This window comes from Streptomyces albicerus, from assembly GCF_008905045.1.
Classification (GTDB): Bacteria; Actinomycetota; Actinomycetes; order Streptomycetales; family Streptomycetaceae; genus Streptomyces; species Streptomyces albicerus.
Genome location: NZ_VWMY01000031.1, coordinates 9,103 through 56,183 on the forward strand (window position 1 = coordinate 9,103; position 47,081 = coordinate 56,183).

The following is a 47,081-nucleotide window of genomic DNA, read 5'->3' on the forward strand; positions in this document are numbered from 1 at the left end:
TGCGGTTCGGTGGTGTTCACCGGGTCGGGCAGCCGGCCGGTGTTGTCGAAGTTCTGGCCGGGCAGCCAGTCGCCGTTCTTCCAGGTGTCGAACACCACGCGGTGCACATCGGAGTTGGTGGTGATCGTGAACAGCCTGCCCTCGGCGAGCATCGCGTCCCACATGCCGCCGACGGTCGCCGTCATCCAGTCGAAGCCGCCGTACGTGACGTACGCGTCCGCCGGATAGCCGGGCCAGGAGTTCTCCGAGGGCTTGTTCTCGTACTCGCCGCGTATGGACGTGGGGCCGCGCCAGCCGGGGATGGCGCCGCCCTGCGCACCGGGCGCGCCCTCCATGCCGATCATGATCTCGGGGGCCGCGTCCCGCCAGCCCCGCATCTCGTGCGGGGAGTCGATGCCCAGGCGGGACGGGTGGTTGGCGAAGACCAGCACGTCGTCCACATAGCCCGAACGGCGCTGCGCGGCCAGCCACTTGATGGCCTTGACGGCGTGCGCCTCGTTGCGCGGGGTGTCGGGGTGGGTGGGGCCGCCGGCCGTGTAGCCGAGCAGCTTGCCGTCGTAGGCGAGCTCGAACTTCGTGAGCAGGTCCACCTCGTGGCGGCCGGGTGCCGCGAAGATCGTGCAGTGCTCGGCGCCGGGGATGTACCACTCCAGGCCCTGGAAGATCAGCTGACGCGGGTTCGCGGCGCGTGCCTTGAGGATCTCCTTGTGCTCCAGCTGCGCGCCGTACTTGGCGTGCCCGACGTTGGAGTGCTCGTTGAACACCATCCAGTCGAGGCCGTACTCGGCGCCGGCCTGCGCGACCTGGTCGAAGGTGTACTTCGCGTCGTGGCTGTAGACGGAGTGGACGTGGTGGTCGCCGACGAGATAGGCGAGACGGGGGTCGTCGCCGCCGTACCCTCGGGTGCCTGCCGCGGCGGGTGTGGCCAGCGAACCGGCCGCGAAGGCGGCGCCGAACAGGCCTGCGCGGCACATGAGTTGACGTCTGGAGAGGCCCTGCGGGTCGAGGGCGGTGGGGGAGACGGACGGATCGGCCCAGGCGGGCAGCTGCTGCTCGGTCATGGTCTGGTGGGTCCCTCTGAGCTCGATGTGTCAGTGGTTCATGAACGAGGTGACGGGCAGGGCGCGTTCGACGATCCGCACGTCACCGAGCCTGCCGTTGAGGATCTGGTCGATCCTGCCCGCGTACTCGTAGCCGCCGAGCAGCCACGGCAGGCCGAGCGAGGTGAGCCCGACCGAGCGTGCGGTGGGGTTGCGGGCGACGGGGCACCCCTGGACGTACAGCGTGGTGTGCGAGCCGTCGTTGACGACGGCGACGTGCCACCACACCTCCCGGGCCGTCTCGTCGCCCCAGTTGGTGGCGATGCCCTGTTGGTTGAGGGGCCGTACCGCCCACTGCGGGCCGGGTCCGTCCGACAGCGACAGGGTGGCGAGCGGCTCGTCCGGGTCGCCCTCCGTCTTGCCCGCAGCCCCGCCCGTACCGGTGCGGCTGATCAGGCCCGACCAGGCGTTACGGGACGCGTTCCAGTCCGCTGGCAGCTGGTAGAAGGCCTCGAAGGTGTAACCGCGGGGGAAGGTGGCCGAGTTGAGCGGCGCGTTCTCGACGGTCCGCAGATAGGCGCCCCGCAGAGGCGACTTGTCGCCGTGGAAGAACAGGCTGCCGTGCCCCGGCTGGTCGGGGTGGTGTTCCGAGGACCAGGTGAGCGAGCCGTCGGCCACCTTGACCATGGTCAGGTCGTTGCCGCGCCCGGAGAGGTCGCGGACGGTGCCGTCCATGGCCGCGCCCTCTTTGTGTCCATCGAAGCGCCAGTACGCGAGAGTTCCCCGCACCAGCATCTCGGAGGCGGGACGGGACGCCCGCGGAGGCACCGGGGCGAAGCCGGCGAAGCGCTTCTCGAAGTCGATGGCCACCGAGAACCGGTCCTCGGGGCCGGACAGTTCGATCTCCTGCCGCTCCAGCTCGTTGAGGCCGTCGCCCGCCCGGCCCAGGATCCACGGCGAGATCGTCTCGACGTCGATGGTGTCCCGGTCGAGGTCGAAACGGTACAGGCGGATCATCGCGGCGCCGCCGTAGTAACGGTTCTGATAGTTCGTCAGGTGCAGGTGGACGTCGTTCCCGGCCGCGTTCTTGCGCACGGCGCGGCCGGCCGGCCAGTTGTGCCCGTTGAGCGTGAGGAAGATCTGGTCGTGCTCCTTGACCAGCCGGTCCCACAGCTGCTGTCCGTACGTGGAGAGGGTGTCGTCCTCGTAGAGCAGTTCATGGGTGGTGAGGATGACCGGCGTCTTCGGGTGCTGCGCGATGACGTCCTTGGCCCATGCGTACCCCTTCGCGGACAGCCGCCAGTCAAGGGCGAGGACGAGCCACTCGCGGCCTGCGGCCTTGAAGACGTGGAAGGTGTTGTAGCCGTCCGGCGAGGCGCCGCCGAAGGTGGGCCTGCCCTTGAACCGCTGCGGGCCGAAGGCCTCCAGATACGGGGTCGGGCCCCGCTGGTCGTCCGTGGACGACTTCACATCGTGGTTGCCCGCCAGGACGCTGTAGCCCACACCCCGCCGGTCGAGCAGCTCGAACGCCTTGCTCGCCGCGGCGACTTCGGTCTGCGCGCCGTTCTCCGTGAGGTCGCCCAGGTGCGAGAGGAAGACGATGTTCTCGTCCTTCCCCTGCTCCAGGATGTAGCGCAGCGACGCCTCGATCGGGGCGGGGTTGATGCTCGCCCCGTCGAAGAGGTACTGCGTGTCGGGCATCACGACGAACGTGAAGCGGCTGCTGTCGGTGTCGGGTCTCCAGCGGACCTTTGAGGCGGGCGACGCCTGTGGCGCCGCCTGCGCGGCGGCGGTCGGCAGCGCGACCGCCGCCGTGGCCGCACCGATCAGCGCGGTCGCCCGCAGGAAGTTCCGTCTGCCGGCGCCGGCCTGCTCGGCCTCGGCCGCCGGGTCGTGCTCATGCGAATTGCACACGTCTGCTCCGTGAAGTGGTATGCGCGGAAGGGGGCGTGATGGGGGGCGGCGTTATGAGGGGGGCGGCGTGAAGGGGGTTGCGTGGCCGGGGCCTGGGCCCGGGGCCCGGGGTCAGAGCACGCGCAGGGTCCAGACCCAACGGTGGGTGCCCGGCGCGACGAGGTACTGCGCCGAGGTGTCGGGCCCGCACGACGCCGTGCCGAGCCCGCGGTGCGCGGCGTCGATGTGCACGACGCAGCCGGACCGCGCCGCCAACTCGTCGTGGTGCGCGACGGCGGCGAGGTCCTCCGCGCGGTACCGGTTGACGGAGACCTGGCTCGGCGCCCCGAGCTCCACGGTCAGCCCCGTGGCGTCCGGCGCCGACAGCGTGAACCGGCGCACACCGTGCCGGCCGCCGCTCTCCTGCGGCCGCAGATAAGGAGTGAACAGCTCGTCCACGGCGAGCGAGTGATGCCCCACGGGCGCGCCCGAGCTGCGGTCCGGATAGGACTCCCAGGGGCCTTGCCCGTACCAGTCCAGGACATCGAGGCCGGCGACCGTCTCGAAGACCGTGCCGACCCGCGCCACGTCGTCGAGCCCCTCCGGCAGTTCGGCCGTCTCCGCGACACGGAGGCCGCCGGCGACCGGGGTGAACACCTGCTCGTGGCGCACGGGCCCGGCCCCGGTCGCGTACTCGGCGGCCACGACGATCCGGCCGCCTTCCCGGCGCACGTCCACGACCTTGCGTACGAGCGTGTCGAGCCCCCAGTCGCGCCAGCGGGCCGCCATGCCGCCGATCTCGTCGTTGTCGGTGGGCGCCCGCCAGAGCGAGAGCACGGGCGCGGCGGTCAGCAGCGGATGCACGAGCAGCGCGTCCTCGTCCACCGTGACGGCCGGACCGGACGCGGGCTCCGGCGAGGAGTCGGCGACCGCCGCACTGAGCCGGACCTGGGGCAGACACACCTCCGTGCCGCGCGCGGCCCATGCCTCGTCGTCCGCGGTCGTGACCCGCAGCGTCAGCCAGACCTCACCCGCGGGGGACTCGGGAAGCGGGAACGGTACGGGCACCACCGCCGACTCGCCCGGCAGTACGTCGGGCAGCTCGGCCGGCGCGCTCTCCGTACCGCCGTCGGCGCGCACGAGACGCCACTCGGCGGCCAGCCACTCCAGGCCCCGGAAGTGCTGCCGGTTGTGGACCAGGAGGACGCCCTGGTCATAGGTCAGACGTACGGGCGCCGCGATCTCCCGGTGCTCGTACATCACGGGCTTGGGCGTGCGGTCCGGGAACACCACGCCGTCGGCGATGAACGCCCCGTCGTGGATGGTCTCGCCGAAGTCGCCGCCGTAGGCCCAGCGGTGGCCGGGCGCGGCGACACCGTTGTCGTACAGGCCGACGCCCGCGCGTCCGGCCGGTCTTCCGTCGTTCACACGCTGGAGAATGCCGTGGTCCCAGAACTCCCAGATGAAACCACCCTGAAGTCCCGGGGTTGACTCGATGGCGGACCAGGTGTCGGCGAGCGTGCCGTTGCTGTTGCCCATGGCGTGCGAGTACTCGCACTGGATGAGCGGCTTGGTCTGCTTCCCGGACAGGGCGTGCGTGACACAGTCCTCGATCGGCGCGTACATCGGGCAGGCGATGTCCGAGGCGACCGTCTCGTCGGCCCAGTCGAGCTTGGCCGCGCCCTCGTACTGCAGGGGCCGGGTGGGGTCGTGCCGGCGGACCCAGCCCGCCGCCGCGTCATGGTTCGCCCCGTAGTCGGACTCGTTGCCGAGCGACCAGATGATGACGGCCGGGTGGTTCTTGTCGCGGAGCACCATGCGTGAGACGCGGTCGACGAAGGCGCCCAGATAGCGGGGGTCGTCGGCGATCTCGTGGGCGTGGTCGTGCGACTCGATGTTCGCCTCGTCCACGACGTAGAAGCCCAGCTCGTCGGCGAGGTCGAGGAGCGTCGGATCGTTCGGGTAGTGGGCGGTACGGATCGCGTTGAAGCCGAAGCGCTTCATGACGACCAGGTCCGCGCGCATGTCGTCCGCCGTGACCGTGCGTCCGGTCAGCGGGTGGAAGTCGTGCCGGTTCACGCCCCGGATGAAGACGCGTTGGCCGTTGACGAGCAGATCCCGACCGCGTATCTCGACGTCCCGGAACCCGACGTGGTGGTGCGAGGTGTCGGCGACCGAGCCGTCGGCGCGGTGCAGCCGCACGGTCAGGTCGTACAGCTCGGGGGTCTCGGCGGTCCACGCGCGTACGTCCCGTACGGTGGTCCGCAGCCGGGCCTCGCCGAGGAAGTCGGACACCCGCTCGTCCTCGGCGTTGAGCCGGTCGAACTCGGTGTCCTGGACGAGGAGTTGACCCTCCAGTGCCCCCGTGACGTACCAGCCCTCAGGCAACGCCCCCGACGCGTTCCGCACCTGGCAGTCGACCCGCAGCCGCCCGTCCCGCCGCGCCCGTACGGTCACGTCCGCGAGATGCAGCGGGTCGGTGGCGTACAGCAGCACCGAGCGGGTGATGCCTGCGTGCCACCACTGGTCCTGGTCCTCGATGTGCGAGGCGTCGGACCACTTGACGACGGTGAACCGTACGGTGGCCGGGTCCCCGGGGCGTACGACGTCGGAGAGGTCGAACTCGGCCGCGAGGTGGGAGTCCTTGGAGATGCCGACCGGTTTGCCGTTCACATGGACGAGGAGCACACTCTCGGCCGCGCCCACCTGGAGCACGATGCGGCGTCCGGCCCACTCGGCGGGGATGTCCACGGAACGCTCGTATATGCCCGTCGGATTCGCGGCGGGCGAGGCGGGCGGGAACTCGTCCCACGGCATCCGGACGTTGGTGTACTGCGGCAGGTCGTCGGCGCTCTGCATCGTCCAGGCGCCCGGCACCTCGATCCGCGTCCACTCGCCTGAGCACCCGCTGGGGGAGGACAGCAGCTGGAAGTGCCAGGAGCCGTCCAGGGACAGTGCGCCGGACCGCCGGTCCACCGCGTTCATGGGCAGTCGCCCCCAGGAGGTCACCTCGGGTGTCTCCCAGGGGCGGAGGGCGATCAGGTGATCGCGTCGCATCAGCGGATGGCTCCCTTGCCGAGGTCCGCGATGATCTGCTTGGCGCCGATCGCGAACACGATGAGCAGGGGGATCAGCGCGAGGAGCGCGCCGGTCATGACCATTCCGTAGTCGGTCGTGCCGTGGACGCCGTTGAGCTGGGACAGGGCGACCTGGAGGGTCACGTTGTCCGGGTTGGTCAGGGCGATCAACGGCCAGGCGTAGTCGTTCCACTGGCCCATGAAGGTGAAGATGCCCAGGAAGGCGAGACCGGGACGGACGACGGGCAGGGCCACGTGCCAGTACTGGCGCAGGAAGCTCGCCCCGTCGATCTTCGAGGCGTCGAGCAGTTCGTCGTGGATCGCGCTCTTCATGTACTGCCGCATCCAGAAGATGCCGAACGCGTTCGCGGCGGCCGGCACGATCAGCGCGGTCATCGAGCCGATCCAGCCGATCTTCGCCATGATCACGAACTGGGGGATGGCCTGGAGCTGCGCCGGCACCATGAAGATCGCCATCATCCCCGCGAACAGCACCCGGCGGCCCGGGAACTGGAACTTGGCGAAGACGAACGCGGCCAGCGAGTCGAAGAACAGGACAAGGAAGGTCACCGAGGTCGCGACGAGCAGTGAGTTGAACATCGACCCGAAGAAGTCGATGTTGTCGAAGAGATTCCGGACGTTCTCGAGGAAGTGCGAGCCCGGCAGCAGCTTCGGCGGGTAGGAGAAGATCTCGGTCGACGAGTGCGTCGACATGATCACGGCCCAGTAGAACGGGAAGACCGAGAGCAACAGGCCGATGATCAGGGAGAAGTGGAGGGCGATGCCCCTGCGCTGGTTGCCCTTGATGCCCCGGCCGGAACGTGTACCGAGCTTGCCGGAACGTGTACCGAACTTGATGGATGCCATGGTGACGGGGCCTCCCTAGTCTTCGCCCCGGCGCTGCACCAGGCGCCAGTTGATGATCGAGAAGATGATGACGACGAGGAAGATGCCCCAGGCCACGGCGGCGCCGTAGCCGAAGTCGTTGTTGTCGAAGGTCTGCTGGAAGAAGTAGAGGACCATGGTCTGGCCGGAGTGGCCCGGACCGCCCGCGAACGACGAGTTGTTGTCGGTGGTCTGCAGCAGCACCTGTGGCTCGGAGAAGGTCTGCAGTCCGGTGACGGTCGAGATGACGAGCACGAAGAGCAGCACGGGGCGCATCATCGGCAGCGTGATGCGGAAGAAGGTCTGCACGGGCCCGGCGCCGTCCATGCGCGCCGCCTCGTACAGCTCACCCGGGATCGTCTGCAGGCCTGCGAGGAAGATGATCGCGTTGTAGCCGGTCCACTGCCAGGTCATGAGCGTCGCGATGGCGACCTTGATGCCCCAGGGGGTGTTCAGCCATGCCACCTGGTCCAGGCCGACGGCCTGCAAAAGGGCGTTCGCCAGGCCGAAGTTGGTGGAGAAGACCGAGCCGAAGATGATCGCGACCGCCACGATCGAGGTGACGTTCGGCAGGAAGAAGGCGAAGCGGTAGAGGTTCTTGAAGCGGACCGCCGAGTTGAGCATCACGGCCGTGACCATCGCGAGGAAGATCATCGGGATGGTGGCCAGTGCCCAGATGATGAGCGTGTTCCCGATCGAGTCCCAGAACTGGGTGTCGGAGATCAGATAGCGGTACTGCGAGAGACCGGCGAACTCCATCGAGCCGAGTCCGTCCCAGCGATGGAACGACAGATACAGCGAGAAGCCGACCGGGATCAGTCCGAAGGCCAGGAACAGCAGGTAGAAGGGCGAGATCGCGGCGTACAGCCGCCAGTAGCTCCGGATGCCCTTCTTGGGGTGGGCGGCGGGCGGCTCGGTCACGGGCGGCGAGGGTGTCTCCAGCACGGGTGCGGTAGCCATCAGTAGCTCACCCCCAGGTGGTCGGCGATACGCCGGCACTTGCGCATGGCGTCCTTCCAGGCCTTCTCCGGGTCCTTGCCGAGGACGGAGAAGTTCTTCAGTTCGTCGTCGATCGGGGTCTTCAGCGCGACGTCGTACGGGCTGTTGTAGGCGATCGGGATCTTCTCCGCCGCCGGACCGAAGACGTCCATGGTGATCTGGTCGCCGAAGAACGGGTCCGGCTCGCGCAGCTTCTTCAGGTCGTACGAGGCCGGGGTCGACGGGAAGAGCACGGAGTCGACGAAGCCCTGGGCCTGGTTGTCCGCGTTGAGCATCCAGGTGATCATCTCGAAGGCCTTCTCCGGCTCCCGGCACGCCTTGGTGATCGCCAGGAACGAGCCGCCGATGTTCGACGGCCCGCCGGGACAGTTGGCCACCCGCCACTTGCCCTTGGTCTTCGGGGTGTTGAGCTTGATGTCGCCGGCCGCCCAGGAGGCGTTCAGCTGGCTGGGCAGCAGGCCCCTCTCCGTGGCGGAGATATTGTCCGGCGTGCCGTTGATGATCTTCGAGACCAGTCCGCGGCGGGTGGCCTCGACGGCCCGGTCCCAGGCGGTGCGCACATGCTCCTGGTCGCCGATGAAGTTCCGGTCCTTGTCGACGAACCGCTTGGTCGTCTGGTTGACCGAGATGCCGTAGATGCTGAGGGCGTCCGTGAGGATGAACGCGCCGGGCACACGCTTCTTGAGCTGCTCGCCGGCCGCCATGAACTTCTCCCAGGTGTCCAGCTCCTCGGAGACGTCCGCCGGCTCGTACGGCAGTCCGGCCTTCTCGAACGTGGCCGGCTGGTAGTAGTGCGCGACCGGACCGCAGTCGATCGGGAAGCCCACCATCGAGCCGTCCTCGGCGATGCCCTCGTCCCACTTCCAGGGCAGGTACTGGTCCTTGAGCTTGTCGGCACCGAGTGTGCGCAGGTCCACGAACTGGTCGGCGTTCGGCAGATACGAGGCCATGTCCTCGCCCTTGAGCCCGACGATGTCCGGGACGTGGGCGCGCCCGGTCATCGTGGTCATCAGCTTCGAACGGTAGTAACCGCCGATCTGGATGGCCTGCAGATTCACCGCGCTGTCGTAGCGGGCCTTCGCGTCCTGGACGACTTTGGGGCTCAGCCCGCCGCTCCAGTACCACAGGACCATGTTCCGCCCGGTGGAGCCGGTCGGGACGGCGCAGCCAGTGGCCAGGCCGCCGAGCGCCGTGGCGGCCGTACCGGCCAGCCCGGCACGGAGCAGGCCCCTTCGTGAGAGCCGCACAGCTCCCACCGCCTTTCGCATGTGTTCGGTCTTCGCGTGGGGGATGTCAGTACTGCCGTGTGGGGTCGGGCGGGGTCACCGGGGCGCGGCGGACCGGAGGGCCCGGGTCCGCGGGCAGGCGGTCGGCCAGGAAGCCGTACGCACGCCGCAGTTCCGGGTCCTCGACGGTCTGCCACCACGCGTGGACGCCGTACCAGCCGGGCGCGGCCAGGGCCCCGCCGTGCCGCCGTACGGACAGTCCGGCGGCGAGCACCGCGAAGCGCAGCCGCTCCTCGAGGGGCCAGCCGCCGAGCGAGGCCGCGACGAAGCTCGCGCCGAAGACGTCTCCGGCACCCGTCGCGTCCAGGACGTCGGTGGGGAGGGCGGGTACGTCCGCGTACTCGCCCGTCGTCTGGTCGACGGCGAGCGCGCCGTCGCCGCCCCGCGTGACCACGGCCACCGGCACCAGCTCGGAGAGCTTGGTGAGCGCGTCGGCCGCGGTGTCGGTGCGGGTGTAGGCCGTCGCCTCGGTCTCGTTCGGGAGGAAGGCGTGGCACAGGGCGAGCTGGTCGAGGAGGGCCGAGGACCACTGCTGGGTGGGGTCCCAGCCGACGTCCGCGTAGATCCTCGTACCGTTCGCGGCCGCCTTGGCGAGCCACTCGCGGGGCTCGGCCTCGATGTGCACGAGGGCCGTGCGCGCGTCGGGCGGGTCGCCCATCAGCGCGTCCTGCGAGTACGGAGGCTCCTGGCCATGGGTGACCAGGGCCCGGTCGTGGCCGTGGGCGAGCGATACGGTGACCGGAGTGTGCCAGCCGTCCGCCGTACGGGAGAGCGAGAGGTCGACGTGCTCCTGCCCTGCGAGAACCTCACGGCAGTACGCGCCGTAGTAGTCGTCGCCGAACACCGTGGCCAGGGAGGTCTTCAGGCCGTAACGGGCCGCGGCCACGGCCAGGTTCGCGATCCCGCCCGGGCTCGTGCCCATCCCGTCGGTCCAGATCTCCTCGCCGGGGGTCGGCGGCTTGCCCAGACCGGTCAGGACGAGGTCGTAGAAGAGCAGCCCGGTCAGCAGCACATCGGGCCGCGCGTCGGCCCGTTCGTCGCCCACGAGCACATCCTCTCGTCAAAACTCTTCAATTTCGGTGCACAGGATCGTGCGCGCATCCGGCTGATTTGGCAAGAGTCGAGCAGAACCGAGCATAGAAATGATCGGCAATGACGAGTACTGTTCACCGTGTGCTGGCAGAGCGACGACATCAACTCATCCTGCGGGCCCTGCGCTCCGGCGGCCCCGCGGCCGTGACCGACCTCTCGGAGCAGCTGGGTGTGAGCCCCGCCACAATCCGGCGTGACCTGCTGAAACTGGAGGAGGAGGGCCTGCTCACCCGCGTGCACGGCGGGGCGGTCGTCGAGGAGGGCGACCAGCCCTTCTCCGAGGTCGCCGAGGTGCGCGTACCCGAGAAGGACGCCATAGCCGAGCGCGCGGCGGCGATGGTCGAGGACGGCCAGTCCGTGCTGCTGGACATCGGCACCACCGCGTACCGGCTGGCCCGGCAGCTGCACGGTCGCCGCATCACCGTGATCACCAGCAACCTCGTGGTCTACGAGGAGCTCGTGGACGACGAGGGCATAGAGCTGGTGCTGCTCGGCGGCATGGTCCGCCGCGAGTACCGCTCGCTGGTCGGCTTCCTCACCGAGGACAATCTGCGTCAGTTGCACGCGGACTGGCTCTTCCTCGGCACCAGTGGAGTGCGGCCCGGCGGGCAGGTGATGGACACGACGGTCGTGGAGGTGCCGGTGAAGCGCGCCATGATCAAAGCGGCCGACCGGGTCGTCCTGCTCGCCGACCGCGCCAAGTTCCCGGGGACGGGGATGGCGAGGGTCTGCGGGCCCGAGGAACTGGACGTGGTGGTGACCAACGCACCGGCGGACGCCGGGACGCGGGCCGCCCTGGAAGAGGCGGGTGTGCGCGTGGTGCTGACGTGAACGGCGGGCGCGGGGGACCGAGGGCCTGTCGTCGCCCGGCGGACGGGAATGTGACGACAGGTCCCAGGACCTCGGGGAACAGCGAAAGGGCAGTTGCGTGAAGCTGACGATTCTGGGCGGCGGCGGATTCCGGGTGCCGCTCGTGTACGGGGCGCTCCTCGGTGACCGCGCCGAGGGCCGCGTCACCGACGTCGTGCTGCACGACCTGGACGCGGGACGGCTCTCCGCCGTCGCCCGTGTCCTCGCCGAGCAGGCCGCGGCCGTCCCGGACGCGCCCTCCGTGACCGCCACCACCGACCTCGACGAAGCACTGCGCGGCGCCGACTTCGTCTTCTCCGCGATCCGCGTTGGCGGCCTCGAAGGCCGCGCGGCCGACGAGCGGGTCGCCCTGGACCAGGGCGTCCTCGGCCAGGAGACGGTCGGCGCGGGCGGCATCGCGTACGGCCTGCGCACGGTCCCCGTCGCCGTCGACATCGCCCAACGCGTGGCCCGGCTCGCGCCCGACGCCTGGGTCATCAACTTCACCAACCCGGCGGGCCTGGTCACCGAGGCCATGTCCCGCCACCTCGGCAACCGTGTGATCGGCATCTGCGACTCGCCGGTCGGCCTCGGCCGCCGGATCGCCCGTGTCCTGGGCGCCGACCCGCGCGAGGCCTGGATCGACTACGTCGGCCTCAACCACCTCGGCTGGGTGCGCGGACTGCGCGTCGCCGGACGTGACGAACTCCCGCGGCTGCTCGCCGACCCGGACCTCCTCGGCTCCTTCGAGGAGGGCAAGCTCTTCGGCACCGAGTGGCTCCAGTCGCTCGGCGCGATCCCGAACGAGTATCTGCACTACTACTACTTCAACCGGGAAGCCGTCCGCGCCTACAGCGAGGCCGAGAAGACCCGTGGCGCCTTCCTGCGCGACCAACAGGCCCATTTCTACGAGGAGATGAAGCGCCCGGACGCCTCCGCGCTCACCGCCTGGGACCGTACGCGCGCCGAGCGCGAGGCCACGTACATGTCCGAGAACCGGGAGACGGCCGGCGCGGGCGAGCGTGACGCCGACGACCTCTCCGGCGGCTACGAGAAGGTGGCGCTCGCCCTGATGCGGGCCATCGCCCGCGACGAGCGCACCACGCTGATCCTCAACGTCCGCAACCAGGGCACCCTTTCGGTGCTCGACACGGAGGCCGTCATCGAGGTGCCCTGCCTCGTCGACGCCAACGGAGCGCACCCGGTCGGCGTCGACCCGCTCCCGGACCATGCGACCGGCCTGGTGTGCGCGGTGAAGGCGGTCGAGCGCGAGGTGCTCGCCGCCGCCGACTCGGGCTCCCGCACGACCGCCGTGAAGGCCTTCGCGCTGCACCCGCTCGTCGACTCCGTGAACGTCGCCCGTCGCCTCGTCGAGGGCTACACCGACGCCCACCCCGGCCTTGCGTACCTGAAGTAGAGCCTCCTGAAGCAGAACCTCCCGAGGAGACCCGCACCATGCATGACGAACGCCGTCGGATCGAAGAGCGCGTGCAGCGCGTCCACGACCAGCGCATCAAGACCGCGATCTACGCCGCCTCCGTACCGTTCGAGGTCGAGGCCTGGCAGGCGCCGGGGGAGCCCGTCCCCTTCGAGGAGGCCGCGTCGGCCTCGTACCGGCCCTTCGCGATGGACACCCCGTGGGGTCCGCCCTGGGGCACGACCTGGTTCCGGATGCGCGGACAGGTGCCCGCCGAGTGGGCCGGCAAGCGCGTCGAGGCCGTCATCGACCTCGGCTTCGTGGGCGACTGGCCCGGCAACCAGGCCGAGGCGCTGGTCCACCTCACGGACGGGACGCCGTTGAAGGCGGTCAACCCGCTCAACCAGTACGTGGCGATCGCCAACCCCGCCACCGGCGGCGAGCAGATCGACTACCTGGTCGAGGCGGCCTCCAACCCGGACATCCTCGCCGACAACTTCTCCAAGATCACGCCCCTCGGTGACATCCTCACCGCCGGCGACAAGCCGCTCTACACCTTCCAGCGCGCCGACATCGCCGTCCTCGACGAGGAGGTCTGGCACCTCGACCTGGACATCCAGGTGCTGCGTGAACTGATGCTGGAGCTGGGCGAGCACGACCCGCGCCGGCACGAGATCATGCACACCCTGGACCGGGCGCTCGACCTGCTGGACCTGGACGACGTCTCCGGAACGGCGGCGGACGTCCGCGCCGCGCTGCAGGCCGCGCTGTCCAAGCCCGCCAACGCCAGCGCCCACATCGTCTCCGGCGTCGGCCACGCGCACATCGACTCCGCATGGCTGTGGCCGATCCGCGAGACCAAGCGCAAGACGTCCCGCACCTTCTCGAACGTCACCTCGCTCGCCGACGAGTACGACGACTTCATCTTCGCCTGCTCGCAGGCCCAGCAGTACGAGTGGGTGCGCGACAACTACCCGAAGGTCTGGGCCCGCATCCAGGAGTCGGTCAAGAAGGGCCAGTGGGCGCCGGTCGGCGGCATGTGGGTCGAGGCCGACGGCAACCTGCCCGGCGGCGAGGCGATGGCCCGCCAGCTCATCCACGGCAAGCGGTTCTTCATCGAGCACTTCGGCGTCGAGACCAAGGGCGTGTGGCTGCCGGACTCCTTCGGCTACACCGCGGCCTACCCGCAGCTCGCCAAGCTGGCGGGCAACGAATGGTTCCTGACCCAGAAGATCTCCTGGAACCAGACCAACAAGTTCCCGCACCACACCTTCTGGTGGGAGGGCATCGACGGCACTCGGATCTTCACGCACTTCCCGCCGGTCGACACCTACAACGCCCGCTTCAGCGGCGAGGAGATGGCCCGCGCGACGCGCAACTACCAGGAGAAGGGCGCCGCGACGCGCTCGCTGGCACCCTTCGGCTGGGGCGACGGCGGCGGCGGCCCGACCCGCGAGATCATGGAACGGGCGCGCAGGCTCGCCGACCTGGAAGGCTCGCCGAAGGTCGTCGTCGAGCACCCCGACGAGTTCTTCGCCAAGGCCCGCGAGGAGTACCCGGACGCCCCCGTCTGGGTCGGCGAGCTCTACCTGGAGCTGCACCGGGCCACCTACACCTCGCAGGCCCGCACCAAGCAGGGCAACCGCAGGAGCGAACACAAGCTCCGCGAGGCCGAGTTGTGGGCGACGACGGCCGCGCTGCACGCGCCGGGCTACGCCTACCCGTACGAGAAGCTCGACCGGCTCTGGAAGACGGTCCTGCTCCACCAGTTCCACGACATCCTGCCCGGATCCTCGATCGCCTGGGTGCACCGGGAGGCGGAGGCCGAGTACGCGCGTGTGGCGAAGGAGGTCGAGGAGCTGACGGCCGAGGCGGTCACCGCACTCGGCGCGGGCGGCACGCACGTCTTCAACACGAGCCCGGTGGAGCGCCGGGAAGTCGTACGGGCCGCCGACGGCACCCTGGCCCACACCGTCGTCCCGGCGAACGGCAGCGCACCCCTCGGCGCCGGTGAGGGACCCCGGCCGGTGACGGTCGCCGGCCGCGTCCTCGACAACGGTCTGGTCCGCGTCGAGGTGGCCGAGGACGGCACACTGGCCTCCGTACGCGATCTGCGGGCCGGCGGCCGCGAGGTCCTCGCCGACAAGGGCAACCTGCTGCGTCTGCACACGGACCTCCCGAACTACTGGGACGCCTGGGACGTCGACAAGCACTACAAGAACCGCTACACGGACCTGCTGGACGCTCAGTCCGTGACCGTGGTCGAGGAGGACCCGCTTTTGGGGGCGATCCGGGTGGAGCGCTCCTTCGGGAAGGGCTCGCGGATCACCCAGACCATCAGCCTGCGGGCCGGCAGCCCCCGTATCGACTTCGAGACGGACATCGACTGGCACGAGGCCGAGAAGTTCCTCAAGGCGGGCTTCCCGGTGGACGTCCGGGCCGCCCACTCCTCCGCGGAGATCCAGTTCGGCCACGTCCAGCGCCCGACCCACACCAACACCACCTGGGAGTCGGCCCGCTTCGAGGTCTCCGGCCACCGCTGGGTCCACATCGGTGAACCGGGCTACGGCGTGGCGGTCATCAACGACTCCACGTACGGCCACGACGTCACCCGCACCGTCCGCGAGGACGGCGGTACGACCACCACGGTCCGCCTCAGCCTGGTCCGCGCCCCGCGCATCCCGGACCCGGAGGCCGACCAGGGCAGGCACCGCTTCACCTACGCGCTGCTGCCGGGCGCGACGATCGAGGACGCGGTCGCCGAGGGCTACGCGCTCAACCTGCCGCTGCGGGTGGCCGATTCGGCGGGCACCCCGGAACCGGTCGTGTCCGTGGACGGCGGGGGCGTGACGATCGAAGCGGTCAAGCTGGCCGACGACGCCTCGGGCGATGTCGTCGTACGCCTCTACGAGTCCCGCGGCGGCCGCGCGGAGGGCACCCTGCGCACGGGCTTCCCGCTGGCCGGAGCGCAGATCACCGACCTGCTGGAGCGCCCGCTGACGACGGCGGACACGGACGGGAACAGCGTTCCCGTCGCCCTGCGTCCCTTCGAGGTGCAGACGCTGCGGCTGGCCCGGCGGAAGGACTGAGCCATCGGAGGGACTGAGCCATCGGAGGGGCTGCCCCCGCTTCTGACGAAGAATTAAGAAAGAGGTAAGACGCCTGGTCACGGTGGGATTTCGCCCCGCCGTGACCACGGCTCGTTCCCTGCACGACACCTGAAGTTCGCCCGGCACCCCTGGGATGGCGCGGCAAGGCGAAGCAAGAGAAGAGGTGTCACCGTGCGGGACCCACGCATGTCCGCGATCGGCAAGGGACTGAGGCGCCGCGGCAGACTGATGGCCCAGGCGGTGAGCCCGCCGCGCCGGAACCTCGACGGCATGCCCGCGCCCCGCACCACCGAGGACTCGTACGTCGCCCCGCGTGCCCCGCGCCTGGTCGACTCGCCCGTCTTCGTGCTCTCCTCCGTGCGCTCCGGCTCGACCCTGCTGAGGGTCCTGCTGAACAGCCACAGCCGTGTCCGCGCCCCGCACGAGATGCATCTGCGCACACTCCACGTCCACCTGTCGCGTGACTTCACCGCCGACGCCATGCGGGCACTCGCACTCGACAAGGACGAGCTGGAGCACGCGCTGTGGGACCGGGTGCTGCACCTGGAACTCACCCGCAGCGGGAAGGAGATCATCGTCGACAAGACCCCGCCGAACACCCTCATCTGGCCCCGGCTGCACCGATGTTGGCCGAATGCCCGCTACATCGTGCTGCTCCGCCACCCCGGCGCGGTCGTCACCTCGCTCACCGAACGCCGCACCGACCCGGACCACGAACAGATCTGCACCGAGGTCCTCGAATACAGCGAGAAACTCGAGGAGGCCCGCCGCACCCTCGACGCCCACGTGATCACGTACGAGGACCTCACCGCCGACCCGGAGGAGACCACACGCGGTCTGTGCGGGTACCTCGGCGTCCCCTGGGAGAGCACGATGCTCGACTACGGCAAGAAGGACCACGGCACCTTCCGCCCCCAGCTCGGCGACTGGAGCGAAACCATCAAGTCGGGCCGCATCCAGCAGGCCCGCCCGGCCGACCCGAAGGCCGAACTGCCGCCCCGCCTGGCCGAGTTGGCAAGGGTGTGGGGGTACCCGGCCGACTGACCGGGCACCCCCACGCGCCTTTCGATGCTGTTCAATGCTGGGCCTGCGCCTTTCGACGCGGGGGATCGGGTCAGCCGGTGAAACCGGCCGTGATGGACGTGAACTGCCAGTTGCTCTGGCTGATGCCGGAGCAGTTGCTGACCACGCCCCCGCCGGGGCACGGCCGGTCGCGGTTGACCGACCAGAAGGCGAGCCGGGCGATGTGGCGGGAGTTCGCCCAGTCGCGGATCTGTGTCCAGGTCGCCGGCGAGGTGAGCTCCTGCTGGTCGCTGAGGCCGTTCATGCCGGAGATGCCGATGTGCGCGTAGGCGGTGGCGTCGTCCCAGCCGAAGGCCGACTTGAGCTTGGTCTTGAGGCCCTCGGTGGCGTTCACCGTGTTGCCGTACATGTCCGCGCCGCCGCCGAAGTCGAACGGCATGATGGTGAAGACGTCGATGTTGGCGTTCAGCGCCGAGGCCCGCTCGATCAGCCGGTTGCCCCAGTAATTCGGGCCGGTCGTCGACGTACCGAAGGTGATGATCGTCCGCAACCCGGGATTGTTCTGCTTGACGATCTTCAGAGCGTTGAGAATGCGGTCCTGGACGACCTCGTTCTCGAACTCGTCCGTGTTCTCGATGTCGACGTCGATCGCCTTCAGCCCGTACGCGTCGATCACCTTCTGGTACGCGCCCGCGAGCGCCTCCGGTGTCGAGCAGTTCGGCCCGAGCTTGTTGCCGCTCCAGCCGCCGATGGACGGGACGATGTCGCCGCCCGCGGAGCGGATGGAGTTGATGACGGACTGGTCGTTGCCGCCGGTCAGCGGACGCGTCCCGTCCCAGGCCGGGTTGCAGCCGCCCGAGGAGAGGATGAACGCCATCGTGAACCACTTGACGCCGGTCGCGCTCATCACCGATGTGGCGCTCGGCGGGTCACCCCAGCCGAGGTAAAGATAGGGCGCGGCCTGCTTGAAGCCGGGACCCGTGCCGCTGCCCGGATTCGTCGTCACGGCAAGGGAGTTGGAGGCGGCCGACCGGTTCCCCGCCGCGTCCCGCGCCCGCACCGTGAACGTGTACGCGGTGCTGGGCGAGAGCCCGCTGACCGTGGCGCTCGTCCCGGAGACGCTGAGCACCTGGTTCGAGCCGCTGTAGATGTCGTACGCGGTGACACCCACGTTGTCGCTCGACGCGTTCCACGCCAGTGACACGCTCGACGAGGTCTTCCCGGTGGAGCGCAGGTTCGAAGGGGCCGTCGGCGCCTGGCTGTCCGAGCCGCCGCCGGGCCCGTCCAGGCTGATGTCGTCGGCGTGGTAGGTGCCCTGCGCGTACCAGCCGTGCGTGTAGATGGTCGCGCTCGTCTGCGCGGCGCCGGTCGTGAACGACACGGTCAACTGGCTGTAGGCGGACGGGGATTGGGTCCAGGTCGAGGCGCCGCCGTCCACGCCCAGGTAGACGTAGCTGCCACGCACCCAGCCCGTCAGGCGGTACGCGGTGTTCGGCTGGACGGAGACGGTCTGGCTGCACTTGGCGATGTCGCTCGAACTCGCCGCGCCCGCAAGGGCTTTGGTGCCCCCGTGTACGGGGCTCGACACGACCGAGCCGAGATTGCCCGAGCAGGACCAGGGGGAGAGGCCGCCCGACTCGAAGCCGGAGTTGGACAGCAGGTTGGCCGCCTGGGCGGTGCCGGGCAGGGCGACCGCCCCGGCGAGTGCCAGGGCGGCCGAAGCGAGCAGAGCTAGCAAACGATGTCTGGAACGTCTGAGGCGCACGCGATCTCCCTGAACGTGTGGGGGGTACGGGAGTGGCACGTTACCAAGTTGGTATGGACCAATCAGACTGTCAATGGACTGTCCGAAGTCTGTGTCGCCTGAGGTGCCTGAGTCGACAGTGTCGTCTGCGCGCCGGCGACGGGCTCCGGGGCGGGCGCGGGTGCGGGGAGGTCCAGGTCGGCGCGCTGCTGCGGCAACGACACAGGGCGTACCGCACGAGGTCCTGCGACCACCGTGTAGTCCTGGCCCAGGAACGGCGGAACCAGCTCACCGGGCTCCTCGCCGAGCGCCAACCGGACCGCCGCCCAAGGGGCGTTGACGCCGCACTGCGAGAGCTGGTGCAGGCCGCCCGCCGGGCGCGTGTTGACGTCCATGAGGACGGGCTCGTCCCCGAGCATCCGGAACTGAATGTTCGTCAGATAGTGCAGCCCGAACGACTCCGCGAGGAGCCGCGACGGCTCGATCCACGAGGGGTTCAGGGTGAAGCCGCGCCGCCGCCCGTTCTTGGTCCGGCCCACGGCCATCCGTACCCGCCCGTCGGGACCCGTGAGGCAGTCCACGGACACCTCCGGCTGCTCCAGACGCGGCATGACCAGCCAGTCCACGGGCTCGTCGGTCTGCCGCAGCGCCTCGACGACCAGATCCAACGGCACGTACGGGCTGGGGAAGCCGCTGAGGTGCATGAGGGAGAAGGGGGTGCGCGTGATGATCCGGAAGCCGACGCCGCCCGCTCCGGAGGCGGGCTTGAAGCACGCCTTGTGGCCGGCGGCCTCCAGCGCGTCGACCGCTGCGACGAGCTCGTCCTCGGTCCTTACCCGCCACCACGGCGGCACCGGCACGCCGATCTCCTTGACCGCCTCGTACGCGGTCACCTTGTCCTGGAAGGTGTGCACGGCCTCGGCGGGCGGCGCGAGCAGCGCCGTGCCGACCGCGGCGAACTCCTCGCGGTGCTCGACCAGGGTCGCCTGGTGCAGAACCGGCACGAACACGTCGATGGAGTGCCGGGCGCACTGGTCGAGCGCGTACTCGACGTACGCGGCCGGGGACAGTCCCTCGGGCTCCAGCGCGGCGGTGTCGGCGGCGGCCAGGATGGGCGAGTCCGGGTCGCCGTGCGTCGCGTGGATCTCGACGGCGCGGCCACAGGTATTTCGCCGCAGCTGATCCATGAAGAACACGTTCTCCGCGTACGTGCGGTTGAGCCAGACGCGTACGCGAGAGACCATGCAGGCCGCCTTTCATGGTTCGCGGGCAGGGCGAAGCAGGCCGTGCCCGGCCAGGGAGTAAATGGGTACACAAAAACCGCCGTTCGAAAACGGGAGTCCGTGGCGGTTGTGTAGGGCCGATCATAGGGCTTCCGCGGCCGGTCCGCTGCTACGTACGTGTTACAGAATCTCCGGACGTACCCGTCAGTGCTCCTGAGGCACGTCACGACCCATGAGCCCCGTCTCCCCGGCGTCTCCCTTGAAGGATTCCAAGCCCTCCTCGATCTCCGCGAGCACGTCCGCCGCCTCGGCGCCGTCGATCACACGGCGGTCGAACGCGAGGCTCAGCGGCAGCACCGGAGCGACGACGACCCTCCCGTCGCGGACCGCCGGCCGGTCGGCGGTGGCTCCGAGCCCCAGCGTGATCGTGGTCCCGCCGACGGAGCGGAACGCCTCCACCGGCCGGTGACCGAGCGAGGCCACCGCGAACGTGCACTCGATAGGCTCCTGGATCTCGGCGAGCCCGGACCGCTCCAGGTCGGGCAGCACAGTGGACAGCACCACACGCTGCCCGTTCAGCGTGCGGTCGAGGGTGAACTTGCCGTGCACGGTGTCGTAGCGGGTGATCCCGGACCGGCCGCGGATAGCGGCGTTCGCGTCGTGCCGTCGTCCGCCACCGGGACGAAGCCGTTCCTCGGGCAGAAGTCCTTGACCTTCGTGTTCTTGGCGGTCGCCCGGTAGCTCGCGCGCACCGCTTGGGCGCCGTGTGCGCGGGCGTGTCGGAGCACGGCCGAGAGCGCGGTCTCAGCCTGGCGCCCCGATAAGGGGCGCGGGGCTGAGACATTTGCGGCTCCGCCGCGCGGGCGCGAGCAACCACAACGGACCCGCACTCAAAAGACCACCCTGAGCCACATCCTCAGAGACCCCTCTAAAGCCGCTCTTGTACCGTGGAGCCCGCATGGGTTCTTGTGTTCACATCCGGGCACGCCGAGAAAGGCGTCCGGTCCGCGGAAGGGGGCGAGGGTGACGACGGCTGACCGACCGGGCCGGCTGCTGGCCATCAGCGACCTGCACATCGGTTACGCCGAGAACCGCGCCCTCGTCGAGAAGATGCGCCCCGAGACCGAGGACGACTGGCTCCTCGTGGCCGGCGACGTCGCGGAGACGGTGGCCGACATCCGCTGGACCCTCGAAACCCTCGCCGGCCGCTTCCGCAAGGTGATCTGGGCACCCGGCAACCACGAACTGTGGACCCACCCCAAGGACACCGTCACCCTGCGCGGCGTGGCCCGCTACGAGCACCTCGTGGAGCTCTGCCGCGAGCTGGGCGTGACGACGCCCGAGGATCCGTACCCGGTGTGGGAGGGCCCCGGCGGACCGGTCGCCGTCGCCCCGCTCTTCCTGCTCTACGACTACTCGTTCCTGCCCGCGGGCTGCACGACCAAGGAAGAGGGCCTCGAGTACGCCCACGGGACCGGCATCGTCTGCACCGACGAGCACTTCCTGCACCCCGACCCGTACCCGACCCGCGATGCCTGGTGCCGGGCCCGGGTGGCCGAGACCGAGCGCAGGCTCGCGGAGATCCCCGCCGAGCTGCCCACGGTCCTCGTCAACCACTACCCGCTGGACCGGCACCCGACGGAGGTCCTCTGGTACCCGGAGTTCGCCATGTGGTGCGGCACCCGGCTCACCGCGGACTGGCACCGTACGTACCGCGTGGCCGCCATGGTCTACGGGCACCTGCACATTCCCCGCACCACCTGGCTCGACGGCGTCCGCTTCGAAGAGGTGTCGGTGGGTTACCCCCGAGAGTGGCGCAAGCGCTCGGAACCACCTGGCAAGCTGCGCCGCATTCTGCCGATGGAGGTCGGACCCGGTGATCGAGGAGTTGCTCCCGGAGTCGGTCGTGGCCGTGGAGACACACGGTGACGAGCGAGCCGAGGGCACGACGCTGTACCCCGAGCTGTATCCCGAGGAACAGGCGCTGATCGCGCGCTCCATCGAGAAACGGCGCCGCGAGTTCACCCTCGTACGCGGCTGTGCCCGGCGTGCCATGGAGAAGCTCGGCGTGCCTCCCCAGGCCGTACTGCCCGGTCACCAGGGAGCCCCGCAGTGGCCCGCCGGGCTGATCGGCAGCATGACGCACTGCGAGGGCTACGCCGCCGCGGCGCTGGCCCGTGCCACCGACCTCGCCTCGCTCGGCATCGATGCGGAGCCCCACCTGCCGCTCCCGCAGAACGTGCTGCCCGCCGTGGCGCTCCCCGACGAGGATCGGCGGCTGCGCGGTCTCGCCGGGGAACACCCCGGCGTCCACTGGGACCGGCTCCTGTTCAGCGCCAAGGAGTCGGTCTACAAGGCGTGGTTCCCCCTCACCGGGAAGTGGCTCGACTTCGCCGAGGCGGACATCGAGATCTTCATGGATCCCGGACACACCACGTCCGGCGGCCTGCGCGCCGGACTCCTCGTACCCGGTCCGGTGGTGGACGGCCGTCGCATCGCCCACTTCGAGGGCCGCTGGACGGTGAGCCGGGGCCTCGTGGCGACCTCGATGACCGTGCCGCACGGACAGGGCTGAGCGGGTCTTCGGGCGCCGGTCGGCGGAGACTCACGCCGGCCGCGGCGAAAGCGTGACGCGGACTCGCCCCGCCCCCGGGGAACGGGTGACGGGAACCCACCTCGCCTCCGCCGAAGGACTGACGGAGGCTCATCCCGCCTCCGGGCACCAGGTGTGCAGCAGCCTGAAGAACGCCTCCTCGTTGCCCGCGAGCCCGGCCGCGGCCAGCGCGCGCTCCGCCTCCGCGAGAGCGGCGGGCGGCACGACGGGTGGTCGGCCCGTGCCGGGCGCGGCGTCCATCGCGGCTCGTACCGTCTGCAGCAGGCGCAGATACGCCTGCACTGCGGTGCGTTCGTGATCGGTCAGTACGGCGGTCGGCATCGGACGGCTCCCGGTTCGGCTCGGCTACTGCGCTGCGGTGCTGCAGCGGTCAGGGCTCGCACGCCGCCGCACAGCGGTGGCGCTGGGTCCAGCTTGCCGTCCGCCACTGACAATGCCCCTTCGGTACGCGTCGGTTCGCCCGGTTAGCGGAGGCGAAACCTCACGGAAATCCCTTGTGGGACAAGGGCCCTACGCTGGAATCCAGAGCTTGGAGCCGCACTCTCGGCGGCCCGGCGAGGGGAGACGAGCGGGTGGTCGACGTCCCACGAAAGCGCCCGCGGCGCACCATGCGGCTGCGCCCGGTGGGCGACGGAGAACTGCGGCTGCACCACCGCGTGGTGCACGGCTACCGCCGCGCCTACCGCATGGCCGGTGAGGGCCCGGCACTCGTCCTGATCCACGGCATCGGCGACTCCTCGGCGACCTGGGCCGAGCTCATCCCCGACCTCGCCCGCACCCACACGGTGATCGCGCCCGACCTGCTCGGCCACGGCGCCTCGGACAAGCCCCGCGCGGACTACTCGGTGGCCGCGTACGCGAACGGGCTGCGCGATCTGCTGTCCACCCTCGGCATCGAACAGGCCACGCTGGTCGGGCACTCACTCGGCGGCGGCGTCGCCATGCAGTTCGCCTACCAGTTCCCGGAGCGCACCGAGCGGCTGATCCTGGTCAGCGCGGGTGGCGTGGGCCGCGAGGTGAACCCCGTACTGCGGGCGGTGTCACTGCCCGGCGCCCACCTCATGCTGGCCAGCCTGCGGCTGCCCGGCATGGGTGTCCAAGCGCGCCTGTTCGCCCATCTGATGAGGCTCCTCGACACCGATCTGGGCCAGGACGCACCGGAGTTGCTGACCCTCGTGGACGCGCTGCCCGACGCGACCTCGCGCAGCGCCTTCATCCGCACGCTGCGCGCCGTGGTCGACTGGCGCGGCCAGGTGGTGACCATGCTCGACCGCTGCTATCTCACCGAGGGCATGCCCACGATGCTGATGTGGGGCGACCGCGACAGCGTGGTTCCGGTACGGCACGCGTACGGGGCGCACGAGGCGATGCCCGGCAGCCGCCTGGAGATCTTCGAGGGCGCCGGGCACTTCCCCTTCCACACCGACCCCGCCCGTTTCCTCGCTCTCGTCGAGGAGTTCACCAGTACCACGAGCCCGGCCGACTGGAGCCGGGAGCACTGGAGCGACCTCCTGCGCGACGGCCGCCCCGGCACCGCGGCCGGACAGCCGGACACCGCACAGAGCCGCGCGGTGGAGCGAGGCCTGCGAGAGGCGAGCGAGCGCAGCGCGACCTGACGCCGCGCTTCAGCCCTCCCGTGTTCCCGACGGCTCCGGCGCCCCGAAGACCGCGTCCCGTTCCTCGTTCGTCAGCGGCGGCTCGGTCAGCGGGGGCCGGCGCGGCCCGCGCAGCACCGCGAGGGCTATCTCGGGCTTGAGCAGGGCGGTGATGGGCGCGGACAGCGTGACCACGCCGAGGAACTCCTTGGCGACCAGCGGACGTCCGGTCGCCGTGAGCATGAGGCGGTTCACATAGCGCCCGAGCAGCTTCTGCGCGCCTGAGGGCTGCTTGCCGATCGCACCGGGGTACCGGATGTCCGTGCTGGTGGCCAGTTCCCAGGCCGTCGCCACCGGACGCGACACGGCACGCTGCACCCGCCGCGCGAGCCCCGGCGCCGTGAGCCCGTACTCGACCACGTGCTCGCGCAGCGCCACCGCGCCCTGCGCGGCCACCGACATGCCGTGCCCGTAGATCGGGTTGTACGTGGCGACCGCGTCGCCGAGCGCGACGAATCCGTCGGGCCAGTCCTTCACCTTCTCGAAGAAGCGCCGTCTGTTGACCGTGCTGCGGGTGACCACGACGTCCGTCAGCGGCTCGGCGCGGGCGATCAGCTCGCCCACCAGAGGATGCCTGACGTCGTCGCGTGCGAATGCCGCGAACTCCTCGGCGGAGCCCGTCGGCTGGCCGCCGCGCGTGCCCGACAGCGTCACCAGCCAGCGCCCGCCCTCGATGGGCACGATGGTCGCGCTCCGCGCCGGCACCGGCTGTGCCGCGTCCGGCTGCACATTGACCACCGGATAGTCCTCGGTGCCCTCGGGCGCGCGGAAGATCCGGCTGGCGTACGCGAGTCCGGAGTCGACCTCCTCCATCGGAGCCTGCGGGACGCCCAGCGCGTCGAGCCAGGAGGTGGCCCGCGAACCACGGCCCGAGGCGTCCACCACGAGATCGGCTTCGAGGACGCGCTCCTCGCCCTCGGGCATGCGGACGCGCACGCCCGTCACCCTGGAGGCGCCGCCTTCCAGCCCGAGAAGCTCGGTGCGCTCCATGACGGTGGTCCGCGGGCCCGGGGAGACCTGGGCCCGGATGACCGATTCGAGCAGATCACGACTGCAGGCGATCATGAACTGCATCTCGGGCCAGCGCCGGAGCCAGCCGTGCGGCTGCAGGCTCACCAGGCCGGTCGGGAGCGCGATCCGCCGGGCGCCGGCGGCGAGCCAGGCTTCGGTCACTCCCGGCAGCAGGTCCTCCATCGCGCGGGCGCCGCCGGACCACAGGAGATGGGCGTGGCGAGCCTGCGGAACACCCTTGCGGGGCTCGGGCCCGTCGGGCAGGGCGTCGCGCTCGACGACGGTGACGTCGGCGTACGCGCGCAGCGCGGCGGCGGCCAGCATTCCGGCCATTCCTCCGCCGATGACGACGGCGCGTCTGGGGGCCCCACCCGGGCGGGTGCTAGCGGGTCGGTTCATGGAAGTCGCTCTCTGACCTGGTCGTGGCCTGCTCTCGGGCGGCCGCGACGACGGCTGACTGACGCAGTGCGGTGGAAATCCGTACGAGGTCGCGGGGGCCCTCGGCGGACGCGTACGGCGCGGCCGTCGTCGCCGAGTCGATGACCCTGCCCTCCGGGTCGGCGGCCCTGGCCCGCACCGCCGCGGTCACCACCGCCGCGTCGGCCTCGGCCTGCGCCTGGGCGGGGTCGGAGCCCGCCGCCACGGCCGCGTCGTAGGCGTTCGAACGCACCTCGGTGTCGAAGTAGGGGTACAGGCTGAGCATGCCGTCATGGATGTCGGCCTCCCGCTGGGTGATCTGGAGTTCGGCGGGAGACCACCAGGAGATGCGCACGGCGCGGTCCCCGTGCCCCGCGGCCGGCTTCAACTCGCGCCACAGCGGCCCGAGTCGGCGGTACGTCGCCCAGGTGCTCCAGGTGTCCCCGATGCGCTGGCAGGCCAGCGGCACACAGAAGCCGACCGCGCTGATCTGCGCGCCCGCGGAGGCCAGAACGGGCGCCACATAGGTGCTCAGGTCATCCAGGTCCCCGCCGTTCCACCGGGCGACCACGGCGATGAACTTGGTCGCCGCGTAGGGGATGTTGAACAGAAAGCCGAACGCGATGATCAGCAGCCCCGCCCGCAGCCAGCCGTGCACCTGGAGTGCCCAGCGCCAGCACATGACGTTCATCGCGACACCCGCGACCGTGAGCGAGGCGAGATAGAGCACGATCATCTCGCGGATGAACGGCGTCGTCGCGTAGTAGGTGTCGAGGTCCCGCAGCCGTTCGAGCGGCGCGTCGCCGAGTACGAACAGGGTGATCAGAGCCACGATCACCAGGCCGTACCCGGCGATCCAGCGGCGAGAGGCGCGCCGGGTCGCCTCGGGCGGACCGCCGCGCCAGTTGATGATCAGCACCAGGCAGGCGGCGCTGAACGCGCTGAGCAGCGAGTAGACGAGTGGCGCGGAGACGTTCGGGATCCCGGTGAGGCGGTTGACCTCGCCGATCGTCGGCGGGGCGGCGAAGAAGAACACCAGGCCCGCGAGGACGAGCAGCACGCACACGGAGCGCAGCAGCGGATCGCGCCAGGAACGCAGCAGCGAGGGCGCCTTGACGGCGAACGCGATCGCCATCGCGGCGGCCGGTATGTAGTAGCTGGAATCATCCATGGCGTCGGCGGCTTCAGCCCCGCGGCCCGCGATAGCCCAGGGATGCCTCGAGCCGGCCGGCGAGGCCGTCGCGCCGCACGGGGCCGCGCATCGCCGAACCGGCCAGCCAGCCCCGGCACTTGCTCGCCAGCAGCAGACCGAAGCGCTCGGCCTCGTTCTCGTCGGCCAGGTCGGACCGCGTACGCGCCGCCACCTTCAGGACGGTCGCCTGCAGATCGGCGTTGTCGTCCAGTAAACGGGCGGCGACGGCCGCGCCCTCCACGTGATGGCTGCAGTGCCCGGCGTTCATGTGCCACAGCTCGTGGCCGAGGATCACCAACTGGTGGTCGGGCGCGGTGCGTTCCTCGACGACCACGACGTCCTGGTCCGCCATGTCGAGCCAGAGCCCGCTGGCGGTGCCCGGCGGGAAGGCGGCCGTACGGAACTGCACCGGGCGGCCGCGCCGTCTGCTCATGGCGTCGCACAGAGCCGCGTACAGGTCGGCGGGCTCCGCCGGTGCGGGGAGCGAGAGCTCGTCGACCAACTCGCCGCAGAGGCGGCGCATTTCCTTTCCGATGCCCACAGGTATCCCCCGGATCACGACTCGGGCCGCTTGACGCTCTCCAAGAGCATGTCCAGCCATTCGGCGACCTTGTCCCGGTGCTGGTCGGTCGGCAGCTGCGCGGCCCGCCAGGCGATGCCGCGGACGCCGTGGTCCTGCAGCAGCCGCTCCAGCGGGTCCTCGGCGGCCACCAGCGCCGCCTCGCGCTCCCGGTTGGCGAGTCGCTGGAGCAGTTCCTGCTCGATGCGCTGGAGGGCACCCGCGAGCGCCTCGGGGTCCTCGGCGGTGAGGAATCCGGCGTGCACTCTGAAGAAGCGCTGGATGGCGTCGCAGTGCTCCATCGTCGGGCGTCTGTCGCCGTTGATGAGGGCGCCCGCCTGCTGGCGCGACATGCCCGCGCCGTCGGCGATCTCCTGCTGGGTGTACCGACGGCCGTTGGGCTTCAGCCGGGTGCGGCGCAGCAGGTCGAGGCGTTGCAGGAAGCGGGCCTGGAGGTCGGGCTCGCCCGCGGGCCGCCCGTTCAGCAGGGACTTGACCACGACCTCGGGGACACCGGACGCGGCGGAAAGCCGCCGGACGTCGAACACCTCGTCGTGCGGCGCGCCGAGCCGGTCGGCCAGCCCGGTGACTCGGGCCACGACGGCCGGCAGCAGACCCGTCGCCGTGGCGCCCGGAACCTCGAAGCCATCCGTCACCGACAGTTCTCCTACGTCTGTATCGACCGCTCAGGTGGAACCGGCTCCCTCGGACGTGAAGTCCCTGTGGGAGTCCGGGAAGTGCAGCGTGAACTGCCCGAAGACCGGAGAGTAGCCCCTTGGTCGAACTCACATCCAGGTCTCGCCACAACTGTGGCGAGATTCAGCCGTCAACAGGCGTCAAATGCCACGATAGTTGACACCACTCCGCCCGGGGTAGCAGGATCACGTCGCCGCGTGAAGGCCGCATAGGCAAGAGGGGTGGACCTCCCGATGGCATACCAGGCAGGAGGGCCCCGGCCACAGCCGCGACCCGTCCCCGAGAGTCTTGAGGCCCAGGCGTATCTGCAGGACTACGCCGCGCTCCTGGAGTCCGTCCCCTTTCCCTCCGTCGTCGTCGACCACCGCTGGGACGTCGTCCTGGCGAACGGTGCGTTCGAGACACTTTTCCGCGGCGTCGGCCCGCACCCCACCGCGATGCCGGGCGACAACTTCCTCCGCTTCGTGCTGTTCCATCCGGACGCGGGCACGGTCCTCGCCGAGCACGAGTCGAGCTGGTGTCTGCCGATGCTGGCGCACTTCTCCGCCGCCGTGGAGCGGCACGGCCACGATCACGGACTCCAGTCGATCCTCCGGGACATCGCCCAGGATCCGATCATGGACGCCGCGTACCGGCACGGACTGCCGCACTGGATCCGCTCGGTCGGCCCGGACGCCGTCGAGCACGACGGCGCGGTGCGGCCGCTGCTGCATCCCGACCCGCGCTGGGGCCGTACGGACTGCCGGATCGTCGGTGAGACCCCCAAAACCCTTGAGGACATGGGCTATACGCGACTGACGCTGGTCCTGCGCGAGGCCCGCCGCCCGACGGCGGCCCGCCGGGCCGGGCGGGCGCGACGCACGGCGGGCCATCTCAGCGTGGTGCCGCCGGCGGTTGAGGCGTAAGCGCGTGGTGCCGCCGGCGCTGGAGGCGTAAGTCTCTTTCACGCAAGCCGCTTGCATTTCTTGCGCTATTCTTGCGTTCATGACGCGACGACTTGCTCAGGTGGCGAAGAAGGTCGGGGTCAGCGAGGCCACGGTCAGCCGGGTGCTCAACGGCAAGCCCGGAGTCTCCGACACCACCAGGCAGGCGGTGCTCTCCGCCCTCGACGTCCTCGGCTACGAGCGGCCCACCCAGCTGCGCGGCGAGCGCGCCCGTCTCGTGGGCCTCGTACTGCCCGAGCTGCAGAACCCGATCTTCCCGGCGTTCGCCGAGGTGATCGGCGGCGCGCTCGCCCAGTCCGGGCTGACGCCCGTGCTGTGCACCCAGACCAAGGGCGGCGTCTCCGAGGCGGACTACGTGGACCTGCTGCTCCAACAGCAGGTCTCGGGCGTGGTGTTCGCCGGTGGCCTGTACGCGCAGGCCGACGCGCCGCACGAGCACTACCGGCGGCTCGCCGACCGGAACATCCCGGTGGTGCTGGTGAACGCGGCCATCGAACACCTCGGCTTCCCGGGGGTCTCCTGCGACGACGCGGTGGCGGTGGAGCAGGCATGGCGGCACCTGGTCTCCCTGGGGCACGAGCGGATCGGGCTCGTGCTCGGGCCCGCGGACCACGTCCCCTCGGCCCGTAAGCTCGCCGCGGCGCGCGCCCTGGGCGACCTCCCGGACGAGCGCGTGGCCCGCGCGATCTTCTCGCTCGAAGGCGGTCAGGCCGCCACCAACCGGCTGCTCGACCGGGGTGTCACCGGCATCATCTGCGCCAGCGACCCGCTCGCCCTGGGTGCCGTACGCGCCGCCCGCCGCAAGGGACTCGGTGTTCCGTCACGGATCTCCGTCGTCGGCTACGACGACTCGGCGTTCATGAACTGCACCGAGCCCCCGCTGACCACGGTCCGCCAGCCCATCGAGGCCATGGGAAGGGCGGCGGTGGAGCTGCTGAACGCGCAGATCGGCGGCAGCAGCGTGCCGAACGAGGAGCTGCTGTTCGAGCCCGAGTTGGTGGTCCGGGGATCGACTGCGCAAGCGCCACGTCCCTGAGATCCGCACGCCTGTCAAATAATTACAGAGACTGCGCGACATCTTGCGATCAAATGTCGCCGGTGCTTGAGTGTGCGACGCCAGACGCGGCGCACGCTTCCCAGCGGGCTGCCGTGGGCCTTCCACGCTCCTGCCCAGAGGGGTCCACCGATGAGAAGCACCGGGTTCCGTCGCACCTGCATCATGCTCATCACCTGCTCGTTGGCGCTCAGCGCCTGCGGATCCGATGACGACGACACCGCCGGGGGCAAGACCCGCATCACGGTCAACTGCATGCCGCCGAAGAGCGCCAAGGTCGACCGCGCGTTCTTCGAGGCAGACATCAAGGCGTTCGAGAAGCAGAACCCGGACATCGACGTCGTCCCGCACGACGCGTTCCCCTGCCAGGACCCGAAGACCTTCGACGCCAAGCTCGCCGGCGGCCAGATGGAGGACGTCTTCTACACGTACTTCACCGACGCCAAGCACGTCGTCGACGTCAACCAGGCCGCGGACATCACGAGTTACGTCAAGGACCTCAAGAGCTACGACACCATCCAGCAGCAGCTGCGCGACATCTACACCGTCGACGGCAAGATCTACGGCATCCCGCGCACCGGCTACTCCATGGGCCTGATCTACAACAAGAAGCTCTTCGAGCAGGCCGGCCTCGATCCCGACAAGCCCCCCGCCACCTGGGACGAACTGCGCGCGGCCGCCAGGAAGATCGCCGCCCTCGGCAACGGCACCGTCGGCTACGCCGACTACAGCGCACAGAACCAGGGCGGCTGGCACTTCACGGCCGAGCTCTACTCGCAGGGCGGCGACGTCGTCAGCGCGGACGGCAAGAAGGCCACCATCGACACACCCGAGGGCAAGGCGGTCCTGCAGAACCTCAAGGACATGCGCTGGACCGACAACTCCATGGGCAGCAAACAACTGCTCGTCATCAACGACGTCCAGCAGATGATGGGTTCGGGAAAGCTCGGCATGTACCTCTCGGCGCCCGACAACATCCCGATCCTGGTGAAGGAGAAGGGCGGCAACTACAAGGACCTCGCCCTCGCGCCCATGCCCGGCGGCCAGGGCACGCTCATCGGCGGCGACGGCTACATGTTCAACAGGAAGGCCACACCGGAGCAGATCAAGGCCGGTCTCAAGTGGCTCGACCACATGTTCCTCACGCCCGGCAAGGGCTTCCTCGGCGACTACGCCCGCGCCAAGCAGAACGACGCCCCGGTGGGCCTGCCCGAACCCCGGCTCTTCTCCGGCGCCGCGGACACCAAGGACCAGCAGGTCAAGAAGGCCAACGCCAACGTCCCGGTGGAGAACTACCAGGCCTTCCTCGACGGCAATCAGGACCTGGAGATGAAGATCGAGCCGCCACAGGCCCAGCAGATCTACTCCGTCCTCGACAGCGCCGTCTCCGCGGTCCTCACCAAGAAGGACGCCGACATCGACAAGCTGCTGAGCGAAGCCTCCGGGAAGATCGACGCCATCCTGGCGCGCGGCTGACCTCCCGCCATGAAGACAGCGTCCAAACCCACAGCGCCTCCACCTACGGTCGTACGTCCGCCGCAGGCGCCCCGACCCGGCTCCGCCGGGCGCCCGTTGCGCCGCCGTCTCGCCGACCAGTCCCGCGCGTACGCCTTCCTCCTCGGCGGACTGCTCTGCTTCGCGCTCTTCTCCTGGTACCCGGCGATCCGCGCGGTCGTGATCGCCTTCCAGAAGTACACGCCGGGCGCGGAGCCGGAGTGGGTCGGCACCGCCAACTTCACCCGCGTCTTCCAGGACCCGGAGTTCGCCGCGGCCTGGCGCAACACCCTCACCTTCACCCTGCTCGCCCTGCTCATCGGCTTCGCCGTCCCGTTCGTGCTGGCGCTCGTCCTGGGGGAACTCCGGCACGCGAAGGCCTTCTTCAGAGTCGTGGTCTACCTCCCGGTGATGATCCCGCCGGTGGTCAGCGCCCTGCTCTGGAAGTGGTTCTACGATCCCGGCGCCGGCCTCGCCAACGAGGCGCTGCGCTTCCTGCACCTGCCCACCTCGAACTGGTCCAACGGCGCCGACACCGCCCTCGTCTCCCTGGTCCTCGTGGCCACTTGGGCCAATCTCGGCGGCACCGTTCTCATCTACCTGGCCGCGCTCCAGAGCATCCCCGGTGAGCTGTACGAGGCGGCCGAGCTGGACGGCGCCAACATCTGGCAGCGCATCCGCCACGTGACGATCCCGCAGACCCGGTTCGTCATCCTGATGCTGATGCTCCTTCAGATCATCGCCACGATGCAGGTTTTCACGGAGCCGTTCGTGATCACGGGAGGCGGTCCGGAGAACGCCACGGTCACCGTCCTCTACCTGATCTACAAGTACGCCTTCCTCTACAACGACTTCGGCGGAGCCTGCGCCCTCAGCGTGATGCTCCTCGTCCTGCTCAGCGCCTTCTCGGCGGCGTACCTGAGGCTCACCCGCTCCGGAGAGGACGTCTGATGAGCAGCACACGGACGCTGGTCTCGCCGCTGACGCTCGCCCGACCCCGCGGCAAGGCCCTCTACTGGGCCGTTTTCACCGGCGTGGTCCTGCTCTTCACGCTCGCGTTCCTCTTCCCGGTCTACTGGATGACGACCGGCGCCATGAAGTCGCCGGACGAGGTGACCCGCACACCGCCGACGCTCGTCCCGGAGCGGTGGCACCTCAGCGGCTACACGGACGCCTGGGACCTGATGCGGCTGCCGACTCACCTGTGGAACACGGTCGTTCAGGCAACCGGCGCCTGGATACTTCAACTCGTCTTCTGCACGGCCGCCGCCTACGCCCTCTCCAAGCTGAGGCCCGCCTTCGGCAAGGTGGTGCTCGGCGGCATCCTCGCCACGCTGATGGTCCCGGCGCAGGCACTGGTCGTACCGAAGTACCTGACGGTCGCCGACCTGCCGCTGATCCACACCAGCCTGCTCAACGATCCGCTCGGCATCTGGCTGCCCGCCGTGGCCAACGCCTTCAACCTCTACCTCCTCAAGCGGTTCTTCGACCAGCTCCCGCGCGACGTCCTGGAGGCCGCCGAGATCGACGGCGCGGGACGGCTGCGTACGCTCTGGTCGATCGTGCTGCCGATGTCCCGGCCGGTCCTGGGAGTCGTCTCGATCTTCGCGCTCGTCGCCGTCTGGCAGGACTTCCTCTGGCCGTTGATGGTCTTCTCCGACACCGACGAACAGCCCATCAGCGTGGCACTCGTCCAGCTGTCCCAGAACATCCCGCTGACCGTGCTCATCGCGGCGATGGTGATCGCGAGCATCCCGATGGTCGCCATGTTCCTGGTGTTCCAGCGGCACATCATCGCCGGGATCAGCGCGGGCAGCACCAAGGGCTGACGCCCTCCCGAGCCAACAGAAAGGCAGGCACCGTGGGACAGCCTTCCCCCGCGCGCACCGACGACCAGTGGTGGCGCTCCGCCGTCATCTACCAGGTGTACGTACGCAGCTTCGCGGACGGCGACGGCGACGGCACCGGAGACCTCGCGGGCGTCCGCGCCAAACTGCCGTACCTCGCCGAACTCGGCGTGGACGCCCTGTGGTTCAACCCCTGGTACCCGTCCCCGATGGCGGACGGCGGCTACGACGTCGCCGACTACCGGGCCGTCGACCCGGCATTCGGCACTCTCGCGGAGGCGGAGAAACTCATCGCAGAGGCACGGGAGTCGGGCATCCGCACCCTCGTCGACATCGTCCCGAACCATGTCTCCGACCAGCACCCGTGGTTCCGCGCAGCGCTCGACGCGGGCCCGGGCAGCCCCGAGCGTGAGCTCTTCCACTTCCGCCGGGGACGCGGCGCGCACGGTGAGCTGCCGCCCAACGACTGGCCGTCCCAGTTCGCGGGCTCCGCCGAACCCGTCTGGACGCGGCTGCCCGACGGCGACTGGTACCTCCATCTCTTCACCCCCGAGCAGCCCGACCTCAACTGGGCGCACCCGGCGGTCCGCCAGGAGCACGAGGACGTACTGCGCTTCTGGTTCGAGCGGGGCGTGTCCGGCGTCCGTATCGACTCGGCCGCCCTCCTCGCCAAGGACCCGGACCTGCCGGACTTCGTCGAGGGCCGCGACCCGCACCCCTTCGTCGACCGCGACGAACTCCACGACATCTACCGCACCTGGCGTGCAGTGGCCGACGAATACGACGGCATCTTCGTCGGCGAGGTCTGGCTCCCCGACTCCGAACGCTTCGCCCGCTACCTCCGTCCCGACGAACTGCACACCGCCTTCAACTTCTCCTTCCTGTCCTGCCCTTGGGACGCGCAGCGGCTGCGTACGTCCATCGACGAGACCCTCGCCGAACACGCCCCGGTGGGCGCGCCCGCCACCTGGGTCCTCTGCAACCACGACGTGACACGCACGGTCACCCGCTACGGCCGCGCGGACACGGCCTTCGCCTTCGCCACGAAGGCCTTCGGTACGCCGACCGATCTCGCGCTCGGCACGCGCCGCGCCCGGGCCGCCGCGCTGCTCTCGCTGGCACTGCCGGGCGCCGTCTACCTCTACCAGGGCGAGGAACTGGGCCTGCCCGAGGCGGAGATACCGCGCGACCGCATCCAGGACCCGATGCACTTCAGGTCGGGCGGCGTCGACCCTGGGCGCGACGGGTGCCGGGTCCCGCTGCCGTGGGTGGCCGAGGCGCCGTACGCGGGCTTCGGAGCACGGGACGAGCCCTGGCTGCCGCAACCGGAGGGCTGGCACGCGTACGCGGCCGACCTCCAGGTCGAGGACCCGGGCTCGATGCTCTCGCTCTACCGGAAGGCCCTCACGCTCCGGCCGGAGTTCGGCGACGGACCTCTCACCTGGCTGCCCGCACCCGAGGGAGTACTCGCCTTCGCCCGCGAGGAGGGGCTGATCTGCGTCGTGAACCTGGCGGACACGCCGGCTGCCCTTCCCGCTGATTCCCAACTCCTGCTCAGCAGCGGCCGTTTGGACGCCTCCGGACGCCTCCCGCAGGACACGACGGCCTGGCTGCGCACCACCGGCTGAGACCGCACCCCGCTATCCCCGTACCCCCACCACGAAGGGATCAGCACATGCACAGCTCTCGATCAAGATATGTCAGGATCATGACATCGAGCACGACAGCGGCAGCCGTGGCCGTTGCCCTCGCCGCCGGCATGCTCACCGCCACTGTCCCCGGCGCCCATGCCGCTCCTGCCGCCGCCGGCGCCGACCTTCCCCTCACCTCGGTCGAGGCCGAGTCCGCGACCACCACCGGCACGAAGATCGGCCCCGACTTCACCCAGGGCACGCACGCCTCGGAGGCATCCGGGCGGCAGGCCGTACGACTCGCCGCAGGGCAGCGCGTCGAATTCACCGTGCCCCGCACCGCGAACGCGGTGAACGTCGCCTACAGCGTCCCGGACGGTCAGTCGGGCACCCTCGCCGTGTACGTCAACGGACAGAAGCTGGCCAAGTCGCTCGCCGTGACCGCCAAGTACTCGTACGTCGACACACCCTGGATCCAGGGTTCCAAGACGCACCACCTCTTCGACAACACGCGACTGCTGCTCGACCGGACCGTCCAGGCCGGGGACAAGGTCGCCTTCGAGGCGACCTCCGCCCAAGTGACGGTGGACGTCGCCGACTTCGAGCAGGTGGCGGCCGCCGCGACCAAGCCCGCGGGCGCCGTCTCCGTCACCGACAAGGGCGCCGACCCCACCGGCCAGGGAGACTCCACACAGGCCTTCCGTGACGCGATCGCCGCCGCGCAAGGGGGAGTGGTGTGGATCCCGCCCGGCGACTTCCGGGTGACGTCCTCGCTGAACGGGGTCGCGAACGTCACCGTCCAGGGCGCCGGCAGCTGGTACTCCGTCGTACGCACCTCCCGTTTCATCGACCAGACCCGCTCGGCGGGCGGCGTCCACCTCAAGGACTTCGCCGTCATCGGAGAGGTCACCGAGCGCGTCGACTCCAACCCGGACAACTTCGTCAACGGCTCGCTCGGGCCCGGCAGTTCGGTGTCCGGCATGTGGCTGCAGCACCTCAAGGTCGGGCTCTGGCTGACCGGCAACAACGACAACCTCGTCGTCGAGAACAGCCGCTTCCTCGACATGACCGCCGACGGCCTCAACCTCAACGGCAACGCCCGCGAGGTCCGCGTCCGTAACAACTTCCTGCGCAACACCGGTGACGACGCGCTCGCCATGTGGTCGCTGTACGCGCCCGACACGAACAGCAGCTTCGAGAACAACACCATCTCGCAGCCGAACCTCGCCAACGGCATCGCGATCTACGGCGGCACCGACATCACGGTCAAGAACAACCTGGTCGCCGACACCAACGCCCTCGGCAGCGGTATCGCGATCTCCAACCAGAAGTTCCTCGACCCCTTCCACCCGCTGGCAGGGACCATCACCGTCTCCGGCAACACCCTCGTCCGTACGGGCGCGATGAACCCCAACTGGCAGCATCCGATGGGCGCGTTGCGCGTCGACTCGTACGACAGCGCCATCGAGGCGACGGTGAACATCACCGGCACGACGATCACCGACAGCCCGTACAGCGCCTTCGAGTTCGTCTCCGGCAGCGGACGCGGGTACGCGGCCAGGAACGTCACCGTGGACGGGGCGACGGTGAACAAGGTGGGCACGGTCGTCGTCCAGGCCGAGACCCAGGGCGCGGCGAAGTTCAGCAACGTACAGGCCACCGGGGTCGGCGCGGCCGGTGTCTACAACTGCCCCTATCCGACCGGTTCCGGCACCTTCAGGCTCACCGACGGCGGCGGCAACTCCGGCTGGGACAGCACCTGGTCGGACTGCTCGACCTGGCCGGAGCCCGGCGCGGGCAATCCGGACCCCGACCCGAGCCGCAACCTCGTCAAGGGCCGTCCGGCCACGGCGACCGGCTCGACCGACGTCTACACGCCGGGCAAGGCGGCCGACGGCGACGCGCACACGTACTGGGAGTCCACCAACAACGCCTTCCCGCAGGCCTGGACGGTCGATCTCGGATCGGCGGAGTCCGTCCGCCGGCTCGTCCTCAAACTGCCTCCGCTCGCGGCCTGGCAGGCGCGTACACAGACGCTGTCCGTGCAGGGCAGCACCGACGGGTCCACGTACTCGACCCTGGTCGCCTCGAAGGACCACCGCTTCGACCCGGCCACCGGGAACACCGTGACCGTCACGCTGCCGGAGGGCGCCAAGCCGCGTCACCTGCGGCTGAACGTCACGGCCAACACAGGCTGGCCCGCAGGGCAGTTCAGTGAAGTGGAGGCGTATCTGAACTGACGTCCTTCACCAAACGGTCGACCGGCGCCCCGCGTTTCGCCGCCTGGATCTGCTCGTACACATGGGTCCGCAGTTCGGCGAAGCGTGGGGCGACCCGGGTGTGCAACTGGTCGCGTTCGGCGGGGAGATCGATCTTCAGCTGCTCCTGGACGACGGTGGGTGAGGAGGAGAGGATCAGCACCCGCTCGCCGAGGTACACGGCCTCGTCGATGTCGTGGGTCACGAAGAGGATCGTGATGCCCCGCTGCCGCCACAGCCCGCGGACCAGGTCCTCCAGGTCGGCCCGGGTCTGGGCGTCCACCGCGGCGAACGGCTCGTCCATGAGCAGCACATCGGGCTCGTACGCGAGAGCGCGGGCGATCGCGACCCGTTGCTGCATGCCGCCCGACAGCTGCCACGGATACGCGCCCGCCGCGTCCGTCAGGCCGACCGACTCCAGCGCGTCGGCGACGAGTTCACGCCGTCGCGCGCTGCTCAACTTCTTCTGTTTGAGCGGGAGTTCCACGTTCTCGCGCACCCGCATCCAGGGGAACAGGCTGCGCCCGTACTCCTGGAAGACGACCGCCATGTCCGGTGGCGGCCCGGTCACCCGGCGGCCCTCGATCAGCACCTCGCCCGCCGTGGGCGTGAGCAGTCCGCCCACGCACTTCAGCAGGGTCGTCTTGCCGCAGCCCGAGGGCCCGACGAGACACACGAGTTCACCGGCGTCGACGGTGAAGGTGAGGTCGCGTACCGCCTCCACTCGGCGGCCCGACCCTTCGTAGACCTTCTTGAGGCCGCGTACGTCGAGCATGGAGCGCCCTTTCGCGAGGTTCACGACGACCGCCGGGATACGTCGCGCAGACCGTGGTACCAGCCGAGCACCCGCCGCTCGACCAGCCGGAAGAGAACCGACAGGACGAATCCGAGCAGACCGAGCAGCAGGATCCCGGTCCACATGTCGGGTATGGCGAAGCCGCGCTGGAACTGGACGATGGTGAAGCCGAGCCCGTTGCTGGCGGCGAACATCTCGCTGATGACCATCAGGATGATGCCGATGGACAGGGCCTGCCGCAGCCCCGCGAAGATCTGCGGGCTCGCCGAGCGCAGCACCAGGTGCCGCAGCCGCGCGACGCCGGTGATGCCGTAGGAGCGGGCCGTCTCGGACATCACGGAGTCGACCGCCCGCACGCCCTCCACGGTGTTGAGCAGGATCGGCCAGACACAGCCGCTCACGATGACGGCGATCTTCATCGTGTCGCCGATGCCAGCGAACAGCATGATGACCGGGACGAGCACGGGCGGCGGCACCGCGCGCAGGAACTCCAGGACCGGCTCGCACACCGCCCGCACCCGGCGGTACGAGCCGATGACCGTGCCGAGGGCCACGCCCGCGACGGCCGCGCACGCGTACCCGGCCGACAGCCGCAGCACACTGGGCAGCACGTCCTCGCGCAGCCGCTCGCCCGTCCAGACGTCGGGGAACGTGGTGAGGATCGTGCGCAGCGGCGGCCAGTAGACGTCGGTGCTGTCGTCCGACGCGATCCACCACCCCGCGACGAGCACGGCGGGCAGTGCGACGACGAAGAACAACCGCAGCAGTACGCCCCGCACACCGCCGCGCGGCAGTACGCCCTTCACACCGCCACCTCCCCGCGTACCGACTGGTGCCAGGCCAGCGCCCGCCGCTCCACCGTCCGCGCGCCCACGTTGATCAGCAGCCCGAGCAGCCCGGTGACCACCACCAGCGCGTACATCTCCGGCACGGCCTGCGAGGTCTGGGCGACGGCGATACGGGCGCCCAGACCCGGTGCCCCGATGACGAGTTCGGCGGTCACGGCGAGGATCAGCGCCACCGTCGCGGCCAGCCGCACACCCGTCATGACGTACGGGAGAGCCGTGGGCCACAGCACGTGCCGGGTGCGTGCCCAGGTGCCGAGGCCGTACGAGCGGGCGGTCTCCTCGGCGACCGGGTCGACGTCCTGGACGCCGTACATCACCTGGATCAGGACCTGCCAGAACGACGCGTACACCACCAGCAGGAGGACCGAGCGCAGTTCGGTGCCGTAGAGGAGGACGGCCAGCGGGATCAGGGCGACCGAGGGGATCGGGCGCAGGAACTCGATCGTGGAGGCCGTCGCCTCGCGGAGGTAGGGCGTGACCGAGATCAGAACTCCCGCGAGAATTCCGGCGGTCACGGCGATCGCGAGCCCGAGGGCCCAGCCGGTGAGCGTGTCCCCGAGTGCCGTCCAGAACGCGTCGTCGGCCAGCTCCGTCGCGAGCGCGTCGGCGATGCGGCTGGTCGGCGGGAAGTACTCGTCCTTGACGAGGCCGAGCCGCGGTGCCGCCTCGCCGAGGGCGAGGAAGACCGCGAGCCCGGCCGCACCCAGGACGGCGTTGGTGCCCCTCACGGCAGCAGCTTGTCCAGGTCCGGAGTCTTCTCGAACAGGCCGTCCTGCTCGCCCAGTTCGGCCAGCCTCTCGAGGGAGGCGCGGTTCGGCTCCGCGGGCCACCGGGGCAGGGTGAGCGACTCCAGCAGGGTCTTCGGGATCTTCGTGTACGTGGTGATGATCTCGCGGACCTCGTCCGGATGGCTGTCGGCGTACTCGAGGGACTCGGCGGTCGCCTCCTGGAACTTCTTCACCATCTCCGGGTTCTTCTGGGCGTACTGCTGGGAGGTGAAGTACATGGCCACGGTGAGATCCGGCGACACATCGACGAAGAGCGACGCGATGGTGGTCCCGCCCTGGGACTTGATGGTGGCGAGCGCGGGCTCCACGACGCAGGCCGCGTCCACCTGGCCGCCCGCGAGCGCGGCCGGCATCTGGTCGAACGGCATCTCCACGAACTTCACCTTGGACGGGTCGCCGCCGTCCTTGCGGACCGACTCCTTGACCGAGGTGTCACAGATGTTGTTGAGCGTGTTGGCGGCGACCTTCTTGCCCTCCACGTCCTTGGCGGACTTGAGGGGGCTGCCCTTCTTCACGGCGAGCTCCGCGAAGTCGGCGCCCTCCTTGCCGGTGGACGCGACACCGTTCACCACGCCCTTGACCGGCACGTTCTTGGACTGGGCGACCAGCAGGGACGTCGTGTTGCTGAAGCCGAAATCGAACTGGCCGGAGACGACACCGGGCACGATCGCCGCCCCGCCCTGCGCGCTCGTCAGGGACAGCTTGATGCCGCGCTCGCTGTAGAAGCCCTTTTTCTGGCCCAGGTACATGGGGGCGACGTCGATGATGGGGATGACGCCGACCTTGACCGTGGTGGTACCGCCGGACGCGGCGGCGTCGGACCCGCCGGAGTCGTCCGACGAACCGCAGGCCGTCGCGGCGACTAACACGGAGCCGGCCGCGAGGCCGATGAGCAGACGACGCATGACTCCCCTTAGTGGGACAGCTCTTCGACAGGCTGTGCGCAGACCGCACAGTAGTGCTCAGTGGGAACGTAGAACGTCGCCGGTGGCGGGTCAATGTCCTTGACGCGCAAGGTCGTTGACAGTTGCGGAAGCGTGCTCCTAGCGTGCGCAGAGCGCACCCTCGTGCGTACAGAACGCACGTGCCGTGCGTCCTCGTGGAGGCGACGATGCCTGCTGGAGCCCGCGAACCGTACTTCGTCCGGTCCTTCGAGCGCGGCCTCGCGGTCATCCGCGCCTTCGACGCCGATCACCCGGAGCTGACGCTCAGCGAGGTCGCCCGGCTCAGCGACCTGACCCGCGCGGCAGCCCGCCGCTTCCTGCTGACGCTCTTCGACCTCGGGTACGTACAGACGGACGGGCGGATGTTCCGGCTCACCCCGCGCGTCCTCGAACTCGGCTACTCGTACCTGTCCAGTTTCACCCTGCCGGAGATCGCCGAGCCCCATTTGGAGCAACTCGTCGCGCAGATAAGGGAATCGTCGTCCCTGTGCGTCCTCGACGGCGACGACATCGTGTACGTGGCACGGGTGCCCACTCGTCGCATCATGACCGCGACGATCACCGTGGGCACCCGATTCCCGGCCCATGTGACGTCCGTGGGCCGGGTGTTGCTCGCGCAGCTGCCGGACGAGGAGATCGACGCCCGCCTCGCCCGCGCCGACCTGCGTCCGCTGACGGCCCGCACGATCGTCTCGGCCGACCTGCTGCGCACCGAACTGCGCCGGGTACGGCGTCAGGGGTACGCGATCGTCGACCAGGAGCTGGAGGAGGGGCTGCGCTCGGTCGCCGTCCCGGTGCGCGACCGGGACGGCGAGGCGGTGGCGGCGGTCAACGTCCCCGTGCACACCAGCCGCAACTCCGTCGAGTCCGTACGCCGTGACCTGCTGCCCCAGCTGCTGGCCACGGTCGCCCGGATCGAGGCGGACCTACGAGTCACGGGTCTCACAGGTCGAGCACGAGGCGCTTCCCGCGGCACCGGGACACACAGATGAGCATGGTCTCGCCGGCCTCCCGCTCCTCGTCGGTGAGCACCGAGTCCCGGTGGTCGGGGGTGCCGTCGAGGACGTCCGTCTCGCAGGTCCCGCAGGTGCCCTCGGTGCAGGAGAAGAGCACCTCGACGCCCGCGGCCCGCACGGTGTCGAGCACGGAGACGTCCGCGGGGACGGTCAGCGTGTGGCCCGAGCGCTCCAGGACCACCTCGAACTCCGTGTCCGCGCCCGTCTCCTGAACCTTCGGCTGGAAGCGCTCGACGTGCAGCGCGCCCTTGGGCCACCCCGCGCACCGCTCCTCCACCGCGTCAAGGAGCGGACCGGGACCGCAGCAGTAGACCAGCGTGTCCGGCTGCGGGGTCCCGAGCACGGAGCCGAGGTCGAGCAGCCCGGTCTCGTCCTGCGGCGCGATGCGCACCTTGTCCCCGTACCGGCTCAACTCCTCGGTGAAGGCGATGGAGTCGCGGGTCCGTCCGCCGTACAGCAGCGTCCACTCCGCGCCCGCCGCCTCGGCGGCGGCCAGCATCGGCAGGATCGGGGTGATGCCGATACCGCCCGCGACGAAGCGGTAGCGGGGCGAGGGCTGGAGGGCGAAGTGGTTGCGGGGACCCCGCACGCGGACCTTCTCGCCCACTTCCAACTGCCCGTGCACATAGGCGGATCCACCGCGTCCGTCGGGCTCCCGCAGGACCGCGATCCGCCAGCTGCGAAGGTCCGCCGGGTCACCGCACAGGGAGTACTGCCGCTCCAGGTCCGGGCCCAGGACGACGTCGATATGCGCGCCCGGCTCCCAGGCCGGCAGTTCCTCGCCCAGCGGATGGCGGAGGGTGAGGGCGAGCACGCCGTCGGCCGCGGACTCCCGGCGGTCGACGACGAGTTCGGCTTCGTACCCGGTCATGAGCTGTTTCCTTGCGGCTCGTGTCCTTGCGGCTCGTGTCCTCGCGGGTGGGCGAGCATCCACTCCCACATCTCGATGGGGTCCTGGGCGGTGTGCTCGCGGCCGCAGTGACAGGTGCCGTGCAGGATGTCGGTGCCCGGCAGCCAGTCGATGCGGTAGATCTCGCCGGTCGGGCTCGTCACTGGACCTTCTCCATGGGCTTCTCGCCCTCCTCGACCAGCCGGGCGAGGATGCGTCGGGCGGCGAGACCGCCGGTGTCGATGTTGATGCTCAGCTCCTGGTAGCCGTGGCGCTCGGTGCCGAGCGTCTTCTGCAGCAGGTTGAGCGCGGTGACGTCCTGCATGACGACCGTGTGGTTGTTCCCCCGCAGGAACTCGGTGACCTCGTCGTCGTCCGTCGCCCAGTCGCGCGAGACCGCCCAGAAGTCGTACACCTTGCCGTCGGCGGACGGCGTGATCGCGTAGGTGATCTCGGTGTGGAAGCCGTTCGGGTCGCTGCCGTCCGCCTCGGGCACCACACCGACCGGGGCGATCCGGCTGTGCAGCAGGTAGAGGCACGGCGTGTGGTACTCGATGTCCTGCCAGCGGGTGATCCGGCCCTTGATGCCGGTGGACTTGGCGTAGAACGGCGGGCACTCGGCGTCGTCCATGTGCCGGCTCACCCGCACGATGCCCGCGCCCTCGTCGACCTCGGTGGTGATGGGCGTCTCGGCGACCTCGGGAGTGCCGATGTAGCCGCCGTGCAGATACGTCTCGTGGGAGAGGTCGAGGAGGTTGTCGACGAGGAGGCCGTAGTCGGCGTCGATGGGCTCCATGCCGCGGACGGTGACCCAGCCGGGGGCGTCGAGGTGCTTCGCCCGGGGGATGGTCTGCGGGTCGGCGAGGGCCGGGTCGCCGATCCAGACCCAGATCAGGGAGTCCTGCTCGACCACCGGGTACGAGGCGACACGGGCCGTGCGCGGTACGCGCTTCTGCCCGGGCACGTACACACAGGTGCCCGTCGTGTCGTACGTGAAGCCGTGGTAGCCGCAGACGATCCGGTCGCCGTCGAGGCGGGTCGGGGCCTCGGACAGCGGATAGCGGCGGTGCACGCACCGGTCGTGCAGGACGACGGGCGTCCCGTCCTCCTCGGTGCGGTAGAAGACGAGCGGTTCGCCGAGGATCGTCCGGCCGAGCAGCTCGCGCCCGACCTCGTGGGAGTAGGCGGCGACGTACCACTGGTTCCTGGCGAAAGCGGTCATATGAGGCATGGGCGGTCCCGTCCCGTTGATGCGGGGCACCGTCGCCCCGCGCTGCCGTGTTGGTCACCACAGTCGTGACGTCGGCCACGGCCCGGCAACCCCGCTTCCGTCTGACGGAAGGCTCACCGGCCGGCGTGCAGGTCGCGTGGGGGCCGCGCACCTCACGTACCGCCGTCTTTCACACAGGAGCCACGCGACCCTTCCCTGACGTTTGTTGCTCTTGGAACACTCCATTCGCGCACGTTCCAGCAAGCATGCGTCCAGCGCACGCCCTCCGTACCCCGTCAGGACAAGAGGTCACCAGCCATGCCTGAAGTGAATCGGCGCCGTTTCCTCCAACTCGCAGGCGGCACCGCGGCGTTCACCGCGCTGTCGGACAGCATCGCCAAGGCCGCGGCGATCCCCGCGGGGTACCACCGCGGCACCATCGAGGATGTCGAGCACATCGTCGTCCTGATGCAGGAGAACCGTTCCTTCGACCACTACTTCGGCGCCCTCAGAGGCGTCCGCGGCTTCGGCGACCCGCACCCGGTGACGCTCGACAACGGCAAGTCCGTGTGGCACCAGTCGGACGGCACCAAGGACCTGCTGCCCTTCCACCCGGAGGCCGACGACCTCGGTATGCAGTTCCTGGAAGGCCTGCCGCACGGCTGGTCCGACGGGCACGCCGCCTACAACGAGGGCAAGTACGACAAGTGGGTCCCCGCGAAGGGCCCCACGACCATGGCGTACCTGACCCGTGAGGACATCCCGTTCCACTACGCGCTCGCCGACACCTTCACCGTCTGCGACGCGTACTACTGCTCGTTCATCGGCTCCACCGACCCGAACCGCTACTACATGTGGACGGGCTACACCGACAACGACGGCAAGGGCGGCGGCCCCGTCCTCGGCAACGACGAGGTCGGCTACGACTGGACGACCTACCCCGAGCGGCTCGAGAAGGCCGGGGTCTCCTGGAAGATCTACCAGGACATCGGCGACGGTCTTGACGCGGCCGGCTCTTGGGGCTGGATCTCGGACCCGTACCGCGGCAACTACGGCGACAACTCGCTGCTGTACTTCAACAAGTACCGCAATGCCAAGCCGGGTGACGTGCTCTACGAGAAGGCCCGCACCGGCACCGACGCCCGCAAGGGTGAGGGCTTCTTCGAGCAGCTGAGGGCGGACGTGCAGGGCGGCAAGCTGCCGCAGGTCTCCTGGATCACCGCACCCGAGGCGTTCTCCGAGCACTCCAACTGGCCCTCGAACTACGGCGCCTGGTACATCTCGCAGGTCCTCGAAGCGCTCACCTCGGACCCCAAGGTGTGGGCCAAGACGGCGCTGTTCATCACGTACGACGAGAACGACGGCTTCTTCGACCACCTCGTGCCGCCGATTCCGCCGCGGTCCGCCGCACAGGGCAAGTCCACGGTCGACGTCGAGCCGGACATCTTCGACGGGAGCGCCACTCACGCCGCCGGTGTGTACGGCCTCGGCCCGCGGGTGCCGATGATCGTCGTCTCGCCCTGGAGCAAGGGTGGTTACGTCTGCTCCGAGACCCTCGACCACACCTCGATCCTTCAGTTCATGGAGCGCCGCTTCGGGGTCGAGGAGCCGAACATCTCGCCCTGGCGGCGGGCCGTCTGCGGCGACCTGACCTCCGCCTTCGACTTCGGCCGCAAGGACACCAAGCCGGTCGACCTCCCGGACACCGATGCCTACGAGCCGCCGGACAACGACCGGCACCCGGACTACAAGCCCACCCCGCCTGCGAACCCCATGCTGCCCAAGCAGGAGCGCGGTCTGCGGCCCGCCCGCCCGCTGTCGTACGCCCCGCTGACCGACGGCAAGGCGGACCCGGCGGCCGGGAAGTTCACGCTGACCTTCGGCTCCGGCAGGAAGGCCGGCGCCTCCTTCCACGTGACCTCCGGGAACCGCACCGACGGCCCCTGGACGTACACCACCGAGGCGGGCAAGAGCGTCTCGGACACCTGGAACTCCGCGTACTCGGGCGGCTCGTACGACCTGACCGTGCACGGGCCCAACGGCTTCCTGCGGGTCTTCAAGGGGCCCGGCAAGGCCGCCGGGCCCGAGGTCACCGCGCGGCACGTCGGGGACGATGTGCAGCTGACCTTCACCAACAAGGGCTCCGCCACGGTGAACCTCAAGCTCACCAACGGCTACGGCGGCAGGCCCCAGTCGTTCCGGGTGCGGCCCGGCGCGACCGTGAAGCACACCGTGGATCTGCGCGCGAGCAAGCGCTGGTACGACCTCACCGTCGTGTCCGACGCGGACGGTTCGTTCCTGCGCCGCTTCGCCGGGCATGTGGAGAACGGGCGGGTGGGCGTCAGCGACCCGGCTATCGCCGACGCCTGAGCGCTCCGCTGGGTGCGGTGCTTCGTCTGCGGGTGCGTGGGGGCTGGTCGCGCCCCGCGGCGGAGCCGCAAATGTCACAGCCCCGCGCCCCTACGGGGCGCGGTACCGCACCCGACTTCAAAGCCACCTAGGAGATGCGATGAGTCCCACATCGCGCGGACTGGTCCCCTGCTGCCGGACCCGGGGTAGTGTGCCCCGGTGACCACGCATTCGAACACTCCTGCAGGTTGGTACCCGGATCCTCAGGGTGCGCCCCAGACGCTGCGTTACTGGGACGGCGCTCAGTGGACCCAGCACACCAACCAGGACCAGCAACAGGCGCAAGCCGCTCAGCAGGCGCAGCCTGTTCAGCACGCCCAGCCTGCGCAGCAGGTTCCGCAGCAGGCGCCCGGGTTCGATCCGCGAGCACAGCAGCAGGCGCCCGGTTTCGATCCGCGAGCACAGCAGCAGGCGGCGGGATTCGATCCGCGCGGCCAGCAGCAGGCGCCCGGTTTCGACCCGGGCGTGCAGCGGCAGGTGCAGCAGCAGGCCGGGGTCGCGGCGAACGCGGCGGGCGGCGGCACGCTGTTCACCGAGCCGGTCCTGGTGGTGAACCAGAAGGCCAAGCTGATCGAGCTGACCAACGAGTACAAGGTCATGGACCAGCAGGGCAACCAGCTCGGCTCGGTCGTACAGGTCGGGCAGAGCGCGCTGAAGAAGGTGCTGCGCTTCTTCGCCAGCCTCGACCAGTTCATGACGCACAAGCTCGAGATCCGCGACGCGTACGGCCAGCCGCAGCTGCTGTTGACCCGGCCCCGCAAGTTCATGAAGTCGCGGGTGCTGGTGGCGCGTCCGGACGGTTCGCCGGTCGGTGAGATCGCCCAGCAGAACATGATCGGGAAGATCAACTTCGCGATCAAGGCCGACGGTCAGCAGGTCGGCGCGATCAAGGCGGAGAACTGGCGTGCCTGGAACTTCTCGATCGTCGACCACGCGGACAACGAGGTCGCCCGGATCACCAAGACCTGGGAAGGCCTCGCCAAGACGATGTTCACGACCGCGGACAACTACGTCCTGCAGATCCACTACCAGCTTCCCGAGCCCCTGTTGAGCCTCGTGGTGGCGACGGCGCTGACCGTCGACACGGCGCTCAAGCAGGACAAGCGAGGGCTGGGCTGACACACGGTTCGTCATGCGGGAAGGGCGGTTGCGGACACTCGCAACCGCCCTT

The 47,081-nt window shown here is 69.7% G+C and carries 39 protein-coding genes; 17 read left to right on the plus strand and 22 right to left on the minus strand.

Translation table 11 applies throughout. From position 1 onward, the window contains the following. From GAS53_RS27190 to GAS53_RS27220, 7 genes are all read right to left on the minus strand, one after another. Window positions 1–1,061: PHP domain-containing protein (locus GAS53_RS27190; protein WP_192583303.1), on the minus strand; the 1,061-nt coding region annotated here is incomplete at its 3' end. A gap of 30 nt (window positions 1,062–1,091) precedes the next feature. Continuing rightward, the gene (locus tag GAS53_RS27195) at window positions 1,092–2,954 is read right to left on the minus strand and encodes a LamG-like jellyroll fold domain-containing protein (protein ID WP_151480354.1); all 1,863 of its coding nucleotides are present in this window, start codon (window positions 2,952–2,954) and stop codon (window positions 1,092–1,094) included. A 111-nt stretch (window positions 2,955–3,065) separates the two neighbouring features. Then, window positions 3,066–5,990, minus strand: a complete 2,925-nt coding sequence (locus GAS53_RS27200) for a glycoside hydrolase family 2 TIM barrel-domain containing protein (RefSeq protein ID WP_151480355.1) — start codon at window positions 5,988–5,990, stop codon at window positions 3,066–3,068. Then, window positions 5,990–6,877, minus strand: a complete 888-nt coding sequence (locus GAS53_RS27205) for a carbohydrate ABC transporter permease (RefSeq protein ID WP_151480356.1) — start codon at window positions 6,875–6,877, stop codon at window positions 5,990–5,992. Before GAS53_RS27205 ends, GAS53_RS27200 begins: the two co-directional genes overlap by 1 nt. 15 nt (window positions 6,878–6,892) lie before the next feature. Then, window positions 6,893–7,855, minus strand: coding sequence for a carbohydrate ABC transporter permease (locus GAS53_RS27210; RefSeq protein ID WP_151480357.1), 963 nt, complete (start codon window positions 7,853–7,855; stop codon window positions 6,893–6,895). Next, window positions 7,855–9,141, minus strand: coding sequence for an ABC transporter substrate-binding protein (locus GAS53_RS27215; protein WP_151480358.1), 1,287 nt, complete (start codon window positions 9,139–9,141; stop codon window positions 7,855–7,857). Before GAS53_RS27215 ends, GAS53_RS27210 begins: the two co-directional genes overlap by 1 nt. A 46-nt stretch (window positions 9,142–9,187) precedes the next feature. Next, entirely contained in the window at window positions 9,188–10,225 is a 1,038-nt protein-coding gene (locus GAS53_RS27220) for a carbohydrate kinase family protein (protein WP_151480359.1), read from the minus strand. A gap of 128 nt (window positions 10,226–10,353) precedes the next feature. Between GAS53_RS27220 and GAS53_RS27225 the strand changes: the two genes are divergently transcribed. From GAS53_RS27225 to GAS53_RS27240, 4 genes are all read left to right on the plus strand, one after another. Further along, window positions 10,354–11,103, plus strand: coding sequence for a DeoR/GlpR family DNA-binding transcription regulator (locus GAS53_RS27225; RefSeq protein ID WP_151480360.1), 750 nt, complete (start codon window positions 10,354–10,356; stop codon window positions 11,101–11,103). Window positions 11,104–11,200: 97 nt separating this feature from the next. Continuing rightward, a complete protein-coding gene (locus tag GAS53_RS27230) occupies window positions 11,201–12,538 on the plus strand; it encodes a 6-phospho-beta-glucosidase (protein WP_151480361.1) in 1,338 nt (445 codons plus the stop codon). 38 nt (window positions 12,539–12,576) lie between these two features. After that, complete coding sequence (locus GAS53_RS27235; RefSeq protein ID WP_151480362.1) at window positions 12,577–15,627, plus strand: alpha-mannosidase; 3,051 nt, start codon at window positions 12,577–12,579, stop codon at window positions 15,625–15,627. 192 nt (window positions 15,628–15,819) lie between these two features. Next, complete coding sequence (locus tag GAS53_RS27240) at window positions 15,820–16,692, plus strand: sulfotransferase family protein (protein WP_225859105.1); 873 nt, start codon at window positions 15,820–15,822, stop codon at window positions 16,690–16,692. Between the two features lie 70 nt (window positions 16,693–16,762). Here the strand turns inward: GAS53_RS27240 and GAS53_RS27245 are convergent, their stop codons facing one another. The 3 genes from GAS53_RS27245 to GAS53_RS27255 form a co-directional block, all read right to left on the minus strand. Continuing rightward, a complete protein-coding gene (locus GAS53_RS27245; protein ID WP_151480363.1) occupies window positions 16,763–18,436 on the minus strand; it encodes a carbohydrate binding domain-containing protein in 1,674 nt (557 codons plus the stop codon). Window positions 18,437–18,498: 62 nt separating this feature from the next. Further along, a complete protein-coding gene (locus GAS53_RS27250) occupies window positions 18,499–19,659 on the minus strand; it encodes an ATP-grasp domain-containing protein (RefSeq protein WP_151480364.1) in 1,161 nt (386 codons plus the stop codon). 183 nt (window positions 19,660–19,842) lie between these two features. Then, window positions 19,843–20,247, minus strand: coding sequence for a 2-oxo acid dehydrogenase subunit E2 (locus tag GAS53_RS27255; protein WP_225859106.1), 405 nt, complete (start codon window positions 20,245–20,247; stop codon window positions 19,843–19,845). 414 nt (window positions 20,248–20,661) lie between these two features. Here GAS53_RS27255 and GAS53_RS27260 point away from each other — a divergent pair, with 414 nt between their 5' ends. After that, on the plus strand, window positions 20,662–21,567 hold the full coding sequence (locus GAS53_RS27260) for a metallophosphoesterase family protein (RefSeq protein WP_151480366.1): 906 nt from the start codon (window positions 20,662–20,664) through the stop codon (window positions 21,565–21,567). Continuing rightward, window positions 21,515–22,213 carry a 4'-phosphopantetheinyl transferase family protein gene (locus GAS53_RS27265; protein WP_151480367.1) on the plus strand — a complete coding sequence of 233 codons (699 nt, stop codon included), beginning with the start codon at window positions 21,515–21,517 and terminating at the stop codon, window positions 22,211–22,213. The genes GAS53_RS27260 and GAS53_RS27265 overlap by 53 nt, the downstream gene beginning before the upstream one ends. Before the next feature lie 129 nt (window positions 22,214–22,342). On the opposite strand, the gene GAS53_RS27270 is transcribed toward GAS53_RS27265, so the two are convergent. Further along, window positions 22,343–22,573: a hypothetical protein gene (locus tag GAS53_RS27270; RefSeq protein ID WP_151480368.1), complete on the minus strand. Its 231-nt coding sequence runs from the start codon at window positions 22,571–22,573 to the stop codon at window positions 22,343–22,345. Window positions 22,574–22,824: 251 nt separating this feature from the next. Here GAS53_RS27270 and GAS53_RS27275 point away from each other — a divergent pair, with 251 nt between their 5' ends. Further along, window positions 22,825–23,868, plus strand: coding sequence for an alpha/beta fold hydrolase (locus tag GAS53_RS27275; protein WP_225859107.1), 1,044 nt, complete (start codon window positions 22,825–22,827; stop codon window positions 23,866–23,868). A gap of 9 nt (window positions 23,869–23,877) precedes the next feature. Here the strand turns inward: GAS53_RS27275 and GAS53_RS27280 are convergent, their stop codons facing one another. From GAS53_RS27280 to GAS53_RS27295, 4 genes are read right to left on the minus strand one after another with little or no spacing between them, the layout of a single operon-like run. Then, window positions 23,878–25,317: an FAD-dependent monooxygenase gene (locus GAS53_RS27280; protein WP_151480369.1), complete on the minus strand. Its 1,440-nt coding sequence runs from the start codon at window positions 25,315–25,317 to the stop codon at window positions 23,878–23,880. Beyond that, on the minus strand, window positions 25,301–26,506 hold the full coding sequence (locus GAS53_RS27285) for an MAB_1171c family putative transporter (protein ID WP_151480370.1): 1,206 nt from the start codon (window positions 26,504–26,506) through the stop codon (window positions 25,301–25,303). Before GAS53_RS27285 ends, GAS53_RS27280 begins: the two co-directional genes overlap by 17 nt. 13 nt (window positions 26,507–26,519) lie before the next feature. After that, window positions 26,520–27,050, minus strand: a complete 531-nt coding sequence (locus tag GAS53_RS27290) for a toxin-antitoxin system, toxin component (protein ID WP_151480371.1) — start codon at window positions 27,048–27,050, stop codon at window positions 26,520–26,522. Window positions 27,051–27,082: 32 nt separating this feature from the next. Continuing rightward, on the minus strand, window positions 27,083–27,742 hold the full coding sequence (locus GAS53_RS27295) for a helix-turn-helix domain-containing protein (RefSeq protein WP_151480372.1): 660 nt from the start codon (window positions 27,740–27,742) through the stop codon (window positions 27,083–27,085). A 273-nt stretch (window positions 27,743–28,015) separates the two neighbouring features. Here GAS53_RS27295 and GAS53_RS27300 point away from each other — a divergent pair, with 273 nt between their 5' ends. The 7 genes from GAS53_RS27300 to GAS53_RS27330 all read left to right on the plus strand — a co-directional run bounded on the left by GAS53_RS27300 (window position 28,016) and on the right by GAS53_RS27330 (window position 36,992). After that, a complete protein-coding gene (locus GAS53_RS27300) occupies window positions 28,016–28,687 on the plus strand; it encodes an MmyB family transcriptional regulator (protein ID WP_151480373.1) in 672 nt (223 codons plus the stop codon). A 79-nt stretch (window positions 28,688–28,766) separates the two neighbouring features. Then, window positions 28,767–29,762: a LacI family DNA-binding transcriptional regulator gene (locus tag GAS53_RS27305; RefSeq protein WP_192583304.1), complete on the plus strand. Its 996-nt coding sequence runs from the start codon at window positions 28,767–28,769 to the stop codon at window positions 29,760–29,762. 150 nt (window positions 29,763–29,912) lie between these two features. Next, window positions 29,913–31,256, plus strand: a complete 1,344-nt coding sequence (locus tag GAS53_RS27310) for an ABC transporter substrate-binding protein (RefSeq protein ID WP_151480374.1) — start codon at window positions 29,913–29,915, stop codon at window positions 31,254–31,256. Between the two features lie 9 nt (window positions 31,257–31,265). Then, window positions 31,266–32,225 carry a carbohydrate ABC transporter permease gene (locus GAS53_RS27315; RefSeq protein ID WP_151480375.1) on the plus strand — a complete coding sequence of 320 codons (960 nt, stop codon included), beginning with the start codon at window positions 31,266–31,268 and terminating at the stop codon, window positions 32,223–32,225. Beyond that, window positions 32,225–33,103 (plus strand): carbohydrate ABC transporter permease, encoded by an 879-nt coding sequence (locus tag GAS53_RS27320; RefSeq protein ID WP_151480376.1) that lies wholly within the window; start codon window positions 32,225–32,227, stop codon window positions 33,101–33,103. The genes GAS53_RS27315 and GAS53_RS27320 overlap by 1 nt, the downstream gene beginning before the upstream one ends. Window positions 33,104–33,135: 32 nt before the next feature. Next, window positions 33,136–34,749, plus strand: a complete 1,614-nt coding sequence (locus GAS53_RS27325) for a glycoside hydrolase family 13 protein (protein WP_151480377.1) — start codon at window positions 33,136–33,138, stop codon at window positions 34,747–34,749. A gap of 80 nt (window positions 34,750–34,829) precedes the next feature. After that, entirely contained in the window at window positions 34,830–36,992 is a 2,163-nt protein-coding gene (locus GAS53_RS27330; RefSeq protein ID WP_404829297.1) for a discoidin domain-containing protein, read from the plus strand. On the opposite strand, the gene GAS53_RS27335 is transcribed toward GAS53_RS27330, so the two are convergent. Genes GAS53_RS27335 through GAS53_RS27350 form a run of 4 tightly spaced genes read right to left on the minus strand, consistent with a single transcriptional unit; the run spans window position 36,964 to window position 40,347 of the window. Then, window positions 36,964–37,785 carry an ABC transporter ATP-binding protein gene (locus GAS53_RS27335; RefSeq protein WP_151480379.1) on the minus strand — a complete coding sequence of 274 codons (822 nt, stop codon included), beginning with the start codon at window positions 37,783–37,785 and terminating at the stop codon, window positions 36,964–36,966. The two genes, GAS53_RS27330 and GAS53_RS27335, sit on opposite strands and share 29 nt — an antisense overlap. Window positions 37,786–37,805: 20 nt before the next feature. After that, window positions 37,806–38,585 carry an ABC transporter permease gene (locus GAS53_RS27340; RefSeq protein WP_151480447.1) on the minus strand — a complete coding sequence of 260 codons (780 nt, stop codon included), beginning with the start codon at window positions 38,583–38,585 and terminating at the stop codon, window positions 37,806–37,808. 23 nt (window positions 38,586–38,608) lie between these two features. After that, window positions 38,609–39,382 (minus strand): ABC transporter permease, encoded by a 774-nt coding sequence (locus GAS53_RS27345; protein ID WP_151480380.1) that lies wholly within the window; start codon window positions 39,380–39,382, stop codon window positions 38,609–38,611. After that, window positions 39,379–40,347: an ABC transporter substrate-binding protein gene (locus GAS53_RS27350; RefSeq protein WP_151480381.1), complete on the minus strand. Its 969-nt coding sequence runs from the start codon at window positions 40,345–40,347 to the stop codon at window positions 39,379–39,381. The genes GAS53_RS27345 and GAS53_RS27350 overlap by 4 nt, the downstream gene beginning before the upstream one ends. A 206-nt stretch (window positions 40,348–40,553) precedes the next feature. Between GAS53_RS27350 and GAS53_RS27355 the strand changes: the two genes are divergently transcribed. Continuing rightward, complete coding sequence (locus GAS53_RS27355; RefSeq protein WP_151480382.1) at window positions 40,554–41,378, plus strand: IclR family transcriptional regulator domain-containing protein; 825 nt, start codon at window positions 40,554–40,556, stop codon at window positions 41,376–41,378. Here the strand turns inward: GAS53_RS27355 and GAS53_RS27360 are convergent. Genes GAS53_RS27360 through GAS53_RS27370 form a run of 3 tightly spaced genes read right to left on the minus strand, consistent with a single transcriptional unit; the run spans window position 41,329 to window position 43,522 of the window. Beyond that, window positions 41,329–42,273, minus strand: a complete 945-nt coding sequence (locus tag GAS53_RS27360; protein WP_151480383.1) for a PDR/VanB family oxidoreductase — start codon at window positions 42,271–42,273, stop codon at window positions 41,329–41,331. The genes GAS53_RS27355 and GAS53_RS27360 overlap by 50 nt on opposite strands. Continuing rightward, window positions 42,270–42,455 (minus strand): hypothetical protein, encoded by a 186-nt coding sequence (locus tag GAS53_RS27365; RefSeq protein ID WP_151480384.1) that lies wholly within the window; start codon window positions 42,453–42,455, stop codon window positions 42,270–42,272. Before GAS53_RS27365 ends, GAS53_RS27360 begins: the two co-directional genes overlap by 4 nt. Then, window positions 42,452–43,522: an aromatic ring-hydroxylating dioxygenase subunit alpha gene (locus GAS53_RS27370; protein ID WP_192583305.1), complete on the minus strand. Its 1,071-nt coding sequence runs from the start codon at window positions 43,520–43,522 to the stop codon at window positions 42,452–42,454. The genes GAS53_RS27365 and GAS53_RS27370 overlap by 4 nt, the downstream gene beginning before the upstream one ends. A 297-nt stretch (window positions 43,523–43,819) precedes the next feature. Here GAS53_RS27370 and GAS53_RS27375 point away from each other — a divergent pair, with 297 nt between their 5' ends. Together GAS53_RS27375 and GAS53_RS27380 are read left to right on the plus strand one after the other, a co-directional pair. Continuing rightward, window positions 43,820–45,871 carry a phosphocholine-specific phospholipase C gene (locus tag GAS53_RS27375; protein WP_151480386.1) on the plus strand — a complete coding sequence of 684 codons (2,052 nt, stop codon included), beginning with the start codon at window positions 43,820–43,822 and terminating at the stop codon, window positions 45,869–45,871. A gap of 198 nt (window positions 45,872–46,069) precedes the next feature. Beyond that, on the plus strand, window positions 46,070–47,029 hold the full coding sequence (locus tag GAS53_RS27380) for a phospholipid scramblase-related protein (RefSeq protein ID WP_151480387.1): 960 nt from the start codon (window positions 46,070–46,072) through the stop codon (window positions 47,027–47,029). The last annotated feature ends 52 nt before the right edge of the window (window positions 47,030–47,081 follow it).

Coding starts and splice junctions, on each gene's coding strand:
- GAS53_RS27280 (WP_151480369.1), bottom strand. CDS start 25,317: ATGAACCGACCCGCTAGCACCCGCCCGGGTGGGGCCCCCAGACGCGCC.
- GAS53_RS27315 (WP_151480375.1), top strand. CDS start 31,266: ATGAAGACAGCGTCCAAACCCACAGCGCCTCCACCTACGGTCGTACGT.
- GAS53_RS27375 (WP_151480386.1), top strand. CDS start 43,820: ATGCCTGAAGTGAATCGGCGCCGTTTCCTCCAACTCGCAGGCGGCACC.
- GAS53_RS27285 (WP_151480370.1), bottom strand. CDS start 26,506: ATGGATGATTCCAGCTACTACATACCGGCCGCCGCGATGGCGATCGCG.
- GAS53_RS27320 (WP_151480376.1), top strand. CDS start 32,225: ATGAGCAGCACACGGACGCTGGTCTCGCCGCTGACGCTCGCCCGACCC.
- GAS53_RS27210 (WP_151480357.1), bottom strand. CDS start 7,855: ATGGCTACCGCACCCGTGCTGGAGACACCCTCGCCGCCCGTGACCGAG.
- GAS53_RS27370 (WP_192583305.1), bottom strand. CDS start 43,522: ATGCCTCATATGACCGCTTTCGCCAGGAACCAGTGGTACGTCGCCGCC.
- GAS53_RS27205 (WP_151480356.1), bottom strand. CDS start 6,877: ATGGCATCCATCAAGTTCGGTACACGTTCCGGCAAGCTCGGTACACGT.
- GAS53_RS27350 (WP_151480381.1), bottom strand. CDS start 40,347: ATGCGTCGTCTGCTCATCGGCCTCGCGGCCGGCTCCGTGTTAGTCGCC.
- GAS53_RS27335 (WP_151480379.1), bottom strand. CDS start 37,785: ATGCTCGACGTACGCGGCCTCAAGAAGGTCTACGAAGGGTCGGGCCGC.
- GAS53_RS27310 (WP_151480374.1), top strand. CDS start 29,913: ATGAGAAGCACCGGGTTCCGTCGCACCTGCATCATGCTCATCACCTGC.
- GAS53_RS27290 (WP_151480371.1), bottom strand. CDS start 27,050: ATGCGCCGCCTCTGCGGCGAGTTGGTCGACGAGCTCTCGCTCCCCGCA.
- GAS53_RS27235 (WP_151480362.1), top strand. CDS start 12,577: ATGCATGACGAACGCCGTCGGATCGAAGAGCGCGTGCAGCGCGTCCAC.
- GAS53_RS27250 (WP_151480364.1), bottom strand. CDS start 19,659: ATGGTCTCTCGCGTACGCGTCTGGCTCAACCGCACGTACGCGGAGAAC.
- GAS53_RS27360 (WP_151480383.1), bottom strand. CDS start 42,273: ATGACCGGGTACGAAGCCGAACTCGTCGTCGACCGCCGGGAGTCCGCG.
- GAS53_RS27355 (WP_151480382.1), top strand. CDS start 40,554: ATGCCTGCTGGAGCCCGCGAACCGTACTTCGTCCGGTCCTTCGAGCGC.
- GAS53_RS27300 (WP_151480373.1), top strand. CDS start 28,016: ATGGCATACCAGGCAGGAGGGCCCCGGCCACAGCCGCGACCCGTCCCC.
- GAS53_RS27330 (WP_404829297.1), top strand. CDS start 34,830: ATGACATCGAGCACGACAGCGGCAGCCGTGGCCGTTGCCCTCGCCGCC.
- GAS53_RS27200 (WP_151480355.1), bottom strand. CDS start 5,990: ATGCGACGCGATCACCTGATCGCCCTCCGCCCCTGGGAGACACCCGAG.
- GAS53_RS27305 (WP_192583304.1), top strand. CDS start 28,767: ATGACGCGACGACTTGCTCAGGTGGCGAAGAAGGTCGGGGTCAGCGAG.
- GAS53_RS27270 (WP_151480368.1), bottom strand. CDS start 22,573: ATGCCGACCGCCGTACTGACCGATCACGAACGCACCGCAGTGCAGGCG.